55 protein-coding genes and 1 tRNA gene (2 of these 56 running past the window's edge) are annotated in these 56,879 nt (G+C 57.0%); 24 read left to right on the top strand and 32 right to left on the bottom strand.

Annotated elements, in window-relative coordinates:
- Positions 1 to 187, top strand: partial view of a DUF6477 family protein gene (locus AC2TAD_RS10425; protein WP_353392933.1) — the 3' portion only. 113 nt of this gene lie to the left of the window's left edge; only the last 187 of its 300 coding nucleotides appear in the window; its start codon lies off the left edge, out of view; its stop codon occupies positions 185 to 187.
- On the opposite strand, the gene AC2TAD_RS10420 is transcribed toward AC2TAD_RS10425, so the two are convergent.
- Positions 188 to 1,732: a trimethylamine methyltransferase family protein gene (locus AC2TAD_RS10420; RefSeq protein WP_480867554.1), complete on the bottom strand. Its 1,545-nt coding sequence runs from the start codon at positions 1,730 to 1,732 to the stop codon at positions 188 to 190.
- Between the two features lie 155 nt (positions 1,733 to 1,887).
- Between AC2TAD_RS10420 and AC2TAD_RS10415 the strand changes: the two genes are divergently transcribed.
- Entirely contained in the window at positions 1,888 to 2,589 is a 702-nt protein-coding gene (locus AC2TAD_RS10415; protein WP_480867552.1) for a DUF2270 domain-containing protein, read from the top strand.
- Here AC2TAD_RS10415 and AC2TAD_RS10410 read toward each other — a convergent pair.
- Complete coding sequence (locus AC2TAD_RS10410) at positions 2,586 to 3,032, bottom strand: GNAT family N-acetyltransferase (protein ID WP_480867551.1); 447 nt, start codon at positions 3,030 to 3,032, stop codon at positions 2,586 to 2,588. The genes AC2TAD_RS10415 and AC2TAD_RS10410 overlap by 4 nt on opposite strands.
- Before the next feature lie 81 nt (positions 3,033 to 3,113).
- Here AC2TAD_RS10410 and guaA point away from each other — a divergent pair, with 81 nt between their 5' ends.
- The 9 genes from guaA to AC2TAD_RS10365 all read left to right on the top strand — a co-directional run bounded on the left by guaA (position 3,114) and on the right by AC2TAD_RS10365 (position 12,376).
- Positions 3,114 to 4,673: a glutamine-hydrolyzing GMP synthase gene (gene guaA, locus AC2TAD_RS10405; protein ID WP_480867549.1), complete on the top strand. Its 1,560-nt coding sequence runs from the start codon at positions 3,114 to 3,116 to the stop codon at positions 4,671 to 4,673.
- A 98-nt stretch (positions 4,674 to 4,771) separates the two neighbouring features.
- The gene (locus tag AC2TAD_RS10400; RefSeq protein ID WP_480867547.1) at positions 4,772 to 5,677 is read left to right on the top strand and encodes a DMT family transporter; all 906 of its coding nucleotides are present in this window, start codon (positions 4,772 to 4,774) and stop codon (positions 5,675 to 5,677) included.
- Between the two features lie 128 nt (positions 5,678 to 5,805).
- On the top strand, positions 5,806 to 6,936 hold the full coding sequence (locus AC2TAD_RS10395; RefSeq protein WP_170750935.1) for an OmpP1/FadL family transporter: 1,131 nt from the start codon (positions 5,806 to 5,808) through the stop codon (positions 6,934 to 6,936).
- A 99-nt stretch (positions 6,937 to 7,035) separates the two neighbouring features.
- Positions 7,036 to 7,932: a DMT family transporter gene (locus AC2TAD_RS10390; protein ID WP_480867546.1), complete on the top strand. Its 897-nt coding sequence runs from the start codon at positions 7,036 to 7,038 to the stop codon at positions 7,930 to 7,932.
- Between the two features lie 49 nt (positions 7,933 to 7,981).
- Positions 7,982 to 8,854, top strand: a complete 873-nt coding sequence (locus AC2TAD_RS10385; RefSeq protein WP_170750931.1) for an ATPase — start codon at positions 7,982 to 7,984, stop codon at positions 8,852 to 8,854.
- A gap of 38 nt (positions 8,855 to 8,892) precedes the next feature.
- Positions 8,893 to 9,810: a homoserine O-acetyltransferase MetA gene (gene metA / locus AC2TAD_RS10380; protein WP_480867544.1), complete on the top strand. Its 918-nt coding sequence runs from the start codon at positions 8,893 to 8,895 to the stop codon at positions 9,808 to 9,810.
- Positions 9,800 to 10,753 (top strand): alpha/beta fold hydrolase, encoded by a 954-nt coding sequence (locus AC2TAD_RS10375; RefSeq protein WP_480867542.1) that lies wholly within the window; start codon positions 9,800 to 9,802, stop codon positions 10,751 to 10,753. Before metA ends, AC2TAD_RS10375 begins: the two co-directional genes overlap by 11 nt.
- A gap of 49 nt (positions 10,754 to 10,802) precedes the next feature.
- The gene (gene ppk2 / locus AC2TAD_RS10370; protein ID WP_170750927.1) at positions 10,803 to 11,672 is read left to right on the top strand and encodes a polyphosphate kinase 2; all 870 of its coding nucleotides are present in this window, start codon (positions 10,803 to 10,805) and stop codon (positions 11,670 to 11,672) included.
- A gap of 89 nt (positions 11,673 to 11,761) precedes the next feature.
- Complete coding sequence (locus AC2TAD_RS10365) at positions 11,762 to 12,376, top strand: TetR/AcrR family transcriptional regulator (protein WP_170750925.1); 615 nt, start codon at positions 11,762 to 11,764, stop codon at positions 12,374 to 12,376.
- A gap of 6 nt (positions 12,377 to 12,382) precedes the next feature.
- Here AC2TAD_RS10365 and AC2TAD_RS10360 read toward each other — a convergent pair whose 3' ends face one another.
- From AC2TAD_RS10360 to AC2TAD_RS10350, 3 genes are all read right to left on the bottom strand, one after another.
- Positions 12,383 to 13,441, bottom strand: coding sequence for an adenylate/guanylate cyclase domain-containing protein (locus AC2TAD_RS10360; RefSeq protein WP_170353077.1), 1,059 nt, complete (start codon positions 13,439 to 13,441; stop codon positions 12,383 to 12,385).
- Positions 13,438 to 13,806 carry a group I truncated hemoglobin gene (locus AC2TAD_RS10355; RefSeq protein WP_170750924.1) on the bottom strand — a complete coding sequence of 123 codons (369 nt, stop codon included), beginning with the start codon at positions 13,804 to 13,806 and terminating at the stop codon, positions 13,438 to 13,440. Before AC2TAD_RS10355 ends, AC2TAD_RS10360 begins: the two co-directional genes overlap by 4 nt.
- A gap of 121 nt (positions 13,807 to 13,927) precedes the next feature.
- Positions 13,928 to 14,770 carry a glycosyltransferase family 25 protein gene (locus tag AC2TAD_RS10350; RefSeq protein ID WP_480867540.1) on the bottom strand — a complete coding sequence of 281 codons (843 nt, stop codon included), beginning with the start codon at positions 14,768 to 14,770 and terminating at the stop codon, positions 13,928 to 13,930.
- 140 nt (positions 14,771 to 14,910) lie between these two features.
- Here AC2TAD_RS10350 and speB point away from each other — a divergent pair, with 140 nt between their 5' ends.
- Positions 14,911 to 15,885, top strand: a complete 975-nt coding sequence (speB, locus tag AC2TAD_RS10345; protein ID WP_480867538.1) for an agmatinase — start codon at positions 14,911 to 14,913, stop codon at positions 15,883 to 15,885.
- A 21-nt stretch (positions 15,886 to 15,906) separates the two neighbouring features.
- On the opposite strand, the gene AC2TAD_RS10340 is transcribed toward speB, so the two are convergent.
- The 8 genes from AC2TAD_RS10340 to AC2TAD_RS10305 all read right to left on the bottom strand — a co-directional run bounded on the left by AC2TAD_RS10340 (position 15,907) and on the right by AC2TAD_RS10305 (position 25,157).
- Positions 15,907 to 17,124 carry an aminopeptidase P family protein gene (locus AC2TAD_RS10340; protein ID WP_480867536.1) on the bottom strand — a complete coding sequence of 406 codons (1,218 nt, stop codon included), beginning with the start codon at positions 17,122 to 17,124 and terminating at the stop codon, positions 15,907 to 15,909.
- Positions 17,125 to 17,286: 162 nt separating this feature from the next.
- Complete coding sequence (locus AC2TAD_RS10335) at positions 17,287 to 18,498, bottom strand: ABC transporter permease (protein ID WP_209196442.1); 1,212 nt, start codon at positions 18,496 to 18,498, stop codon at positions 17,287 to 17,289.
- Between the two features lie 5 nt (positions 18,499 to 18,503).
- Positions 18,504 to 19,775, bottom strand: a complete 1,272-nt coding sequence (locus AC2TAD_RS10330) for an ABC transporter permease (RefSeq protein WP_353392957.1) — start codon at positions 19,773 to 19,775, stop codon at positions 18,504 to 18,506.
- A gap of 65 nt (positions 19,776 to 19,840) precedes the next feature.
- On the bottom strand, positions 19,841 to 20,929 hold the full coding sequence (locus AC2TAD_RS10325; protein WP_170353070.1) for an extracellular solute-binding protein: 1,089 nt from the start codon (positions 20,927 to 20,929) through the stop codon (positions 19,841 to 19,843).
- Positions 20,930 to 21,027: 98 nt separating this feature from the next.
- Complete coding sequence (locus tag AC2TAD_RS10320; protein ID WP_170527354.1) at positions 21,028 to 22,119, bottom strand: ABC transporter ATP-binding protein; 1,092 nt, start codon at positions 22,117 to 22,119, stop codon at positions 21,028 to 21,030.
- 148 nt (positions 22,120 to 22,267) lie between these two features.
- Positions 22,268 to 22,924 carry a maleate cis-trans isomerase family protein gene (locus AC2TAD_RS10315; RefSeq protein WP_480867534.1) on the bottom strand — a complete coding sequence of 219 codons (657 nt, stop codon included), beginning with the start codon at positions 22,922 to 22,924 and terminating at the stop codon, positions 22,268 to 22,270.
- 47 nt (positions 22,925 to 22,971) lie between these two features.
- Positions 22,972 to 24,117: a M24 family metallopeptidase gene (locus tag AC2TAD_RS10310; protein WP_480867533.1), complete on the bottom strand. Its 1,146-nt coding sequence runs from the start codon at positions 24,115 to 24,117 to the stop codon at positions 22,972 to 22,974.
- Positions 24,114 to 25,157 (bottom strand): pyridoxal-phosphate dependent enzyme, encoded by a 1,044-nt coding sequence (locus tag AC2TAD_RS10305; RefSeq protein WP_480867532.1) that lies wholly within the window; start codon positions 25,155 to 25,157, stop codon positions 24,114 to 24,116. Before AC2TAD_RS10305 ends, AC2TAD_RS10310 begins: the two co-directional genes overlap by 4 nt.
- A gap of 84 nt (positions 25,158 to 25,241) precedes the next feature.
- Here AC2TAD_RS10305 and AC2TAD_RS10300 point away from each other — a divergent pair, with 84 nt between their 5' ends.
- Entirely contained in the window at positions 25,242 to 26,426 is a 1,185-nt protein-coding gene (locus tag AC2TAD_RS10300; protein ID WP_480867530.1) for a M24 family metallopeptidase, read from the top strand.
- A complete protein-coding gene (gene argE, locus AC2TAD_RS10295; protein ID WP_480867528.1) occupies positions 26,423 to 27,580 on the top strand; it encodes an acetylornithine deacetylase in 1,158 nt (385 codons plus the stop codon). Before AC2TAD_RS10300 ends, argE begins: the two co-directional genes overlap by 4 nt.
- Here argE and AC2TAD_RS10290 read toward each other — a convergent pair.
- The 6 genes from AC2TAD_RS10290 to AC2TAD_RS10265 are packed head-to-tail and all read right to left on the bottom strand — an operon-like array spanning position 27,577 to position 33,253.
- Positions 27,577 to 28,443, bottom strand: a complete 867-nt coding sequence (locus AC2TAD_RS10290) for an urea carboxylase-associated family protein (protein ID WP_480867526.1) — start codon at positions 28,441 to 28,443, stop codon at positions 27,577 to 27,579. The two genes, argE and AC2TAD_RS10290, sit on opposite strands and share 4 nt — an antisense overlap.
- 27 nt (positions 28,444 to 28,470) lie before the next feature.
- Entirely contained in the window at positions 28,471 to 29,949 is a 1,479-nt protein-coding gene (locus AC2TAD_RS10285) for an aldehyde dehydrogenase (RefSeq protein WP_480867524.1), read from the bottom strand.
- A gap of 8 nt (positions 29,950 to 29,957) precedes the next feature.
- Positions 29,958 to 30,992, bottom strand: a complete 1,035-nt coding sequence (locus AC2TAD_RS10280) for an LLM class flavin-dependent oxidoreductase (protein ID WP_480867522.1) — start codon at positions 30,990 to 30,992, stop codon at positions 29,958 to 29,960.
- Positions 30,992 to 31,909: a flavin reductase family protein gene (locus tag AC2TAD_RS10275; RefSeq protein WP_480867520.1), complete on the bottom strand. Its 918-nt coding sequence runs from the start codon at positions 31,907 to 31,909 to the stop codon at positions 30,992 to 30,994. The genes AC2TAD_RS10280 and AC2TAD_RS10275 overlap by 1 nt, the downstream gene beginning before the upstream one ends.
- Positions 31,906 to 32,682, bottom strand: a complete 777-nt coding sequence (locus AC2TAD_RS10270) for an alpha/beta fold hydrolase (protein WP_480867518.1) — start codon at positions 32,680 to 32,682, stop codon at positions 31,906 to 31,908. Before AC2TAD_RS10270 ends, AC2TAD_RS10275 begins: the two co-directional genes overlap by 4 nt.
- Positions 32,654 to 33,253, bottom strand: a complete 600-nt coding sequence (locus AC2TAD_RS10265) for an amino acid synthesis family protein (RefSeq protein ID WP_480867517.1) — start codon at positions 33,251 to 33,253, stop codon at positions 32,654 to 32,656. Before AC2TAD_RS10265 ends, AC2TAD_RS10270 begins: the two co-directional genes overlap by 29 nt.
- A gap of 105 nt (positions 33,254 to 33,358) precedes the next feature.
- On the opposite strand from AC2TAD_RS10265, the gene AC2TAD_RS10260 reads away from it, so the two are divergent.
- From AC2TAD_RS10260 to AC2TAD_RS10240, 5 genes are all read left to right on the top strand, one after another.
- Positions 33,359 to 34,198: a LysR family transcriptional regulator gene (locus tag AC2TAD_RS10260; protein ID WP_480867515.1), complete on the top strand. Its 840-nt coding sequence runs from the start codon at positions 33,359 to 33,361 to the stop codon at positions 34,196 to 34,198.
- 77 nt (positions 34,199 to 34,275) lie between these two features.
- Entirely contained in the window at positions 34,276 to 35,526 is a 1,251-nt protein-coding gene (locus tag AC2TAD_RS10255; RefSeq protein WP_480867514.1) for a sarcosine oxidase subunit beta family protein, read from the top strand.
- 14 nt (positions 35,527 to 35,540) lie between these two features.
- Complete coding sequence (locus tag AC2TAD_RS10250) at positions 35,541 to 35,828, top strand: sarcosine oxidase subunit delta (protein ID WP_480867512.1); 288 nt, start codon at positions 35,541 to 35,543, stop codon at positions 35,826 to 35,828.
- On the top strand, positions 35,825 to 38,767 hold the full coding sequence (locus AC2TAD_RS10245; protein ID WP_480867510.1) for a sarcosine oxidase subunit alpha family protein: 2,943 nt from the start codon (positions 35,825 to 35,827) through the stop codon (positions 38,765 to 38,767). Before AC2TAD_RS10250 ends, AC2TAD_RS10245 begins: the two co-directional genes overlap by 4 nt.
- Positions 38,760 to 39,320 carry a sarcosine oxidase subunit gamma gene (locus AC2TAD_RS10240; protein WP_480867509.1) on the top strand — a complete coding sequence of 187 codons (561 nt, stop codon included), beginning with the start codon at positions 38,760 to 38,762 and terminating at the stop codon, positions 39,318 to 39,320. Before AC2TAD_RS10245 ends, AC2TAD_RS10240 begins: the two co-directional genes overlap by 8 nt.
- Here AC2TAD_RS10240 and AC2TAD_RS10235 read toward each other — a convergent pair.
- The 6 genes from AC2TAD_RS10235 to AC2TAD_RS10210 all read right to left on the bottom strand — a co-directional run bounded on the left by AC2TAD_RS10235 (position 39,317) and on the right by AC2TAD_RS10210 (position 44,670).
- Positions 39,317 to 40,321: a GlxA family transcriptional regulator gene (locus tag AC2TAD_RS10235; protein WP_480867507.1), complete on the bottom strand. Its 1,005-nt coding sequence runs from the start codon at positions 40,319 to 40,321 to the stop codon at positions 39,317 to 39,319. The genes AC2TAD_RS10240 and AC2TAD_RS10235 overlap by 4 nt on opposite strands.
- Before the next feature lie 68 nt (positions 40,322 to 40,389).
- Positions 40,390 to 40,992, bottom strand: a complete 603-nt coding sequence (locus AC2TAD_RS10230) for a YrbL family protein (protein ID WP_170353040.1) — start codon at positions 40,990 to 40,992, stop codon at positions 40,390 to 40,392.
- Between the two features lie 170 nt (positions 40,993 to 41,162).
- A complete protein-coding gene (locus tag AC2TAD_RS10225) occupies positions 41,163 to 42,572 on the bottom strand; it encodes a hypothetical protein (protein WP_480867505.1) in 1,410 nt (469 codons plus the stop codon).
- Positions 42,572 to 43,318: a methyltransferase domain-containing protein gene (locus AC2TAD_RS10220; RefSeq protein WP_480867503.1), complete on the bottom strand. Its 747-nt coding sequence runs from the start codon at positions 43,316 to 43,318 to the stop codon at positions 42,572 to 42,574. Before AC2TAD_RS10220 ends, AC2TAD_RS10225 begins: the two co-directional genes overlap by 1 nt.
- Positions 43,319 to 43,327: 9 nt before the next feature.
- Positions 43,328 to 43,714: a GtrA family protein gene (locus AC2TAD_RS10215; protein ID WP_170750884.1), complete on the bottom strand. Its 387-nt coding sequence runs from the start codon at positions 43,712 to 43,714 to the stop codon at positions 43,328 to 43,330.
- Positions 43,711 to 44,670, bottom strand: a complete 960-nt coding sequence (locus AC2TAD_RS10210; protein WP_170353032.1) for a glycosyltransferase family 2 protein — start codon at positions 44,668 to 44,670, stop codon at positions 43,711 to 43,713. Before AC2TAD_RS10210 ends, AC2TAD_RS10215 begins: the two co-directional genes overlap by 4 nt.
- A 400-nt stretch (positions 44,671 to 45,070) precedes the next feature.
- Here AC2TAD_RS10210 and AC2TAD_RS10205 point away from each other — a divergent pair, with 400 nt between their 5' ends.
- From AC2TAD_RS10205 to AC2TAD_RS10185, 5 genes are read left to right on the top strand one after another with little or no spacing between them, the layout of a single operon-like run.
- Entirely contained in the window at positions 45,071 to 46,201 is a 1,131-nt protein-coding gene (locus AC2TAD_RS10205) for an ABC transporter substrate-binding protein (RefSeq protein WP_480867501.1), read from the top strand.
- Positions 46,202 to 46,255: 54 nt separating this feature from the next.
- Complete coding sequence (locus AC2TAD_RS10200) at positions 46,256 to 47,176, top strand: branched-chain amino acid ABC transporter permease (RefSeq protein WP_480867499.1); 921 nt, start codon at positions 46,256 to 46,258, stop codon at positions 47,174 to 47,176.
- A complete protein-coding gene (locus tag AC2TAD_RS10195) occupies positions 47,173 to 48,159 on the top strand; it encodes a branched-chain amino acid ABC transporter permease (protein ID WP_480867497.1) in 987 nt (328 codons plus the stop codon). Before AC2TAD_RS10200 ends, AC2TAD_RS10195 begins: the two co-directional genes overlap by 4 nt.
- Entirely contained in the window at positions 48,152 to 48,901 is a 750-nt protein-coding gene (locus tag AC2TAD_RS10190; protein WP_480867495.1) for an ABC transporter ATP-binding protein, read from the top strand. The genes AC2TAD_RS10195 and AC2TAD_RS10190 overlap by 8 nt, the downstream gene beginning before the upstream one ends.
- Positions 48,898 to 49,584 carry an ABC transporter ATP-binding protein gene (locus tag AC2TAD_RS10185; RefSeq protein WP_170750872.1) on the top strand — a complete coding sequence of 229 codons (687 nt, stop codon included), beginning with the start codon at positions 48,898 to 48,900 and terminating at the stop codon, positions 49,582 to 49,584. Before AC2TAD_RS10190 ends, AC2TAD_RS10185 begins: the two co-directional genes overlap by 4 nt.
- Before the next feature lie 41 nt (positions 49,585 to 49,625).
- On the opposite strand, the gene AC2TAD_RS10180 is transcribed toward AC2TAD_RS10185, so the two are convergent.
- The 7 genes from AC2TAD_RS10180 to AC2TAD_RS10150 all read right to left on the bottom strand — a co-directional run.
- Positions 49,626 to 49,715 (bottom strand) — tRNA-Ser (locus tag AC2TAD_RS10180).
- Positions 49,716 to 49,805: 90 nt separating this feature from the next.
- Positions 49,806 to 52,232 carry a DUF3772 domain-containing protein gene (locus AC2TAD_RS10175; protein WP_480867493.1) on the bottom strand — a complete coding sequence of 809 codons (2,427 nt, stop codon included), beginning with the start codon at positions 52,230 to 52,232 and terminating at the stop codon, positions 49,806 to 49,808.
- A complete protein-coding gene (locus tag AC2TAD_RS10170; protein ID WP_170353019.1) occupies positions 52,232 to 53,266 on the bottom strand; it encodes a cysteine synthase A in 1,035 nt (344 codons plus the stop codon). The genes AC2TAD_RS10175 and AC2TAD_RS10170 overlap by 1 nt, the downstream gene beginning before the upstream one ends.
- Before the next feature lie 69 nt (positions 53,267 to 53,335).
- Entirely contained in the window at positions 53,336 to 54,451 is a 1,116-nt protein-coding gene (locus AC2TAD_RS10165; RefSeq protein WP_480867491.1) for an NUDIX domain-containing protein, read from the bottom strand.
- A 28-nt stretch (positions 54,452 to 54,479) separates the two neighbouring features.
- Positions 54,480 to 54,920, bottom strand: coding sequence for a TrgA family protein (locus AC2TAD_RS10160; RefSeq protein WP_170353015.1), 441 nt, complete (start codon positions 54,918 to 54,920; stop codon positions 54,480 to 54,482).
- Positions 54,921 to 54,933: 13 nt separating this feature from the next.
- Entirely contained in the window at positions 54,934 to 56,145 is a 1,212-nt protein-coding gene (locus AC2TAD_RS10155) for a class I SAM-dependent methyltransferase (protein ID WP_480867489.1), read from the bottom strand.
- 69 nt (positions 56,146 to 56,214) lie between these two features.
- Positions 56,215 to 56,879, bottom strand: partial view of a cryptochrome/photolyase family protein gene (locus AC2TAD_RS10150; protein ID WP_480867488.1) — the final stretch only. Its footprint extends 760 nt past the window's final position; only the last 665 of its 1,425 coding nucleotides appear in the window; the start codon falls outside the window, past its right edge; it ends in the stop codon at positions 56,215 to 56,217.

Here is a 56,879-nt window from a genome sequence, read left to right as displayed (position 1 = left end):
GGGCTATGGTGCACTGCCCGGATCTGGCGCGGCACTCATGCAGTTGATGGAAATGGAGAAAGATGTAAACGCGCAAAGGCTGGCCGAAGACGCCGCCTATTCTCTGGTCCGCCATCTGGACCTGTTGATCGCGTTACTAGGCGAGGCGCAGCTGTACAAGGCCAGCCGCGCCGCGCAATATCAGTGATCAGGCAAAGGCATCCGGCATAGAGGCCTTTTTCTTCTCGATATACTCATTCAGAGCGGCATGGATCGCCGGGTCGAGCTGCGGCTGCTGGTAGTTTGCCAGCAGATGTTCGACCCGCGAAGTGGCCAGTTGCCGTGTATCCCGACCGCCTTCATCTTCCCAGGTTTCGAATGGCTTGTAGTCAAGCAGTTCCGATTTCCAGAACGCGTCCTTGAAGTTGGCCTGCGTGTGGGCGCAGCCAAGGTAGTGACCACCGGGGCCCACTTCGCGGATCGCATCCATCGCCTGTGCGTTGTCGTCAAAGGCGACGCCTTTGGCCACGCCGTGCAGAACACCCAACTGGTCAGCATCCATGACGAACTTTTCAAAGTCCGCCACCAGACCACCTTCCAGCCAGCCGCAGGAATGCAGCATAAAGTTAACACCGGCCATCAGCCCCATGTTCAGCGAGTTAGCGGTTTCATATGCGGCCTGCGCGTCAGGCAGTTTCGAGCCGCAGAACGACCCTGCTGACCGGTATGGCAACCCAAGGCGTCGCGCCAACTGACCCGCACCATAGGTAACCAAAGACGCCTCAGGCGTCCCGAAGGTTGGCGCGCCCGAATTCATGTCTATCGACGACACAAACGCGCCAAAGATCGCTGGTGCGCCGGGACGGATGATCTGGCTATAGGCGACACCGGCCAGAACCTCGGCCAGAACTTGCGTCAGCGTCCCCGCTACCGAAACCGGAGCCATCGCACCTCCCACGATGAAGGGCGAGATGATGCAGGCTTGATTGTTCGCGGCGTACACCTCCAGCGAGCCCATCATCACATCGTCGAAGGTCATCGGCGAGTTGATGTTGGTCAACGAGGTCATGACGGTGTTTTCCTGCACGAACTCTTTGCCGAACAGAATCTCGCACATCTCGACCGAGTCCTGCGCGCGGCTTGGATCAGTAACCGAACCCATGAAGGGTTTGTCCGACAAAGTCATATGCGCCATCAACATATCCAGGTGGCGCTTGTTCACCGGCACATCTGTCGGTTCGCAGACCGTACCACCCGAGTGGTGCAACCACTTGGACATGTAGGCCAGTTTCACGAACTTGTTGAAATCATCCATGGTCGCGTAACGACGACCACCCTGAGCATCACGCACAAATGGAGGGCCATAAACCGGTGCAAGAACCAGGTTGCGGCCGCCGACAACCACCGATTTTTCGGGGTTTCGCGCGTGCTGCGTGAATTCGCTGGGCGCGGTTTTAATCAGTTCACGCGCCAACCCTCGGGGGATACGCACACGCTCGCCATCAATGTCGGCACCGGCGTTCTTCCAGCGCACTAGTGCAGCGGGGTTGTCGACAAAGTTGACGCCAACCTCGGCCAGAATGGTTTCAGCGTTGCTTTCGATAATTTCCAGCGCTTCCTCGTTCAGAACTTCAAAATTCGGAATGTTGCGCTCGATATACTTCGCCGTTTCGATACGAACCGCGGTACGCTCGGCCCGGCGGGCGGCTCCGCCACCGCTTCTGGCTCTGCGTCGGGTGTTTGCCTCTGTCATGAGATGATCCCGTTAAACATGTTCACGTTGGACATTGTGTTACCGGAACAGCCGGAGTCACCAGACGTGGATTACGTCGCAATAGGGGTAAAAGCGACATGATCAGCCATTCGCTTTTGTTTTGACCCAATTTCACGAATGCTCAAAATGTAAGCATGGATTCGGAAACGCCTCACGCCGCGGGCCCATCTGCGGAACGAAAAAATCTGGACGCGGCCGAGATTGGTGCAGTTGCGCACCTTTACCGCGGCGAAGTTTACCGGAGCACGATCTGGCGCACACGACTGGACACCACGACCAACTGGGCAGTTGTCACATTGGGCGTTGCGCTGTCTATTTCTTTTTCATCGCCCGAGGCTTCGCCGCTTCCACTGGTACTTGTTGGCGTTCTGATTATCCTTTTCCTGATGCTCGAAGCGCGGCGCTACCGGTATTTCAATGTGTGGCGCGCCCGGGCCAGATGGCTGGAAACCCATTTCTATGCACCACTTCTGTATGACGGCGATCTTCACATGGAAGAGAACTGGCAAAAGGTTTTGGCTCAGGACTATTTACACCCACGCTACCACGTCAGCCTGATGATCGCGATCGGGCGGCGAATCCGAAGGAATTATCTGTGGATTTTATTGATCCAGAGCCTTGCCTTTTGCGTCAAGATTTCGGTCCATCCGACGCCAGTTGAAAGTTTTCATCAGGCCCTCGATCGAGCGGATGTCGGCCCCATTCCCGGTGAGTTTCTTATTATCACAGGCATTTTCTACATACTTTGTTGGTCCCTCATCGCGATCTGGAGTTACCGGGCAGATGTCAGCCGTGCCTCTCATCGAGGTCGCGAAAAATCGGAATCGATGGGCTAATCTGCTTCGAGTGTTTTTTGCATGGCCACAGAATTTCCGCTGACTTCTGATTCAATCCAACCCAGATGCGCATAGATCGCGCGGGTATCTCGCATCAGCCGGTGCGTGCGCAATACCATCAGGGTGCATCCGGCTTCGCGCGCTTCGGCTTCGGCCCGGGCAAGCAGCTTTCCGGCAATTCCCTGCCCTTGTGCCTTTGGTGAGACGGCCAGATTAAAAACCTTCATCTCGGCCCCTTGCCGTGCAAAAATGATCACCCCCGCCAAACGGTCATCTGAAACGGCAATAACCACCCTATTGTCAGCGATATCCTGATCAATACCCGCAGTCACATCCGGTAAATCGGTAAGGTATTCACGCGCGCTTAAATAAGCCGCATTTATGCAATCAGTGATCGCCGTGGCGTCTTTCTGAGTCGCGTTCGCGAAACGAATGGCAGTCATTGATCCAATCTCCCTCTCGTATCTGGTCAGAAACACCTCATAACGCTTGCACATACCCGCCGTGCAACCTAATAGCCAACCATGAGCCAGACATCCCATGACCGCCTATTGATCATCGACTTCGGCAGCCAGGTAACGCAGCTTATCGCCCGTCGCCTGCGCGAGCTTAACGTCTACTGCGAAATCCACCCCTACCAGAATGTTACTATGGACTTTGTGCGCCAGATGGCACCCAAGGCTGTAATCTTCTCAGGCGGACCGGACAGCGTCACACGCGAGGGCTCACCCCGCGCCCCGCAAGAAATTTTCGACTATGGCGTGCCGATCCTTGGTATCTGCTACGGCCAGCAAGTGATGATGCACCAACTGGGTGGCAAGGTCGAAAGCGGCCACGGTACTGCCGAATTCGGTCGTGCCTTCGTCACTCCCAAGGGTCAGCTGGACATTCTGGACGGTTGGTTCGCCGAGGGTGACGAGCAGGTCTGGATGAGCCATGGCGATCACGTCAGTGAAATCGCTCCGGGGTTTGAGGTGTTCGGGACGTCTCCAAATGCGCCCTTTGCCATCACCGCCGACAGCTCGCGCCATTTCTATGCAGTACAGTTCCACCCCGAGGTGCACCACACCCCCAAAGGTGCGAAACTGTATGAGAATTTCGTCAGGCTGGCTGGGTTCAGCGGCGACTGGACCATGGGCGCCTATCGCGAGCAGATGATCGAACAAATCCGCGAACAGGTGGGCGACAAGAAAGTCATTTGCGGTCTGTCCGGCGGCGTCGACAGCTCGGTCGCCGCGATCCTGATCCACGAGGCGATCGGCGACCAGTTGACCTGTGTGTTCGTCGACCATGGGTTGCTGCGCAAGAACGAGGCCGAGGAAGTCGTCGGCATGTTCCGCGACAACTATAACATCCAGCTAATCCACGCCGATGAAAGCGAGCTGTTCCTTGGTGAGCTGGAAGGCCAGTCCGACCCCGAGACCAAACGCAAGATCATCGGCAAGCTGTTCATCGACGTGTTCCAGAAACACGCCGACACCATCGACGGTGCCGAGTTCCTGGCACAAGGTACGCTCTACCCGGACGTTATTGAATCGGTGTCCTTTTCCGGCGGTCCGTCGGTCACGATCAAGTCGCACCACAATGTCGGCGGCCTGCCCGAGAAAATGGGCCTGAAACTTGTCGAGCCGCTGCGCGAACTGTTCAAGGACGAGGTCCGCGCTTTGGGCCGCGAACTGGGCCTGCCTCAGAGTTTCATCGGTCGTCACCCCTTCCCCGGCCCCGGCCTGGCGATCCGCTGCCCTGGCGAAATCACCCGCGAAAAGCTGGAAATTCTACGCGAGGCAGATGCCGTCTATATCGACCAAATTCGTAAACACGGCCTTTACGACGAGATTTGGCAGGCCTTCGTGGCGATCCTGCCCGTGCGCACCGTGGGTGTAATGGGTGACGGGCGCACTTATGACTATGCCTGCGCCCTTCGGGCCGTGACCTCGGTCGATGGTATGACCGCGGATTACTACCCCTTCACCCATGAATTCCTGGGCGAAACCGCCACGCGGATCATCAACGAGGTCAAGGGCATCAACCGATGCACTTATGACATCACCTCGAAGCCTCCGGGCACAATCGAGTGGGAATGACGCAAAAAGCCGGGCCATCGCCCGGCTTTTTTGTTTCTGCGCGACAGATTTCCGGTTACGTATCAGAACAATACACATCAGAGTTAACAGGGCCTTGCATGGAAACTTCCAGACCGCAAATCGGCAAGGCCGCGTTATGGATGCTCGGTGCGATCGCTTCGTTTTCCTCAATGGCGGTAGCCGGACGCGAGCTGAGCGTGACGCATGACACGTTCGAAATCATGTTCTACCGCAGCATTGTCGGCATCTTGGTGGTCGGCCTTGTTCTTACGGCAACCGGTAATTGGCATCAGGTCTCAATGCACAGGCTGGGGCTGCACGGCGTTCGGAACGTGTTGCATTTCACCGGGCAAAATCTGTGGTTCTACGCCGTTTCGGTAGTTCCGCTGGCGCAAGTGTTTGCACTGGAATTTACGCAGCCCATCTGGGTGATCCTGTTGTCCCCGCTCCTGCTGGGTGAGCGTTTGACCACAATTCGCGTCCTGTCGGCCCTGATCGGATTCCTCGGTATCCTCATCGTGGCGCGTCCGGGGGCCGTTCCCCTCAGCGCGGGCGTAGTGGCCGCCGCCATGTCTGCGATCTTCTTTGCCCTGACGACGATCTCGACAAAAAAACTGACCCAATTCGCAAGCATCGGGTGCATTATGTTCTGGCTGACTGTTATTCAGGCCGGCCTCGGGTTTGCCGCTTCTGCATTCGATGGCCAGATCACCCTGCCGACATTATCAACCGCCCCTTTCCTGCTGCTCGTCGGGCTGGCTGGGTTGCTTGCGCATTTCTGTATTACGAACGCTCTGGCGATTGCTCCGGCCACAGTTGTGGTGCCTTTCGACTTCGCCAGACTGCCGACAATCGCGATTGTCGGGGTGATTCTCTACCAAGAACCACTGGATCACTGGACGCTTTTAGGGGCCGTTGTGATCTTTGCAGGTATCTTTCTGAACGTTCACGCCGAAAATCGTAACAGTTTAGCAACAGTTCCTCGCGACACTCAGCGCAAGTAACGCACCGTCACCAGTTGACGCTAAAATGAACCCCGAGTGAATATTGAGCATCATAAGTAAACACCACACTGCGCGCACTCACATCACAGCACTGCGCAGCATACAGGAAAGTATAAGGGAGGAATTTCATGAAAAAGGCGCTTCTACAGGCGTGCGCTTTGTGCGTTGGCGCGACTGGCGTGCATGCCGCAGGACTTGATCGCAGCGGTCAGGGCATCAACCTGATTTTCGAAGACGGTTCGGTGGTCCAGGCGCGCCTGGGTTACGCAAACCCAGATATCAGCGGTGAGCAGAATGGTGTGGATTCCGGAAACGTCGGTGAAAGCTTTTTCTCTCCGGGTCTGGGCTACAAACGGGCCCTGACGGATAAATTGGATTTTGCTCTTATCTACGACCAACCTTTTGGCGCAGACGTTGAATATCCATCGAACTACCCGCTCTCTCAGAACCCATTGGCGCAGTTTGGTGGTCGAACTGATGTTCTGCGTGCAGAAGCCGATGTCGATGCCATCACCGCCGTCCTGCGTTACAAAGTTGGAAACGGTTTCAGCGCGCTTGGTGGTATCCGAGGTCAGCGAATTGATGCAAACGTAGCTGTTCCCGCCGTCTTGGGTTACGAGGTGGATTTCGACAACACTACGGACTTTGGATATCTGGTAGGTGTTGCTTGGGAGCGTCCTGAAATTGCCGCGCGTGTTTCTTTGGTCTACAATTCTAAGATCACCCACGACATAGGCACTACTGAATCTTTCAATGCCTTGGGACCGACAGGTGTTGTTCTCCTGACCGAGGACTCAACAACCAGAGTCGAGACGCCTCAGTCCATCAACTTGGATTTCCAAACCGGCGTTGCACCTAAAACTCTGGTCTTCGGCTCCGTGCGTTGGGTTGATTGGCCGCAGGCTGACGTTTCGCCTCAGGCGTTCACAGCGCTGCCGCCCAACAGTGATCCACTTGTGAGCTTTGCTGACGAAACGTTCACATACACGCTGGGTGTGGGCTATCAGTTCTCGGATGAATTCTCCGGAGCATTCTCCTTGGGCTATGAAAGAGACACAGGCTCCGAGGTGTCCAACCTGGGCCCGACCAACGGTTTCTGGAGCGTCGGCGTCGGTGGCACCTACTCGATTGAGAAAGCTCAGATCTCGGGCGGTATTCGCTACACTGATATCGGCGACGCGACCACAACCACTGGCGGCGAGTTCAGCGGAAACTCGGCCTGGAGCGTCGGTCTGCAGCTGACCTACGCGCTGGACTAATCAGATTAATCCAAACCATTCAAAGGCCCCGCCCAATCGGTGGGGCTTTTTCGCATGTTTCGGGTCGCCTCCAGCCTTGGCGATATGAGAAACAAACATATGGCTGATCAAAAACATCTCTCTGGCCGCGCATGGGCCGAGCTTTTACTTCTGGGGCTGATCTGGGGTGCATCCTTTTTGGCGATCCGCATCGCTTTGGACACAATCCCTGTGATGACTTCTGTTCTGCATCGTGTGTTCTGGGCGATGCTAGCTTTGTGGCTAATAGTCTGGGCAAAACAACAAAGCGTCCCGACCGACCTGCGTACATGGGGTGCGTTTCTTGTCATGGGGCTGCTGAATAACGCTATCCCATTCTCCCTTATGGCATGGGGTCAGTTGTATATCGACACCGGGCTGACCTCGATCCTCAACGCGGCCACGGCGGTTTTCGGTGTATTGGTTGCCGCTATGCTGTTCCGGGACGAAAGGCTGACTAAAGCCCGCGCCCTTGGTGTCGGGTTAGGTTTTCTGGGTGTCACTATCGCCATTGGCTGGCGGAACTTTGCGAGCTTTAACATACAAAACGTCGCCCAACTGGCGATCATTGCCGGCGCCCTGTCATACGCTTTCGCCAGCGCATGGGCGAGAGTTGCGCTTTCGCATCTTCCCCCAACCGTTGCAGCAGCGGGGATGTTAACTGGAGCTACGGTGGTGATCCTTCCCATAACCTTGATGACCGACGGGATACCCGTGCTCAATCTGCCTGCGATAACGTGGGTCGCGATCACATATTACGCCCTGGTCGCGACCGCAGGTGCGTACCTTTTGTATTACCGCGTTCTGGCTATGGCGGGTGCAGGAAACCTGATGTTAGTAACACTTGTCATTCCGCCCATCGCCATTCTGCTGGGCAGTGTCCTGAGGGACGAAGCCCTTCCGGTACAAGCATATCTAGGTTTTGCGGTTCTCGGACTTGGGCTGCTAATACTTAACCGATCCGCTGCGCGCGATTGACGCCGCCGCTGCCCCGAATTAGCAAGGTCGAAAAAAGGGATAGCGGTCGATGATCTACAATTCGGCGAAAGAGTGGCGGGACGCAGAGCGGAAGAAAGTGCTTTTCTTCGGCATGTCAGGGCTTGGCAAAACCTATGTCTCGAATGTCCTGAGGGATTCTGGAGACTGGTTTCACTACTCGATCGATTATCGCATCGGCACACGCTACATGGGCGAATACATTATCGATAACGCCAAAGCCCAAGCCATGAAGGTCCCTTTTCTGCGCGATCTTCTGTTGTCGGATTCGATTTACATTGGCTCGAATATCTCGTTCGAAAACCTGACCCCTGTTGCCGCTTACCTGGGCAAGCCGGGCAATCCTGCGCTCGGCGGGTTGGAGCTGTCGGAATATCGCCGCCGACAAGAGCAGTTTCGCCTGGCCGAAATTCACGCTCTTCTGGACACCGAGTATTTCATTGATCGTGCCAAGCGCCTGTACCAATATCCGCATTTCATTTGCGACACGGGCGGTTCTATTTGCGAGTGGGTTGATCCCGATGATGCGCGCGATCCGGTCTTGTCGGAATTGTCGCGCCAGACATTGATGATCTGGTTAAAAGGCGATGAGGATCACACCGCCGAGTTGGTCCGCAGGTTTGACAAAGCCCCTAAACCGATGTCCTACCAGCCAGAGTTCCTGACACGAGTTTGGGAGGAATATCTTGCAGAACAAGGCTGCAGCGCGACCGAGGTCGATCCAGATGCTTTTGTTCGGTGGACCTATGCGCGCGCGTTAGCGCATCGGCAACCGCGCTATCAGGCGATGGCCGACAATTGGGGCGTGACGGTCACTGCAAATGATATGCACAGCGTTCGTGACGCGGGTGATTTCGATGAGTTGATCGAACGTACCCTTGAGACCCGCGCTAACCACGCTTAATTACCGCCTCTACACTGTAACTCCAAAGGCTTGCACTGATGCCAATCAAGATTCCCTCCGATCTGCCCGCATTTAACGTCCTCTCGAAAGAGGGTGTCATGGTCATGGCCGAGGATCAGGCAATGCGTCAGGATATTCGCCCTTTGCGGATCGGGTTGCTGAACCTGATGCCGAAAAAGATTCAGACCGAAAACCAATTCGCCCGCCTGATTGGCGCGACGCCTTTGCAGATCGACCTGTCGTTGATCCGCATGACCGAGCATCGCACGAAAAATACTGCGGCCGAACACATGGCTGAGTTCTACCGCCCGTTTCAGGAGGTCAAAGATCAGAAATTTGATGGCCTGATCATCACCGGTGCACCTATCGAACATCTTGAGTTCAATGATGTTACCTACTGGGACGAAATCAGCGAAGTCTTTGAGTGGACTCAGACCAATGTCCATTCGACTTTTGGCGTTTGTTGGGGTGGAATGGCGATGATCAATCATTTCCACGGCGTCAAAAAGCACATCCTGGACGCCAAGGCGTTTGGTTGTTTCCGTCACAGTAATCTTGCACCAGCGTCGCCCTTCTTACGGGGTTTTTCGGACGATTGCGTTATCCCTGTCAGCCGTTGGACAGAAATGAAGCAATCCGAAATCGACACCGCCTCGGGGTTAAAGACGCTTTTGGGCAGTGACGAAGTCGGACCGTGCCTTGTCGAGGATCAAGCTCACCGCGCGATCTATATCTTCAATCACTTCGAATATGACAGTGATACGCTGAAACAGGAATATGACCGCGACGTGGCCAACGGTACCCCAATCAACGTTCCAATGAACTACTACCCTGACGACGATCCAAGTCGCCCGCCGCAGAACCGATGGCGCAGCCATGCGCATTTGCTCTACGGTAACTGGGTCAACGAAATTTATCAGTCCACCCCGTTCGAGATGGAAAACATTGGCCGTTAAAGCGCTTATAGCAGTTCTTTTGCTCGTCATTGGGCTTGCCGTCATCACCACTTGGCGCGAGTCGCACAACAAGGCGCGCGCGGAAACTGCTTTCCCACCAGAGGGCCAGATCATCGACGTTGATGGCGTCGGCATTCACGCTGTCATAATGGGTAATGGCCCCGATGTTGTTTTGATCCATGGATCGAGTGGCAACACACGGGACATGACCTTTGCGCTGGCGCCGATCCTTGCCAAAAATTACCGGGTTATCGTATTCGACCGTCCCGGCCTGGGATATAGCGATAGCTTTAATCCCGACGGAGAAACTATTGTAGAACAAGCAGAAATCTTGCAAAAAGCGGCTGAAAAACTTGGCGCCAAGAAACCTGTAGTAGCAGGGCAAAGCTATGGGGGGGCTGTGTCTCTGGCATGGGCAGTGAAGCGTCCTGATAACCTTTCAGCGCTGGTCCTGATCGCGCCGGCTGCCATCCCGTGGGAGACACCTCTAGATGAGTTCAACAAGATGGCCTCAACACCAACAGGAAATGTGCTGGCGCTGCCGCTGATCAGTGCGTTTGTTCCGGAATGGTATGTCGAACAAGCTTTGGATCGCGTCTTCGCGCCTCAAACGGCCCCTGAAGGATATGCAGACCATTTTGGCACCGGCTTAACGATCCGTCGTGCTTCGATGCACGCCAACGCCAAACAACGTGCCAACCTTCTGGAAGAAGTGCGCGCCCTGCAACCCAGCTATAAGAACATCGACGTACCGACCGAGATCGTACACGGCACTGCGGATGACACCGTGGGTCTTGGTTGGCACTCACATCGCTTGATCGAACAGATTCCCGGCGCAGAGCTGATCGAGCTTGAGGGCATTGGCCACATGCCGCAGGTCGTCGCAGCCCCCGAAGTCGCCGCAGCCATTGATCGCGCAGCCCAAAGGGCAGGTTTGCGTTAATTCGCCGGCTAATCCATAGTAAGTTATGGGTTTTATTGTGAGGTGAGGTATGGCCCGGTCTGAAAAAGGCTCTATTGAAAAATACTTTCGTAAAGAAGCGCCAAAGGATGTCCGCTCGGCCATCGAGAAATCCGACAAAGACGACATCCTCAATCCATCATACCCTTACAACGAGCGCATGAAGCGTAAGGACTATGACAAGCAGATGGAGGCTCTGCAGGTCGAGCTGGTCAAAATGCAATCTTGGGTAAAAGAATCCGGCAGCCGCATTGCGCTTATTTTCGAAGGCCGCGATGCCGCAGGTAAAGGCGGTACAATCAAACGGTTCCGAGAAAATCTTAACCCGCGCGGGGCACGCAATGTTGCGCTCAGTAAACCCTCGGATCAGGAACGCAGCCAGTGGTATTTCCAGCGCTATATCCAACATCTACCTGCGGCGGGAGAAATCGTGTTTTTTGACCGCAGCTGGTACAACCGCGGCGTTGTCGAAAACGTTTTCGGTTTTTGCGAAGCTGTTGAGCGCGAAAGATTTTTCCGACAGGTCCTGCCGCTTGAGACCGGGCTGGTCAATGACGGTATCCAGTTGTTTAAGTTCTGGTTGAATGTCGGTCGCGCCGAACAGTTAAACCGGTTTCTTGCGCGCGAAACTGACCCCCTCAAACAATGGAAACTTAGTCCAATTGATGTCGCTGGGCTTAGTAAGTGGGACGAGTACACGCAATCGATCAGCGAAACACTGACCCGCAGCCATTCTGACCACTGTCCCTGGACGATCGTTCGTTCCGACGACAAGAAACGCGCGCGTTTGGCTGCAATCCGGACGGTTCTGCACGCGGTCGACTATGATGAAAAAGACGCAGATGCCATCGGTGAAAATGACCCGAAAATCTGTGGCGGTCCGGACATCTGGGATGCATGAGTGTTCCACTGTTGCTATTGGACGAAGCCCGGTCACGGATTATGTCGAAATAACAACAAACAACGACAACAAAGGCAGCTGATCAGGAGATGACGAAACGCGGGTATCACCACGGCAATCTAAAACAAGCGCTGATCGAGGCTGCTTTGTCGCTGATTGAAAAGAAGGGCCCGACCGGCTTCACCTTATCCGAGGCCGCAAAGACTGCCGGGGTTACACCCGCTGCAGTGTATAGGCACTATCAGGGTCGCGAGGATCTGATTGCCGAGGCAGCTCGTCAGGGTTTCGAGATGTTCGCGGATCTGATGCAATATGCCTACGACAAGGGGCAGCCGTCAGCTTTGGCCGCGTTCGAGGCGACCGGTCGGGCCTATCTGGCTTTTGCCCGCAAGCATCCCGGTCACTATATCGCGATGTTCGAAAGTGGCATTTCACTCAATCGCACGCCGGAACTGTCAATGGCAGCGAACCGCGCCAAAAGCGTACTTGAAAAGGCTGCCTCTGACCTGTCCCAACATATCCCACCAGAAAAGCGCCCTCCGGCCTCGATGTTCAGCGCTCATATCTGGGCCATGAGCCACGGGGTGGTAGAGCTATTTGCGCGCAATACTGGTGCAAGCTCTCCGTTCCCACCCGAGGACTTGTTGGAATCAGGGATAGGCATCTATTTGCGCGGACTGGGACTGGTGCCACCCGACGAATGACGATGACTAAAACAAATGCCGGGGCTGTGGCATGCTCAACCCCGACGTCACATTGATCAGATCCATCTCGCCCATACCCTTGATGTCAACGCGTCCTAAGTCGGAGACCTGAAACTCGTCGATCAACGCATATTTCATCTCTTCCGGAGCGACAATATTCATTGGGTTGGCAAAGACTTGCAGCCGAGACGCAATGTTAACCGCAGGTCCGAACACATCGTAGACGTATTTCTGAATCCCAACCACAGATCCCACGGCGGGGCCCATTCCCAGACCAATTCTTGCCTGCCACTTGTGCGGGTGGCTTTCGTTGCGACGTTCCAAGTACCGCAAGAACCGGACTGCACAATGTGCAACTGCGGTCGCATGGTCCGGCGTAGCATCCGGCATCCCGGATACAGCAAGATACGCGTCGCCGATGGTCTTGATCCTCTCGCAGCCAAATTGTTCGACGATGCGGTCAAAAGCTGTGAAAATGTCGTTCAATTCACTCAGTGTAACCGTCGGATCCGTCTTGGCGGCAAAGTCGGTGAAGCCCACGAAATCAAGCATAACAACTGAAACCTGATCGTAAAGCTGAGGCGTGACAACGCCAAACGTCTTAAATTCTTCATACACAGCGCGCGGCATCAGATTTAGCAAAAGCCGCTCAACCCGCTCTTTTTCCCGCTCCAATTCGCGCGTATTGCGTTCCACCATGGTCGAGTAGCTGTCGATCATGCTTTCCAATTCACGAATGCGGGTGATGTTCTGGCACTCAATGACCAAAAGCTGCTCTTCCGCGCCGTTGGCCAATGAAATGGCCGTCGCAAAAACCAAAGTCCTGCGCTTTGGCTTCAGTTGCATTTCGAAGGAATAGCGCAACCCCGATTGCTTGACGTCTTCCAACTCACGCTGATCAAGGGTCGGGAAAACGTCCAACAGAGTTTGGCCCTCAGCCGGTGTGCCGAACCATTCTGAAAACGGACCATTGTAAAAGACAAAGCCAAGGTCCGAGGCGCGAACAACCGCAACACCGACTCCGATAGCGCGTAACAGTTGCTCATTTATCGCTAAAATGCTCATGCCGCGCTGCGTGTAACGATTATTCTGCGTTTCGATTCAATGGCTCCCAGCGCGATTTTAACATGAGAGTCATCCATCCCGTGCATTTCAAGCGCCTGCGCAAACAGCGCAGCCATCTCATCAAAATCCTCGTGTGAAATATTGAGGTGCCGATGCACGGCCTCGATACGCTCATCGCTGAACGAAGCGGGTCCACCGACCAAAGAAGATACAAATTTGGTCTGGTGGTCGATCAGACGTGGCATATCGATATCTTCAAAATGCCCTCCGATCTGATCGGAATCCAAGGCCATTTCATAGAACGTCATAACGATTCGACTGATCGTTTTGAACCCACCGTAGCGTTCGTAAATCGTCTGACTCATGCTGCGAACCCGTGCGCCACCCGTAAACAACACCACAACGTTATATCAAACTGACAGTTTTGTTAACGCTAATACGTGCAGAAAGCACCGAATAGGCTCGCGGCGCCACAAAACGACGCGTCTAAACGTTGAGATCGCCCGCACAAGGAATAAAGCCAACAAAGCCACCCTTCCGGATCAGCCGCCTTTGGCCACCCATCCGCCAATACAGTTTCCGCTGTGCGGCCAAAAGCTCTCGTCGCAAGCGGAACCAAGTGGGCCCTTTGTCCAGGCCGCTGTTGGTTTTACGATCCCTAGAGCGTTCGCTGACCTTAACATCCTCTTGCGTCTGTTCCTGATGCTGAGACCAGATAACCTGCACACCGACGGCCGGAAAGCTCTGAAACATGCGCCAATCCGCACGCGGGATCGAGACGAAGTCATCCAGGTGGTCGGAATAGGCGGTGGACCAGGCCAATAGCTTACGGCAGGCGGCATTCGACAAGACATACGCAGCAGCGCTTGGTGCCATCTCCAACATCGGTCGCACGTCAACTGCGCCAACGGTCTGAAGGGTCCCAAATCGCAACTCTCGGGGGGAATAATCAAGCTTCACAAAATCAAACTTGGAACTTTCATTCAGAATATTGGTGACAACGCGCCCTGCACTGCTGGACATTTCCACGTCATCCTCAAAAACGGCCACAGCCCTCAAGTCCTGATCGACGGCGGCTTGCCAAACGGCACGATGGCTTTCGAAACAGGCGATCTCGCTCTGCTTCAGCCCCCAACGGCTACCAGTGCCGGGAACATAGCTGTTCTGGTCCAACGCGCCAGTTCGCTGCCCGTCAACGGCACTGAAACGGACGGCAGCGGACAGGCCAGCGTGCGCGAACTGCCGTTCCATAAAATCCCGACGGGCGGGAACACGATCCAGATTGATGTAGAACACACCTGTCTTGGGTGGCAGTTCGTGCTGTCCCACGGCAATTCCTTTCAGACCTTTCGCTCAGATAGACACCCTTGGCGGGCGACATTCAACCCATCCACCCCTCAAAGAAACCTATCCTGCTTAAGGCAACGCTTCTAAGCTGCAACGGACAAACAAGAAACGGGAATCGCGCTATGTCGTCTCATGGGTATGCAAGTGGCCGCCTGAACCTGCCATTCGTCGGTATTTCGACCTTTGGCAAGTCACCTTATGTCGAGGATTGGGACCAGATCGACGCTGATGTGGCGATCATAGGCGCACCCTTCGATTTCGGCACACAATGGAGATCCGGCGCTCGGTTCGGGCCACGTGCGGTGCGTGAGGCGTCGACACTGTTCAGCTTTGGCCATGCCGGGGCGTATGATCACGAGGATGACGCGACCTATCTGGATAGCTCGGTCCGGATGGTCGATATCGGCGACGCGGACATCATCCACACCAAGACCGAGGAAAGCCACGCCAATATCCAATTCGGGGTCCAGAAAATTCTGGACGCAGGCGCCCTGCCCGTCACCATTGGCGGCGATCACTCAGTCAACATCCCCTGCATCAATGCTTTTTCTGACGATTGCGCGGAAAATGGTCCGATCCATGTGGTTCAGATCGACGCCCATCTGGATTTCGTGGATGAACGCCACGGGGTCACTGCCGGTCACGGCAATCCGATGCGGCGCGCGATTGAGAAAGACTATGTCTCGGGCATGACGCAGTTGGGCATCCGCAATGTGTCCTCAACCGCAAAGGAAGGCTATGAGGATGCCCGCGCCCGAGGGTCCGATATCCTGTCTGTGCGACAGGTCCGCAAACTGGGAACCGAGGGTGTCTTGGCCCGCATCCCCGAAGGCGCGCGGTATTATGTGACGATTGATATCGACGCTTTTTGCCCATCGATTGCGTCAGGCACCGGCACGCCCAGCCACGGGGGGTTTCTGTATTATGACGTGCTGGAAATCCTGCAAGGTCTGGCGCAACGCGGCGATGTGGTCGGCATTGATCTGGTCGAGGTCGCGCCGAATTACGACCCTACTGAGAGCACGCAGATTCTGGCGGCGCAGGTACTGCTGAATTTCATCGGCTTCATTTTCCACGAACGTAGCAAGAGGGGCTAAGCGCCCCTCCTGCCCTTCGGGTCAGTTGATCGTGTTATGTTCCGGCCCATAGGGGAACCCGGTGATGTTCTCGGCCCCATCATCGCCGACAACCAGAATGTCATGCTCACGATAGCCACCCGCACCGGGCTGACCTTCGGGAATCCACAACATCGGCTCGATTGACACGACCATGCCGGGTTCCAACACCGTGTCGATATCTTCACGCAGCTCCAGCCCTGCCTCGCGCCCGTAGTAGTGGCTGAGTACGCCAAACGAGTGGCCATAGCCGAAGGAGCGATATTGCAGCAGCCCCTCATCGGCAAAGAAGCGGTTGATCTCGGCGGTGATGCCCGAGCAAGTCGCGCCGGGTTTGATCAGGCTTAGGCCAAGCTCATGCGCGGCCACATTGGCCTTCCAGATGCGCAAGCTGTCGGCGTCGGGTTCGCCCAGAAACAGGGTACGTTCCAGCGCGGTGTAATAGCCCGAGATCATCGGGAAGGTGTTCAGCGACAGGATATCGCCCTTTTGCAGCGCCCGCTTGGTTACGGGATTATGCGCGCCGTCCGTATTCAGGCCTGACTGGAACCAGACCCAGGTGTCCCGGTATTCGGCATCCGGGTAGGCGCGGGCGATCTCGGCCTCCATCGCGTCGCGCCCGGCCATGGCGATCTCGATCTCGGTCGCGCCTTCGCGGATCGCGGCGTGGATGGCCACCCCACCCACATCTGCAGTGCGGGCCCCGCCCTTGATCAGCTCGATCTCTTCCGCCGATTTCACCATGCGGGCGGCCATCGTATCACCGGCCACATCCACCAGTTCCGGCTGCCCCAGCATCGTCAGCGCCGTGTCGCGCGCGGCCAGCGTCATGTGATCGCCTTCGATCCCGATCCGCTTGGCACCCCCGATCAGGCTGGCCACCGCGCGCCAGTAATTGTCGCGCTTCCAGTCGGTATAGATCACGTTTTCCTCGACCGAGCGCCGCCACGGCTGGCCCGCGTCGATATTCGCCGACACCGTCGTACATGCGTCCTGCGTCACCACGCAGCCATAAGGACGGCCAAAGGCGCAATACAGAAAGCCCGAGTAATAGGCGATATTGTGCATCGAAGTCAGCAACACCGCCGGAATATCCCGTGCCGCCATAATGGCGCGTAGGCCCGACAGGCGGCGGGCGTATTCGGCTTTGCTGAACGGCAGCGGGGCCTTGTCGCCATTATGGCTGGTGAAAAACTCGGGGCGGTTTGTCAGGTCTGTCATCATGCTCTCTCCTGCAATGCCGGACGAAAGGTGCCCGGCCACAAGCCCCGGCGTTCAGGACAAGCGGCCTCGGGAACCGAGAGCCATGCGCCCGTTTGGATGTCACGACGCCATCGTGACCGGGCTGCATATCGCAATGGCTAAATCACGCCGCGCCGTGCGTCAAGCGGGGGAAAGCCCCCGCAGACGCTCGGACCGGCGGCGCAGCAATTCAACCGTGGTCAGCAGCGCGATTGAGATCACCACCAGGATCGTCGCCACCGCCAGAATGGTCGGGCTGATCTGTTCTCGCAGACCGGTAAACATCTGCCATGGCAGCGTTTTCTGGCTGGCCGAGCCGACGAACAGCACCACGACCACTTCGTCAAACGAGGTGATGAAGGCAAACAAACCACCCGAGATTACGCCCGGCAGGATCAGCGGCATCTGGATCTTGAAGAAGGTCCGCACCGGCCCTGCCCCCATATTCGCCGCTGCACGGGTCAGCGATTGGTCAAAGCCCACCAAGGTCGCCGTCACGGTGATGATCACAAACGGAATACCCAGAACAGCGTGGGCAAGGATGACCTTCACATAGCCTACAAAGTTCTTGTCCATGCCCAGCGTGCCTTCAAGGAACCGGCCGATATCGCTGTAGAAAAAGAACATGCCGGTGGCCGAGATGATCAGCGGCACGATCATGGGCGAGATCAGGATGCCCATGATCGCCCGTTTACCCGGCACGTGGCTCTGGCTGAGGCCAATGGCCGCCAGCGTCCCCAGCGACACCGAGATGATAGTCGCAATCGGCGCGATGATCAGCGAGTTCTTGAAGCTGCGCTGCCATTCATTGTTTGTAAAGAAGTCGCGGTAATGCTTCAGCGAATACCCCTCGGGGTCCAGTCGCAGCATTTCGGGCGTGAAGGTAAAGAAATCCTGCGCGTTGAACGACAGTGGTAGAACCACAAGGATCGGTGTGATCAGGAACACGAAGATCGCGCCACAGATCACCCGGAACGTATAGTGCCAGAACACCTGTCGCCCGGTCATATAGGGCAGCAGTTTTTGGCGGTATCGACCCTCGTAAAGCCAGAAGATGAAGAAGGCAAAAAACCACCCAACCAGAAGGCCGATGATCAGACCAGTCGCCCCAGCGAACACAAAGCCCAACACGCCCATCCCAAGGATCGTGATCCAGCGGGCGACACGTTCATTGTCCAGGACATTCATGTAAAGCCAGGCCAGACCCGCCATTAGAGCGGCTCCGATCACGATCCCGAGCAGGACGCTGCCCTGCCCGGCGCCGACGAACATACCGACGAAACCTCCGGCGATGGCCACAGCGGGCAGAACCACCGACATGGGTTTGCGGGATATTGGTGTTAGTGCTGCCATCGTCTTTATCCCAGCTTCACGTTGTCGATGCCTACGATCTTGTCATAGCACCAGTAGAGTAACAGAACGACCGCCAGCAGGATCGTCCCGAGCGCAGCCGCCAATCCCCAGTTCAGCGAGGATGAGATGTGGTACGCAATCCGGTTCGAGATGAAGACACCCTTGGTCCCGCCAACGATCTCCGGCGTGATATAGTAGCCGATGGCAAGGATAAACACGAGGATCGAGCCCGCACCAATGCCCGGTATAGATTGCGGGAAGTAGATGCGCCAGAAGGTCGTCCAGTTCGTTGCGCCCATGGATTTCGCGGCGCGGGTGTAGGATTCAGGAATGGTCTGCATCACCGAATACATCGGTAATATCATGAACGGCAGCAGGATATGCGTCATCGCGATGATCGTGCCGAACTGGTTGTTGATGATCACCAATCGCGCGTCATCCGCGACCAACCCCAGCCAGACCAGCGTTTCGTTGATCACCCCCTGCTGCTGCAACATCACCTTCCACGCAGACGTTCGCACCAGAAGTGATGTCCAGAACGGCAGCAACACAAGGATCATCAGCAGGTTCGACACCCGCATCGGCAGGGTCGCCAGGATATATGACACCGGATAGGCAAGTAGGATGCACGAAGCAGTGATGATCAGCGACATCATCAGCGTACGGCCAAACAGCTTGATCAGGATCTGTTTGTCTTCAGGCTGCGCCTGCGCACCTTCGGGCGTGCGGCGCATGTCAATTGCGTTCAGGAAATATCCGTTGGTGATCGGAACAGCGTGGGTCTTGATGGTTCGCCAGGTTTCGACATCTCCCCAACCGTCGTGAATGTCGATCAGCTTGTCCTTGAACGGGCCATCGGTTTCAGGGTCCAGTTTTTTAATCTGGCGGCCCGAGCGACGGAACATCGAGGACATACCCGTCTGCTCATAGTTCAGGCGCGAGCCAAGCCGGGTGTGTGTCTTTTCGTCAATGGCAACGACCATATCTTTGGTGAACGCGGCGTATAATGCCTCATCCGGTAGTTCGCCGCTTTCCGCATCCCAGTTCTTCAACTCGACCACGGTCAGGGGCAGAGTATCAGCCACAATCCCGTTCTCGACCGAACGGAACAACATGGACACGATCGGGATCACAAAGGACAACAGCACAAACAGCAGCAACGGCGCAATAAGGGCCAGCGCCCTAAGTTTGCGACGTCTTAACGACCGCGCCAGCGATTTCTTCAGAGGCGTGCCGTCAGCGGCCAGCATCGGACCGGATTGAGTTGCGTCAGTCATCTGCGTCCCTTGGTCTTTTGGTGGGTTGGGGCCAAAACCGGCCCCAACCATTTGTCACAAAAGGCTTATTGTGCCAGCCACGCCTGGAACTTGGCGTCGATGTCGTCGCGGTAGTCCGCCCAGAACTCGTAGTTATACAGGAACGTATTCTTGGCGTTTTCCGGGTCGGTCGGCATGTGCGGTGCCATGTCGATGCCCAGATCGGCGTGCTGACCAACCAGCGGCGCCGACGAGGCACGGGCCGGACCGTACGAGATGTACTTGGCCTGATCCGCAAGACGCTGGGTGTCAGTTGCGAACATGATGTAGTCCAGCGCGCGCTGCTGACGCTCTTCGCTCAGACCGGCGGGGATGATCCAGCCATCCAGATCGAATACCTGCGCGTCCCACAGCATGGCGACGGGCTGTTTCTGCTCTTCGATCACGCTGAACAGACGACCGTTATAGGTCGAGCCCATGATGACTTCGCCGTCGGCCAGCAACTGCGGTGTGTCGGCACCGGCAGACCACCAGACAACGCTGTCCTTAATAGTATCCAGCTTGGCCAGAGCCTGATCCTGACCTTCCGGTGTCGCCAGAACGTCATAGACGTCGTCCTTGGCTACGCCATCACACAGAAGCGCCCATTCCATATTGTTGATCGGACGCTTTTCCAGCGAACGTTTGCCGGGATAGTTTTCCAGATCGAATACGGCGCAGATCTCGGTCGGAGGCGTGTCACCCACCAGATCGGTACGATAGCCGAAAGTGGTCGAGTACACGATCTGCGGGATAAAGCAGTCACTGACCAACAGATCACCGAAATCTTCGGATGCGGGTGTCCCGTCAGGTGCGGCGGCCAGTTGGCTGTCGAAATCGATCTCCATCGCCAGACCTTCGTCGCACAAACGAATCGCATCCGCTGCAACAACATCCACCACATCCCAAGTGATGTTGCCCGCTTCGTTCATCGCTCGCAGTTTGGCCACCGCCTCAGCCGAACTGTCATCGTTCAGGATGGTGACGCCTGTCTTTTCCGAATAGGGCTCGTGATATGCTTTCAGCTGCGACTTGGAATAAGCACCGCCCCAGGACACGATGGTCATTTCTTCGGCCATCGCACCACCGGCTACGGCAGCAACCGCACTTGCCATAAGAGTGGTTTTAACTTTCATGTTTAACTCCCTGTTATACCCGTTACTTTTACTTTCTTAGGCCGGATCACGGGGCAAACCGGCCAACTCTTGCCCCGCAGACGCGGGGGGTTCTGTGTTCAGGCGTCCAGCGCCCGGCAATCATGCGCCAGCCAGCCGATTTCGACCTCTTGACCCGGCGAAAGACGCACCGCATCCGGCGCGTTGCGGGTTTTGATGATGAAGTCATCGTTACCGGCAACCGACAAACGAAAACGGAATACGTCGCCCATGTAGATGAACTCTTTCACCGTTGCTTTGAGCGTATGTGCATCAGCGTGCAAGCGATCCTTGTTGAACTCGACCCGTTCAGGCCGGATAGAGACCTTGGTCCGTTCGCCCGCCTTCGTCACATTCACCGGTTTGGCGTCAATCTCGGATCCATCGTCCAGCGCAACAACACACGAGTCGCCGTCAATCGACTTAACGACACCTTCCAATGTGTTGTTTTCACCAATAAATTGAGCCACAAAGCTGTTTTCCGGCTCTTCATACAGCAAATCGGGCGGCGCAAGTTGTTGAATTCGTCCGTCGTCGAAAACAGCCACACGGTCCGACATGGTCAACGCTTCGGTCTGGTCGTGGGTTACGTAAACAGTGGTAATACCCAACTCATGCGCCAGACGCGTGATTTCGAACTGCATGTGCTCGCGCAACTGTTTATCCAACGCACCCAACGGCTCGTCCATCAAAACAAGCTCGGGTTCAAAAACTAGTGCGCGGGCCAATGCGATCCGCTGCTGTTGACCACCGGACAACTGAGCGGGGCGCCGGCTGCCAAATGCCCCCATCTGAACCATATCCAGGGCGCGTTTCACTTTTTCTTCGCGCTCGTCCTTCCCGATTTTTCGAACTTCCAGCGGGAAAGCGAGATTTTCGGCAACCGTCATGTGCGGGAAAAGCGCATAGTTCTGAAAAACCATGCCGATCCCCCGCTTGTGGGGCGGAATATTGTTGATCGGACGACCATCCAACATGATCTCGCCATGGGTTGCTGTTTCGAACCCGGCCAACATCATAAGGCAAGTGGTTTTGCCTGACCCGGACGGGCCGAGCATTGTCAGGAACTCACCTTTAGGCATTGAAAGATTTAGATCTTTTACGACAAGGATCTCGCCGTCGTAAGATTTCTGGACACGCTGAAACTCGACGAACGCTGCGTCATTAGACATTACCAACTTGGCTCCCCTGTCTGTCCTTGTGTGCCCGGTTTATCCGGATCTCAAGGACCTGTCAGAGCCCATTTAAGGACAAGCAGGACGGGCGACGCAACCAAAATATGTCAGGAGAATGACAAAGAAAGCGCCACACGCCTGATATTCAGGCGCCATTCAAGCGTCGCATGTGCCACGCAAGGCTTTGATTGCTTGAAAGAACCGGCTTTCCCAACCGACTTTCAATTTCTGGCAAAGCATCAAAAGTCCTTAGATTCGTACAGCTTATAAAAACACCCTCAACTGCCGAATCAGAGCCCAGGTTAAGCGCCGCGTCGACTAGCGATTGGCGGGATATTCGAACAACCTTGGATTCCTCGGACTCACCGAATGAGCCAAAAACGTCCATTGTCACTCCGTTTTTTGCGAAGGCACGACGTAATGGATCGTTCACTTCTTCGATATAGGGCGACAGCAAAGCGAATTTGGAAACACCTTTTTCCGCAGCGCAGGCGGAAGCTGCACGCAGCGGATTCGTGACGGTCGCAACGTTGCAGGTCTTTTGAACCATGCGCTCGATCATAGCTGAACCGATCACGGAGCTGGCCGAGGTGCAGCCATACCCCACAACCTTATAAGGCCGGACTTTGGGCAATAGATCTGAGGCCGCAGGAAGGGCGTTCTCCATCTGGGCCAGCGTGTCCGTTGTCACCTCTGCGCCGCTGGGAATTCTGGAAACGTAAATCGGCGCGCGGCAATTTGCGAAGTAAGCGCTGAATTCCGGTTCAATAGTTTCGTCCGTCTGCAAGACGATCAAGCCCATCGGGTTGAGCTGCGGGTCGTCCTCTTCCAGTTCATAGGGTAAATAGCTCATATCACAGGCAACTCCGGCCCAAGCCGAGGGCTGATGAACCGCGGCGCATCTTCGGTAATCACGATGTTCTCTTCATGAACCAGAATTTTATCGCCAACGGCTATTCCGGGTTCGAGCGTCAAAACCATGCCGGGTTGCAACACAGTATGATCGTCGGGAATCAACGAAGGCCATTCTGTGAGGGACATCCCTAGGCCATGCCCCAGACGCCCAGCCCCCGTATCCGCATTTTGACGTGACAGAACACTATTCATTGCATGATGAAGGTCAGAAGCGGTCGCGCCCGGCTTTGCAATCTCGAATGCTGCATCTGACGCCTCAATCAAGGTTGCATACGCAGAACGCACTGACGTCGAGGCCGGACCAATCGACCAGTTTCGGTCGTAGTCACAAAAATACCCGTCCCACACCAAACCAGTGTCCAACATCAGGACATCTCCGGCCTCCATCGCCGTATCTCGGGCCGGAGAGATTACATCCGTATATCCCCCCTGCTCGGCACCGCCCGCAAGATAGGGCACCCAATCGGCGCCTTCCTCCAGACACAGCATTTGGAACTTTCTAAACACCTCATCAACGGCAATGCCAGATCCTGCGATTTCAGGAACACGCTGAAAAGCCCGCGCGGCAATCGCGCAGGCGGTTTCGATTTTCGCGATCTCTGCCGTTGATTTGATCATCCGAAGGCCGCGCATAAGTTCCGCATCGCCAGCAACCCTCCGCGAGCCCAATAGCGATTGAAGGCGCAACAAATCGGCCATCGGCATACGGACATGGGTTTCGTGCCCATCAGGCAAACCAATAGTGGCATCGGTCGGAGTGACCTCGATCAGGGTTTCCGCCAACAGACTAACGCCGTCATCCAACAAGTCCGGAGAGCTCCAGGTTCGGATATCGTCGATCCAGGTTTGCCCCATCAGTGCAGCACCAATAGAGGGGATAGCGGCAATCGGTTTTCCACTGACCGGAACCACCAGAAACCAAGGTCGGGTCGGGCTTTCCCAAAACCGGGTCAAGTAGCCGGTAAAGTACCGAATCTCGGGTTCAGTTGTCAGCAGCAAGGCAGACAAGTCCGCTTGGGCCATCATCTTTTGCGCACGCTGCAACCGGGCGGTGAACTCAGCAGTGTCGAACCCTCTCATTCCGCAATCTCGGACAGAAAGCACAGAACCTTGGCGTCCGCACCAATTCCTAAACGCTGCAGCACTTGGGCATTCATGGCAGCGGCAATCCCTGCCCCACCGGATGCCGTCGTTGCCACCCCAGCCGCCGCCATCGCAGGCAAATGCTGAACAACCTCGTCATCGGTCAAAGTCAAAAACGCGTCGGCATCTCTGGCCAAGCCGTTCAGAGCGATCAACGAAGGTTCTTTGCAATCCAGACGTCCCATTATGCTGTCAGGGCCATCCGCGAAAACGCAGGCTCCGGCTTCGATACTGGCCTGTAGCGCGGGGGCGGACTCGGGCTCGACCACGATGATTTTGGGCGCGTCACCCCAGACATGGCGCGCATAGGCCGCCACCGCGCCCGCCAGCCCGCCAACCCCGGCCTGCAGCATGATATGGCTGGGCATTTCCGGACATTGACGCACGGCCTCGGCAGCCATCTGCAGATACCCCTCCATAAGCATATGCGGAATTTCGATATATCCGTCCCAAGAACTGTCGGACAGCAGCGTCCACCCGTTATCCTGCGCGGCTTGGCTAGCGGCCTCCATACTGGCGGCATAATCGACGCCTTGGCGCACAACCTGCGCCTTTTGCGCGCGGAGGCGGTCCGCGAAACTCTCCGGTACAGTTTCGGCGATATAGACGACCGCCTGCGCGCCAAATACTCGCGCGCCTGCGGCGACGCTCATGCCATGGTTTCCTGCACTGGCCGTCACATAGGTTCGACTGTTCAATGTATTGCAGTCCGGCGCATCCGTTGCCTCGGCCGCATGTCGCGCGATTACGTAGGCCGCCCCAAGCGCCTTGAAAGACCCAAGATTCATGCGGCCGCGCTCGTCCTTGATCCAAAGATTGGCCACGTCGGCAAGCTCTTTTGCATCGACCAATGGAGTTTCACCCGCAGCGGGGCATTGCGACAGAAGATCGGCTACGCGGGCTGCATCAATGGACGGGTACGGAGCAGAAGCGGCAAGTTTCCGGCCTCCGCGATGTGGATTGAGTGTGATCTTCAATGGGGCGTCTTTCCTGAGTTGCCCATTGACGTGACTGCATTCGTCCAGTTCTGTCAACATAACTCGAACACGACTGGAGCTGCTATGCCTCATGCCAATCCGGCCTTTTCACGCGCCGAATATGATCGCCGGCTTGCCAAGACGCGTTCCGCAATGGCAGCCGCTGGTTTAAATGCCCTGTTTGTGCAGGACCCATCGAATATGGCGTGGCTGACCGGTTATGAGGGCTGGTCCTTCTACGTGCATCAGGGCGTCGTCGTTCTACACGATACCGATCCAATCTGGTGGGGCCGCAATCAGGACGCCAACGGCGCGCGGCGCACGGTCTGGATGAGCGATGACCGCATTCACAGCTATGCGGATGGCTATGTTCAATCAACAGAGCGGCACCCGATGCAAGACCTCGCTCAGTTGCTGGTTGAGAGTGGCCTTGGGCAGGCGCGTATCGGGGTTGAGTTGGACAATTACTATTACTCGGCCAAGGCGCATCTGACATTGGCCGCCGAATTGCCTCAGGCCACGTTGGTCGATGGCAACGCTTTGGTGAACTGGCAGCGTGCCGTGAAATCCGGTGAAGAGATCGCCTTGATGCGCAAAGCTGCGCGGATTTCGGAACATGTGATTGATGGCGTGATTGAACGGATCGAACCCGGCTTGCGCAAGAACGAACTGGTGGCGCAGATTTATCACGATGCGATCTCGGGCGTGGGTGAGGATTGGGGAGACTATGCCGCCATCGTGCCCCTGCTGCCTTCGGGGCCTGATGCCGCCGCCCCGCATCTGACATGGGACGGCGCGCCATTCAAAACCGGGGAATGCACCTTCTTCGAACTCTCGGGCTGCTATCGCCGCTATCACGCACCTTTCTGCCGGTCGGTCTTTCTGGGTCAGCCGCCCGACCACCTGCTAAGGGCCGAAGCCGCACTGGTCGAAGGGCTTGAGGCCGGGCTGGACGCCGCCCGTGCGGGCAATCAGGCGCGCGACATCGCGCTGGCGCTGGCCGCTCCGCTGGAACGCGCCGGAATCGAGCGCGGTGCGCGCTGCGGCTATCCGGTGGGCCTCAGCTATCCGCCGGACTGGGGTGAGCGGACAATCTCGCTGCGCCCCGAGGATGAGACGGTGCTGGAACCCGGCATGACGTTCCACTTTATGCCGGGCCTGTGGATAGACGACTGGGGCCTTGAAATCACCGAGACCATCCTGATCACCGATTCCGGCCCTGCAGAATGCCTATGCAACCGGCCCCGCAAACTGTTCGTGAAACCATGACCCTGACCAGAACCACCAAAATCCTCGCCGATCTAATCGCCTTTGAAACGGTATCCGCTGACAGCAACCTTGAGATCATCCGATACCTGACCAACCAACTTCAGGCCTTGGGTGCGCGCTGTATCGAGACACGCGATGAGACAGGCAAGAAGGCCAATGTCTTTGCCACACTCGGCCCGGACATGCCCGGCGGCATCCTGCTGTCCGGCCATACAGATGTCGTGCCCGTGGCCGATCAGGACTGGACCACGGACCCGTTCGAAATGGTTGAGCGTGATGGCCGCCTGTATGGGCGCGGCACCTGCGATATGAAGGGGTTTATTGCGGCGTCTCTGGCCTTTGCCGAAGCGTTAGACGTCGAAAAACTGACCCAACCGCTGCATTTCGCCTTTACCTATGATGAGGAAACCGGCTGTCTGGGCGCGCAGAATTTGGTCAATGACCTGTCCGAACGTGGCATCGTGCCCGACATCGCAATCATCGGCGAACCGACCGAGATGCGGGTGATCGAAGGCCATAAGGGTTGCTTTGAATACACCACGCGGTTTACCGGGCTGGAGGGTCACAGCTCGGCCCCCGATGACGGCGTGAACGCTGCCGAATACGCCGCACGCTATGTCGGAAAGCTGTTGGAATTACGCCATGTTCTGAAATCCCGCGCCCCTGCGGGCAGCTTGTTTGAACCCCCATGGACCACGATCAATGTCGGGTTCTTCAACGGCGGCGTGGCCCATAACGTGATCGCCAGCAAAGCCGAGATCGGTTGGGAAATGCGCCCGGTGCAGGCCAGTGACGCCGACCTCGTCAACCAGACGCTCAGCGATTACGTGACCCACACCCTGCTCCCCGAGATGAAGGCCGTCCACCCCGAGGCCAGCATCACCCAAGACGTGGTGGCCGAGGTGCAAGGGCTCGAGCCGATGGAGGACAACGCCGCCCGCAAACTGGTGGCCGAGCTGACCGGCGCCAATGGCACCGGCACGGTCGCCTTCGCCACCGAGGCCGGTCTGTTCCAGCAGCTTGGCGTCCACGCTATCGTCTGCGGCCCGGGCTCGATCACACAGGCGCACAAGGCCGACGAATATGTCGAGATCGAGCAGCTGGACCTGTGTTGCCGGATGCTCGACCGATTGGGCCGCCGCCTGATCGCCTAGCCCGTGCCGTGGGTCCGGTCATAGGCGGATCGCGGCGGCTGAACATGGGCCGCGCGGGCATCCACGCCGGGGTCATAGACCTCCATCAACAAAGGGTAACAGGCGGCGACGTCCGAGGAATGCTCGGAGGAACAATCGCCGCCGGGACAGGCCGAAAGGCCCACGATCAGGTCAATCTCGGCGTAGAATTCAAGGTTGTCGCCCGGGCGCACCGGGCTGGCCTTCATAAAGTACTGACCGGTATCGCGGGTAAAGCCCGTGCACATAAAGACGTTCAGTACGTCATGCACATGCATCTCGGCCTCGTGCAGCGGCAGATCGCAATGATCGGCCAAAGCGCGGGTCAGGTTGGAATGGCAGCAATAGTGATAGTCGTCCCCCGACAGCAGCCGCCCCGTATAGGGATCACAGCGCGTCCCGATCACATCATGGACCGAGCCGCCATAGGCATCGAACCCGTACCAATCCAGCGTGTCCCCCACGATGGTTGCCATCTGGCGCATGTTGGGAAAGCTGGACCACATGCGGTCGCCGGTCGAAAGGTGCGTACCGTGCAACGCGCGGGTTTTGCCGGAATAGAACCGCTCGGTCAGGTCATGCTTGTTCCACATGTTCAGATCGCCGACCTGCGGGCCATCCACCGACACCACGCGCACAAAGGCCCCGGCGGGCACCTCGATACAGGCCGCATCGCGCGGGGCCGCCGTGGCCTCAGCCGTTTTAACCGCGCTTTGCCGCAGGGTGTTCAGCCCGGCGATATCGGGTTGGGGCAGCGTATCCGGCGGATAGCAGACGAGCGGAGGAATGTCCTTACGCGCCCCCGCATCTGCGGGGGCTGGGAAGTGAGGTGTCTTCAGTTTCATGCGCGCTCTCCCTGTGTTTCCACAGGTTTAGCGCATCACAAACGGGTTCGCCATCGGCTCTTGCGCAGTGCTGATCCACGTGGTTTTCGTGCGGGTGTAATCCAGAATGGCCTCAACCCCGGCCTCGCGTCCATAGCCGGATTGGTTGAACCCGCCAAACGGCGCAATCGGGGAAATCGCACGATAGGTATTCACCCAGCAAATCCCCGCGCGGATGCGTTTCGACACCCGATGCGCCCGCGCAAGATTCTGCGTGAAGACGCCGGACCCCAGACCATAAGGCGTGGAATTGGCAAGCGCGATGGCCTCTTCTTCGGTCTCGAACGGCAGCAGAGACATGACCGGCCCGAACATCTCCACCTTCAGCGTCTCGGTCTCAGGCACTGCGCATTCGACCAGCGTGGGCGTCATGTAATTGCCCGGACGATCTGCGGGCGCGCCGCCAAAGCGAATCCTCGCCCCCTGCCCTTGGGCTGTGGCCAGTGTCGCCTCAATCTTTCTGACCTGCGCGGCGGTGCATAGCGGGCCGACATGGGTGTCGGGCTGCAGCGGATCGCCCAGCCGAATGGCGCTGGCCTTTTGTGAAATCTTTTCGATCAGCGGCTCAAGGATCGAACGATGCACCAACCCCCGTGTTCCCGCCACGCAACTTTGACCCGAGGCCCCGAAATTCCCGGCGATCAGCCCGTTTGCGGCCCCGTCCAGATCGGAGTCGTCAAACACAAGGATTGGAGATTTGCCGCCCAGTTCCAGCGAGGTCACCGCGAAATTTTCGGCCGAGTTGCGCACCACGTGGCGTGCAGTCTCGGGCCCTCCGGTAAAGGCAATGCGGTCCACATCCGCGTGGCGAGTCAGCGGGATGGCGCAGTTCTGGGCATCACCGGTGATGACCGAAACAACGCCGGGCGGGAACCCGGCCAATTCGATCAGCCGCGCGAAATCCAACATCGGCGCGGGAGCGATTTCCGAAGCTTTCAGCACAACCGAGCACCCCGCCGCAAGCGCCGGGCCCAGCTTGGTGGCTGTCAGAAACATCTGCGCATTCCACGGTACGATGGCGGCGACAACACCGATTGGTTCGCGCGTGGTGAACACATGCATGTCGGGCTTATCGATGGGCAAGACAGTGCCTTCGACCTTGTCCGCAAGCCCCGCGAAATAGCGATAATAGTCAGCCACATAGCCCGTCTGCATCGCCGTTTCCGCCAGCAGCTTGCCGCTGTCGGTGGTCTCCAGCTCTCCCAACTTCTGTGCGTGCTCCGCCACTAGATCAGCCAGCCGGTAGAGTAACTTACCGCGCGCTGTCGCCGTCATGTCGCGCCATGCGGGGTCGTCCAGCACGCGCTTGGCTGCGGCCACAGCGCGGTTCACGTCATCGGGCGCGGCGCAGGCGAACGTGGCCCAGCCCTGCCCGGTGGCCGGGTTTTCCGAGGTCATGACCTGCGCATCCGCACCCTCGGACCATGCGCCGTCAATGAAAAGCTGAAAATGTGGAAGGTTTCCCATGGTGTTCCTCACTGAAAGGCTGGCATGACTTCGTCGATGAACCGCGCCAACGAGGCGCGCTTGCGGTCATGGGTCATGCCGCTGTCAACCCAGAACGAGAACTCATCATATCCCAAATCCTCGTACCGTTTGATCCGGTCAATCACCTGCTGCGTTGTGCCAACGGTCAGATCCTGGCCCAGTTTCTCGGTCGTATACATCAGGTTGGCGTCCATCTCCTGATCCGAGATCGGTTGGATCAACCCTTGCTGGACGGGCCGCTTGTTCAGGAACCATGCGCCGAAGTAATTGTAATAACGGCGCAATTCCTGCACACCCTGCGCCACGTCATCTTCATCCGCACCTACATAGGTGTGATGCAACAGCATGATCTTGGGGCGTGGGCCGGAATAGCTTTCGCAGGCGGCATTGAAACGGCCCATCAGCGTTTCGATCTCTTCCATGCCCTGCCACAGCGGTGTGACCTGAATGTTGAACCCGTTGTGAACACCGAATTCGTGGCTGTTGGGATCGCGCGCGGCGATCCAGATAGGGGGGCCATTTTCCTGATACGGTTTCGGGGCCGAGGTGGCCGCCGGGAACGAATAGAACTCGCCCTCATGCGCGCAATCCCCGCGCCAGATTTGCGGCACCAGAGGGGTGCATTCGCGCATGCGCTGCCCGGCCTCCCACGCGTCCATGCCGGGCATCAGTCGCTCGTATTCATAGGAATAGGCCCCGCGCGCGATCCCCAGCTCGATCCGGCCCTTGGTCATCTGATCCGCAGCCGCGGCCTCACCGGCCAGCTTGATCGGATGCCAGAAGGGCGCGATCACCGTACCAGTGCCCAAGCGCACATTCTTGGTGTGATGCGCCAGATCGACCAGAGACAGGAACGGATTCGGCGCGATGGTAAATTCCATCCCGTGATGTTCACCAGTCCAGACCGCGCGCATGCCGCCATCATCGGCCATTTTCACGAGGCTCACGAACTCATCATGCAACACGTTATGGGGCTGATCGGGTGTCAGACGTTCCATATGGGCAAAGAGAGAAAACTCCATTAACCGGCTCCTTTGTCGAAACTGTGCAGCTCACCCCGGTCGGCATCGCCAAGGTAGAGCGAAAAATCCCCTTCGCGCGCTTCCAGCGCAAAGCGTCTTATCATTTTGCCCACCGATGGGGTGGCGTATGTCAGGTTGGGCAGGTGTTCGATGGCGATCCACTCGGTCCCTTCGGGGATCGCTGCCCCGGCGAATGACGCCAGAAAGAACGTGTAATGCAGCTTGGTCGTCGCATCGTTGAACGAGGAATAGACTTGCTCTAGCCGCGCCTTGATCCCCCGGTCCGCCAGACCCTGCGCCAACCGCAGACGCTGCCCGCCGGGCTCGGCACCGGCGATGTGGAAGGGGCTGTGCGTGGTCCCCCGCCGCTCCATCAGAACCGCGTCGTCGGCCCGGATGATCGCGCCGCAGATGGTGGGCTGATCGCTGTCCATCTCCTGTTCCAGCCCAAGGCTGAAATACGAGCCGCCCACATAACCGAGCCCCCGCCCCCCGGCATGCGAGAAATCCGTGACCTGCCCGATCAGCACCGTATGGTCACCCGCCGGGATCGTCTGATGAGTCGAGCAACAGAACTGCGCCAACGCACCGTCGATCAGCGGCAGATCATGGGCCCCTGTGCTGTGGGCCACTTTGGCGAAACGGTCGCCCTTATAGCTTGCGAACGTGTTCGAGGCGTCCTGCTGCCCCTCGGCCAGAATGTTGACGGCAAAGTGGCTACAGCCCGCAAACACCTCATAACTCGACAGGAATTTTCCCGGACAGACCAGCAACAAAGGCGGATCCAGCGAGACGGACGAGAACGAATTGGCCGTGAACCCGACTGGGTTGCCTGATGCATCGCGTGTCGTCACCACGGTCACACCGGTCATGAAACTGCCGAAAGCGTCGCGCAGCGCGCGGGGATCAAGCGTCATGAATGGCACTCCTTAACAAACGACAACAGAGTAGCGTTGACCTGTTGGGAATGTGTCATCGGCATCATGTGAGCCGCGTTCGGGATAATCTCGGCCCGCCCGTTCGGGGCAAGCGCGGCCATGTCTCGCGACATGCGCGGGGTCGAGTTTGGCTCATCCTCGCCCGTCAGAAACAGGGCCGGACAGGTGATCGCGGCAAGTTGCTCAGCAGTCGGTCCGTCGCTTTCGGCGAAGACGGTATAGGCGGCCTTGTAGGCGCGTGGCCCGACCTGTTGCAGCCAGCTATCGCAGGCGTCCCGCTCGGGGGATGCCCTGTCATCGAACCAGCGCTGCAACGTGGTCGAGGGGTCATTGGCCCGCTCGGCATCCAGCGCCTGCGCCCGCGCCAGAACCGCCGTGCGGGCTTCATCCGAGCGCTGGAAAATCGCGTTCAGCGCGGCCACGCCTTTGACGTTTCCGCCCTCTGCCGCAACCCGGGTTGCGATCAGTGCGCCCATCGAATGCCCGATCAAAACGGCCGGTTGGTCAATCAGCGCCGCCACGGGTGCGGCATAGCTCTCTAGTCCCTCGACCGGGTTAAACGCTGAGTCCCCGTGCCCCGGCATGTCCGGGCACAGCACCCGGAACCCAGCCGCGACCAGAGCATCAATCTGCGCGCCCCACGCCTCGGCCCGCAGGCCAACACCGTGCAGCAAGACGACCAGCGGCCCCTCACCCGCGTCAATCGCGGCGAGGCCGCCGATCTCAGACCGAGGCCGGGTTGTCCACGTCATGTCCCAGATCCTTCAGGTCTTGGTAGCGGTCTCCGATGCGATGATGTGGCCGCCCCGTCGTCGCCCCGCCCAGCACCACCACGACCTCATCTGCGCGAGGCGCATCAGGGATGGAGAATTGCAGCGTCAAGTAATGCGACCGGCGGCCCGCATCGTTCTTGTCCATCATCGGCACCATGATTGGCGTATTCGCAGGGCCGCGCGTGTTGGTGAAGGACAGGTAGGATTTGGCCCCCACCGCCTGCCGGTAGAAATTGCCGAAATGCAGCGTGTGGATCAGGCCCGAGGCATGTTCAACCTCACCATCCAAACCCACCACGGCCGCCTTGCCATAGGCTTCGATCGCCTCACCGCTACCGGCCAGCGCCACCATCCGCTCGGTCATCATCTCGCCTAGCACCGGACCATAGGCCAGAATTTCGGGGCGCAGGTCTTCGACATACCGTCCGGCCCAAGGGTTCTTGATCACAGCGGCTACGGCGAACATCCGCCACGGGCGGTCCGCCGGGCGGAAACCTTCGATCAGAACCTCTTCGTCATACGTCACAATTTTGCGGATTTCTGGCTGCACGGTGTCCTCCTGCGTGTTGCGCGGAATATCCACGGCAGAGTCATGTTTTGACAAATGAAAGAAGTTCAGCCTTAGGTATTAACATCACTACTAGGTAGGTTACCGATGGCCAAAACTCTGCCCCCGCTGACATGGTTCAGATCCTTCGAGGCCGCCGCCCGACGGCTAAGCTCCACCGCCGCTGCCGATGAGATCGGGTTGACCCAATCCGCCGTCAGCCAGCAGATCCGAGCGCTGGAAACGCGGCTGGGCGTTGTATTGTTCCACCGCCACGCGCGCGGTTTGTCTCTGACGGACGAAGGGCGCAAATTGCTGCCGCAGGTCGAGGCCGCGCTTGAGATGCTGGAAACCGCTGCCTCTCCCTATCTGACCGAGGAGAAGGCACGCCACATCACAGTTGCTGCCTCGATCAGTATCATCGAATGGGTGATCGCCCCCGCCCTGCCCGCGTTTCAGGCGCAACACCCCGAGACATCGGTTCGCTTTGTCAGCACGATCTGGCCCGACGAATACGCCGCTGCGCGTGCTGATGTGGAAATCCGCTTTGGGTCGGCGAAACAGGTGGGCAAGGACGCGGTGGCCCTACAACCTAATCGGCTTGTGCCGGTGAAATCCCCGGCGCTTGCGGGCGAGGCCCTGCCGCTGATCGAATCCGTGGGCACCTCGGACAGCTGGGTCACTTGGGCCGAGACAACAGGCCAAACCATGGGCACCCCGACTTATTTCGTGGATTCCTATGGTCTGGCGCTGCAGATGGCGGCGTCCGGCAACGGGGTCGCTTTGGTCAACCAACTGATCGCCGCCCACGCGCTGGGTTCTGGTCAAGTGGTGCGGGCCTCGGACCATACTGCCCCCGCGACCGAGGGGTATTTTCTGGCCGTCCAACGCCGGTCAGCCGAGATAGACGCCTTCACCGCGTGGTTTTACGACTTGCTAAGGGTCTGATTCAGACATGTCTATGTCGCATCCGAGGATATCAAACCGCGCCAAAATAGTGAATTCTGGCGAAAAAGGTCCGATTCATGCGATATTCCGGCTTTCGAGTCATCAAAGAGGCACTGACCGGCCACAAAGGCTGGAAACCGGTCTGGCGCGAGCCTGAGCCCAAATCCCATTACGACGTCATCATTATTGGCGGCGGCGGTCACGGGCTAGCCACGGCTCACTATCTGTCCAAAGTCTACGGTCAGCGCAATGTAGCCGTGGTCGAGAAAGGCTGGATTGGGGGCGGCAATGTGGGGCGGAACACGACCATTGTGCGCTCGAACTATATGCTGGACGGGAATGAGCCGTTCTACGAGTTTTCGCTGAAATTGTGGGAGGGGCTGGAGCAGGACGTCAACTATAACGCCATGATGAGCCAGCGCGGGATCATCAACCTGTTCCATACCGACGGCCAGCGCGATTCGTATATCAGACGCGGCAATGCGATGATCCTGAACGGTGCGGATGCGGAACTGCTGGACGCCGATCAGGTCCGGGCCGAGCATCCCTATCTGAATTTTGACGACGCCCGGTTTCCGATCAAAGGCGGTCTGGTCCAGCGTCGCGCGGGCACGGCACGCCACGACGCGGTGGCCTGGGGCTATGCGCGGTCGGCGGATTTGCATGGTGTCGACATTATCCAGAATTGCGAGGTAACGGGCCTGCGGATTGAAAACGGCACCTGCTTGGGCGTCGAAACCTCAAAAGGCTTTATCGGAGCCAGCAAAGTGGGCTGTGCGGTCGCTGGAAACTCGGGCCGCGTGATGGGCATGGCCGGGATGCGGCTGCCCATTGAAAGCCATGTGTTGCAGGCGTTTGTGTCGGAGGGGCTGAAGCCCGTTCTGCCCAGCGTCATCACCTTTGGTGCGGGCCATTTCTATGTCAGCCAATCCGACAAGGGCGGGCTTGTCTTTGGCGGCGATATCGACGGCTATAACACCTATGCCCAACGCGGCAACCTGCCCGTGGTCGAGGATGTGTGCGAGGGCGGCATGGCCCTGATGCCCATGATCGGCCGCGCGCGGCTGCTGCGGATGTGGGGCGGTGTAATGGACATGTCGATGGACGGCTCACCCATCATAGACCGCACACCGGTTCAAGGACTCTATTTCAACGGCGGCTGGTGCTACGGCGGGTTCAAGGCCACGCCTGCCTCGGGCTATTGCTTTGCGCATTTGCTGGCAAAAGATGAACCACACCCCGTTGCCACCGCCTATCGTCTGGACCGGTTCCGTACTGGCCGGATGATCGACGAAAAAGGCGCGGGCAACCAGCCCAACCTGCACTAGAGGGGACCACGGATATGATCATCAACCACCCTCTGCTTGGGCCTCGCGATGCCTCAGAGTTCACCTATCTGGGCGATGCATCCCTGATCGACCGGCCCGACGGGATGGCCGAGAATGCCGCCGATGCGCTCTATGACTATGCCTATCTGCGCGACAATCCCGCCGGTGAACACCGCGAGCTGTGGTATCACGAAGCCGGGGACCGGTCTTGGCTAGTTGTCACCCGCAACACTCTGACCCACGAGATTTCCAAGGTTGAACTGGCCCGCGATGTGGCCCGCGCGCGGGGGCGTTCGAAATGACACAAGTGAACCGGCTGACCGGCGGGCAGATCGACCGCGATACGACCCTGAACTTCTACTTCGACGGGCGCAGCTATACGGCGCATCCCGGCGATACTCTGGCTTCTGCGCTGCTGGCCAATAATGTGCGACTGATCGGGCGGTCGTTCAAATACCACCGCCCACGCGGGCTGCTGACGGCGGGATCCGAGGAACCCAACGGCATGGTGGAACTGCGCGCAGGTGCCCGCAAGGAACCCAACACCCGCGCCACGACGATCGAGATGTTTGACGGGTTGATCGCAAACTCGCAAAACCGCTGGCCAAGTCTTCGGTTCGACGCGTTGGCCGTGAATGACATGTTTTCTAACTTCCTGTCGGCGGGGTTCTACTACAAAACCTTTATGTGGCCCGCCACGTTTTGGGAGAAGCTGTACGAACCGATCATCCGCCGCGCTGCTGGCCTTGGCTCACTGTCGATGCAGGCCGACCCGGATGAATACGACAAAGGGTTTCGTCACTGCGATCTGCTGATCATCGGTGCCGGGCCTGCGGGTCTGATGGCAGCGCTGACCGCCGGGCGTGCGGGCGCAGATGTCATACTGGCAGACGAGGATTTCACGCTGGGCGGACGTCTGAACAGCGAGACCTTCTCGGTCGGCGACCACAGCGCGCCCGATTGGGCAGCACAGGCTGTGGCCGAACTGTCGGCAATGCCGAACGTCCGGCTGATGCCGCGCACCACGGTGATCGGAGCTTTCGACCACGGCATATACGGGGCCGTCGAACGCACCGGAGATCACCTGCCTTCGCTGCCCACCGGCAAACCGCGCCAGATCCTGTGGCGGATCTATAGCCAAAAGGCGCTGCTCTGTGCCGGGGCGACCGAGCGGCCGATTGCGTTTGAAAACAATGACCGACCAGGCATCATGACAGCCAGCGCGCTGCGGACTTATGTCAATCGCTTTGCGGTGACAGCTTCGCCTCGGGTTGCGATCTTTACCAACAATGATGACGGCCACCGCACGGCCTCGGACCTTCACGCCAAAGGCGTCAAGATCGCCGCCGTGGTCGATGTGCGCGAAGATGCCCCCCTCAGCTATGACTATGAGGTGCTGAAAGGCGCGCAGGTCGTGAACACCAAAGGCCGTCTGGGCTTGAGCTTTGTCGAGGTCGCCTTGCCCGATGGTTCGACCCGGACACTGGATTGTGGCGCGCTGGGCGTGTCGGGCGGCTGGAACGCGAATGTTCATCTGACTTGCCACCAACGCGGACGCCCTGTTTGGAACGAAGCCCTTGCTGCTTTCGTTCCGGGAGAAAACCTACCGGTTGGCATGTCCGTCGCGGGTTCTGCCAATGGCGTCATGTCAACCCATGGCGCACTGCGCTCGGGAGCCGAAGCGGCCGCTGCCGTGCTGGACCTGACCACCCTGCCCGACCTGCCAGAAGCCGAGGACGCGCCCATTGCGCTAAAGCCGTTCTGGTATGTGCAGGGCTGCAAACGCGCCTGGGTCGATCAACAGAACGACGTGACTGTCAAGGATGTGAAGCTCAGCTATCAGGAAGGCTTCCGCTCGGTCGAGCATCTGAAACGCTATACCACGCTGGGCATGGCAACTGATCAGGGTAAGACTTCCAACATCACGGGTCTTGCGATCATGGCCGAGGTTGCGGGCAAGTCGATCCCCGAAACCGGCACCACCATTTTCCGCCCGCCCTACACACCCGTTCCCATCGGCGCGTTTGCCGGTCGGATGACGGGCAAAGAGTTTCACCCGACCCGCCTGACCCCGTCACACCATTGGGCCAAGGAACGTGGCGCAGTGTTTGTCGAGGCCGGGAACTGGCTGCGCGCGCAGTGGTTCCCCCTGCCCGGTGAGACGCATTGGCGCGAGTCCGTCGACCGCGAGGTACGCCAGACCCGAGCCTCGGTCGGAGTGTGCGATTGCACCACGCTGGGCAAGATCGACGTGCAGGGCACGGATGCCGCCGCGTTCCTCAACCGCGTCTACGCCAACGGCTTTGCCAAGCTTGCGGTGGGCAAAACCCGCTATGGGCTGATGCTGCGCGAGGATGGCATGGTCATGGATGACGGCACCGCCGCGCGGCTGGCCGAGGATCATTTCGTCGTCACCACCACAACCGCAAATGCTGTAAGTGTCTATCGTCACATGGAATTTGTGCGCCATTGCCTGTTCCCAGATATGGATGTGCAGCTTATCTCGACCACCGATGGCTGGGCGCAATACGCGGTGGCAGGGCCAAATTCCCGCAAGCTTCTGCAAAAGATCGTGGACCCCGAATTTGATATTTCGAACCAGGCGTTTCCCTTCATGGCCTGCGGCAAGATCTCCGTCTGTGGTGGATTACGGGCGCGGCTGTTCCGTATCTCGTTCTCGGGCGAATTGGCGTTCGAGATTGCCGTCCCGTCGCGCTATGGAGACGCGCTGATGCGGCGGTTGATGACCGAGGGCGCAGAGTTTGACGTCACCCCTTATGGCACCGAAGCGCTGAGCGTGATGCGCATCGAAAAGGGCCACCCGGTCGGCAATGAGTTGAACGGCACCACCACGGCGCTGAATCTTGGTCTGGGCAAGATGGTATCAAAGAAGAAAGACAGCATTGGTTCAGTTCTATGCGAACGCGAGGCCCTGACCGCGCACGATGTGCTGAAACTGGTCGGGCTGAAACCGGTCAACCCCGAGGAAAATATCACCGCTGGCGGCCACTTGATGAACACGGATGGCCCGGTCGATGCGGCGCATGATCAGGGTTATGTGACCTCGGCGGCCTATTCGCCCAATCTGAACAGCAATATCGGGCTGGGCCTGCTGAAACGCGGTGATGCGCGGATGGGTGAGAAGATGCGCCTTGTTTCGCCACTGACCGCCCTGACGGTCGAGGTCGAAATTGTCTCGGCCCATTTCATTGACCCCGAAGGAGAACGTCTGCGTGCATGATCTTGTAGCAATAACCGCCCTCGGCGGGGCCGCGCCGCGCGTCGACACGGTCGGGCCGGTAACATTCACCGAGGTGCCCGACGTGGCGCTGACCTCGGTCGCGGCCCGGTTGGGACAGGAAGCCAAGGCACGTGAGGCACTGGCCAACGTGATCGGCGCGCCTGCACCCGACATCCAGCGCATAGCAGGTGGCGAAAAAACCGCCTTTTGGTCCGGCCTCGATCAATGGATGATTGAGGCCCCCTATGAAGGACACCAAGACCTTGCGGATCGGATCAAGGCAGCGGTAGGGAATACGGCGTCCGTCACCGAACAGACCGACGCCTGGGTACGCTTCGACCTGCGCGGTGATGGCATTCCGTCAGTGTTGGAATTGCTAAGCCAACTGGACCTGCGCCGCCTACCCCCCGGCACCGCAGCACGCTGTTCGATCCACCATGTCGGGTGTTACCTTTTGTGCCGCGATGCAGATCATTACAGCATATACGGTCCACGATCCTCGGCCGGGTCGCTACATCACGCTGTGCTGACCTCGATGCGATCAGTCTACTAAACTGATGGAAGTGGTGCGTTGCCCTGGACCCGGAACCGGTTGATCCGGCGGCGATCCTCGGCCGGGCTGAGTCCGAATGCAGCCCGGTAATGTGTCACCAAAGGCGCGGCGGAACTATAGCCGACCGATGCAGCGATCTCGGGGATCGGATCCGCTGTATACATCACCATCTGCCGCGCGGCCTTCATACGCATGGCCCTGTAGTAGTGACTGGGGCTTTTGCCGGTTGCCCGTTTGAAGGCACGTTCAATTTGGCGCGGAGTGACGCCTATTTCCCGTGCGACGTCGGCGATCGAGACTGGTTCGCTCATATCCTGCCCAAACAGCGCCACGCAACGCGCGACAAGCGGCGGAAGACTGTCGCCCGTTTCGGGTTGTGTGGCACTGGGCACCTGTTGGCGCACCCCAGCTCCACGCATCATGGGGTGCTGAAACCAACACGCAACCTCATGCGCTATTTCCGCTCCAAGACGATCCTGAATCAGATGCAATGCCAGATCAAACCCTGCTGCGGCCCCGGCGGCAGTGTAGCGCGTTGCGGTTCTGACGATGACTTCACTCCGGGCATCAAAATCGGGAAATTCGGCCTCGAACGCCGCTTCATAGCACCAATGAACCGAGACCGGTTGCCCTTGCATTGTGCCCGAGCGAACAAGCGGGAACACACCACCGCTGATCCCACCCAGAATTGTACCGTGTCGCCCAAGGCTGCGCAGAGCGGCATTTCCCGCGCTGGCGTTTTCAAACCTCGAGGTCGGGCTACTAAGAAGGAACAGAATGTCGACTTCACCGTGATCCAGCAAGCCACGCATTGCGTCAAATCCCACCTCGGCGCTAGAACGTACCTTTTGTCCGCGCTCGGACAGTAACGTCCAACAAAAGGTCTCCTGCCCTGCGATCTCGTTGGCGGCACGCAAAGGTTCGATAACCGAAGTCAGGCAAGCCATCGGAAAGCCATCAAACAGCAGAAAACCAATCTCGATTCTGTCATCTCTGCACATTGGATTATCCTGGCCGAAAGTCCGCATCCGTGAACATATTCTTCACGAACGGAAATAACCCTGACGAATTACGGGCGCAGCATGCCAAGCATCCTCTCACGTCGACGTTGTATCGACTTGCGAAAAGCTAAATCACTGACCAGAGCCAGCGGAAGCAGAACCCTCTCACCGACGCCGTCGATGACAGTCAACTTTCCGCCACGCTCTTGAGCGCGCACTACGTTTTCATGGCTCATGTCTCCGACGATGATCCGTCCACGTTCCAGATCGTCCATTAGCTCGGCGAAATCATCGTGCAAACGCTTCAGACCAACGGGATCGTCTTTGACCAACAGCCACTCACTGTAAACCGTCGGCGCCAACCCGCCATCGGGACCTGTCAGTTTTTCTACGGCCATGGCTGGCCCTAATGAGGTTGGTGCATAACCCATAAACAGCGCAAGGCGCTCAATTTCTGGACACCCCCTGTGCAGCGCGGCGAGGTATTCGTTAGCCTCGCGGTTCCATTGGCGTAAATTGCCGTATCGTCTTTCGGCATAGCGCTGGACAGCGTGATTTCTGACAGGAATGTCCGCTCTGACCTTTAGCAGCGCGTCTTCGTGATCCGGGTGCTCGAAAATCAGGTAGTTGCGACTTTCTCGCAAAGGCTTACGCCCACTGAGATCAATCATTTAGTGTTGCCCTATGATAGAAGACGACGGTCGCGTCATTCGGAATAAAGTGTCAAACCGGAATTGGCTTAATAAAACCTTCTTAGAATTGTTACAAATGACTTTTGCCCAAACCAAATGAAAAACGCCCCGTCGGGAAATACGGGGCGTAGTTAGTTCATACCGTCCTGTTACGGCCCGACCGGAGGCGAAGGCAACAGAAGAAAGCTTACCTCGCCCCGGCTTTCAACTACCGGAACATGTGTCCAATCCCTAGGGTCGAAAAGAGGCGTTTCCTTTTCGCAATCTTCAGGTTGCTTATGACAGATGAAAACCTCGGCCCCGGTTAGATAAGCCAAGCGCAGTTGCAGCCCACGCGAAAACTGGATTCCAGCCGAACGCGCGCCGTTCAACCCAAGAAATTCACCATAAATGTGGATCGCGCTTGTGCCTTCAGGAATGGACGCCGCCAAATCGCGGGTGGTTTTTTGCCATTCCGGAATTTGAAGGTAAGTCGCGCGTCCAAATAGGATCAACTTGATCAACAGCACATACATTATTGTAATCCGCGCGACACTCGCCCACCTGCCTGGTGTTTTGGCCATGTGCAAGGTTGCTGTGGTAAAGGTAAATCCGATGAGGATCCAAATCCAGCCATAGGCGCGCACAGGCACTAACACGCCGGACATCAGTGACTTGGCGAACAAAGGTGCAAGACCGGCCAGCGCTGCTGCCAAAACGGCTATGGCAGTGAACCGTTGCCAACGAAACAAGCAAACCCATGCCCCAACAAAAAACAGCAACAGCACAGTTCCGGTTCCTGCAGTCCCACCCCCGAATTGGCGGACGGTCATCATTAGAAACCTTTTTAGCTTGCCCAGATTTACTATCAGGTCATCCAGCGTTTTGGCTTCTGTCGGGGCCCGCCACTCAGCTATGGGGATACCGAAAACCCCGTGGTAGAGATAATTGAGCGAGTAAACCGACACGACCGCCAGGACGAGACTGACAAAGAAGACAAGCAGTGTAGTGACCATGCTTTTGTAAGTCTGTGGTGCTTTGTGCGACAATAACAGCAGCGTCAGCAACAGAAACGGATAGGTCGTATAGGCCATGAAGGACAGCGGCACTGCGATCAACATCAAGGCCAGCGCGATCCGATGAGGCAAAAACACGACCGCAAGCGCAAAAAGCGCAATAACCCATGCCCCAGGCAACAACGTGTTGAACCAAAGGCTGATCAAAAATGTCGGGATCGATAGCACCACGAACAAGGTAAAGTAGCCGCGGTACCAACCCGGAGCATCCCGACCAAAAACGATCAAGGCTGTCGATGCCGCAAAAACGGCACTGGCGATCAGGTAGAGTGCAAAACTGACGGGTGCAGGCCAAAAATACGGGCGAAACTGCCACCAGTAATTCAACCAGCGCCCTTCATCCAGCGCTTTTATATACGCCATTTCTTTGGTTCCCAGCAAAGCCGGGAAGTCATCATGCCGCACCAGCGGATCGAACAGTAAAGGCGCGTAAACCAGAACAAGCGCTGCCAGTCCCAGCAACGAAAACCGGATGACATCGCGCCCCAAAGACTGTGTACTCATTATTTACTCCGGTGAGCGCGGGCGATGACCGAGGCGCGAGCCTGCGCGATCGAGGTAACGGTTTTTTGCGGCAATTGGCGAACGATCATCTTGCGCAGGTTCCATCCGAAGCTGCCAACCTCTTTCAGAGCACCTGCCGCGACTTTAGTGTTCAAAACCTCTGTCGGCAGAGTTTCGGCTCCTGCCTCACTGGCATAAAGAACGCTGTTGTAGCGATACCAAGGCTCAATCGAGCTGTCATTGAACAGAACGGGGCGCAAGCAGTCATAGGCAGTGTAACCACGCTCGGCAAACAGGCCCTGCCAGAATGCCAAAGGCTGCTCGTTGACGTGGAACTCTCCTCCCTGCCCGGGAACTGCCGCCGAAAAAAGTACGAGATCGCTGTGGGTTGTCAGGCTTTGCACAAGGCTGGCGGACGCCGCATTAGGAAGGTGCTCTCCGACTTCAAGCGATTGCGCCAAACCAAACTTTCGCCCCAGATCAACGGGCTTGCTCAGATCTTCAGCATAAAAAGACTCGGGCGCGATAGCCAACCGATCCCGGTCAACGTAGTCACCATCGACCCCGGCAACATCCGGGCAACCGGCAGCTGCCCATTCGGACAACCATACACCTCGTCCACATCCGAAATCCACGACGCTTTCTGGTTTAACCCAAGCGTGCAGGCACTTAATCAACCGAACAGCCGACTGCCTTGCGCCGCGGTCGATATAGTCGAAGAACTCGTTGGAATAGATATGTGACATCTCAACTCTCTAAATTGAATTCTCTTCGCGATAGACCCACAGCCGCAGGATCACGAAATTGATGACAGGTAGAACGACGACCACCACCCCAGCCGTTGCAAGCTCGGACATGTTCAGTCTGGGGCCGAGAACCGAAGTCAGAACCGAAGACACGATCAATCCGATGCCGATCATGCACATAAATCGGCCAAACTGAGCCGGAACGGCCAGCTTCTTTTCAAAGGTCCAACTGGTTTGGCCGACATACTGGATAAGGATGGCCGACCCAAACGCCAGAAAGTTGGCAACCCAAGACGATCCGAACAACCTGAGCAACCCCAGATACGCCAGGATATAGTAGACGGCCACACCTACTCCCACGACCGCAAAGCGGACTATCCGGCGGCGTTCGCTCATGCTTGTTTGCTCATTGTTTCCGGCGTGTTCTCAACCACGCCGCCGACTTGTTCATCGATGAAAAACAAGGGGCGCCCTTTGGCTTCGATGTAGAGCCGCCCGAGGTATTCGCCCATAATTCCCAATGTCAGCAACTGGATACCCGAGAAAAAGCTGATCACCAAAACCGTTGAGGCCCAACCAGCAACCGTGTTGTATAGGATCAGCGACCAGAATACATAAACAAGCATCAGCGCCGCAACGATCAGGGTTAAGAACGCAAGGCGCGTGGCAATCTGCAACGGTTTGATCGAAAAACTGGACAACGCATCAAAGGCCAAGCGGATCATCTTGGACATTGGGTACTTGGTTTCACCAGCAACGCGCGGATCCCGCACGTATTCGATACCAATCTGCCGGAACCCAGCCCAGGCGAACATCCCGCGGATGAAACGTGCACGTTCAGGCATATCCAGCACCGCGTTCAACACCCGGCGGCTGACCAATCGGAAGTCACCTGTGTCATTCGGGATCGGGACATCCGACAACCGGTTGAGAATGCGATAGAACCCATGAGCGGTCAGCTTTTTGAACCAGCTTTCTCCTTTGCGCTCGCTGCGGCGGCCGTACACCACATCGTATCCGCGATCCATCATCGCCATCATGTCAGACAACAACTCGGGCGGGTCTTGCAGGTCAGCATCCAACATAAAGATGCGCTCACCCGTTGCGGCCATCAACCCGGCTGTCAAAGCCACCTGATGCCCCCTGTTGGTGGACAGTTTAAGACCACGCACTCGCGGATGCTTCTGGCTTTGCAAACAAATCCCATCCCAGGTGTCGTCGGTCGAACCATCGTCGACCAACAGGATCTCGGTGTCGTCAGACCATGCGTCTGTTGCTGCGATCAAGCGCTCTACCAGAGCTGGTAATGAGTCCTCTTCGTTCATACATGGAACGACTACAGACAGTAACATTTAACCTCCGAACGCGATCTGTCCTGCTCGATTTTGTGGCGAATATTTCGCTTCTGTTGGAACACGTCGCTTTGGTTTAGCTTCTTCGTATTGGGTCGGAACCCTTGATATCTTAACACCCGGTCGCCGCTAATCGGTAAGTTCCAGTTTTCAGACCGTAGTTACCAATGCGACACATTCAATCACCCGTTCAGACGGGCTGCACGCAAAATATTCGCGCCGTTCTTGCCTGTACGATGTGGCAGCAATGAGCCCATCTTAAGACAAAGCGTTGTCTGATGATCCAAAACCGCAACTTGATTGCAGGTCTGAACAGTTTTTCCAACGAAATTCAAACCTTCGGCTGGTCATGACCCGCGTTTTTAGTATCAACTGTGGCTAACCAACGAGGGAGAGAAAAATGAAAAAGCTATTGCTGGCTGCATCAACTGCATCGCTGCTAGCCACATCAGCATTCGCTGAGGTCAAGGTCGGGATGATCACTACCCTTTCGGGCGGCGGCGCCGGCCTGGGTCTTGACGTGCGCGACGGGTTCCTTTTGGCGATTGAACAGTCAGGACGTGACGACATCGAAGTCGTGATCGAGGACGACCAGCGCAAGCCCGACATTGCGGTGCAACTGTCAGACAAGATGATTCAATCGGAACGCGTCGACGTCATGACAGGCATTATTTGGTCGAACCTTGCCATGGCCGTCGTTCCAGCAGCGGTGAACCAGAATGTGTTCTATTTATCCCCCAACGCAGGCCCTTCGGCCTTGGCGGGAAAAGGATGCCATCAGAATTATTTCAACGTGGCATGGCAGAATGACAACCTGCACGAAGCGGCTGGAGCATACGCAAATGATGCTGGCTACAAGAAATCTTTCATTCTGGCTCCGAATTACCCGGCGGGTACGGATGCACTGACCGGGTACAAACGTTTCTTCGATGGCGACCTGGCCGGAGAGATTTACACCCAGCTTGGTCAAACGGACTATGCCGCCGAGCTCGCCCAAATCCGCGCGAGTGACGCCGACAGTGTCTTTTTCTTTCTGCCCGGCGGGATGGGGATTTCCTTTCTCAAGCAATATACCGACAGCGGAATCGATCTGCCTGTCGTCGGCCCGGCCTTTAGCTTTGATCAGGGTATCTTGCAGGCAGTGGGTGACGCAGCCTTGGGTGTTGTGAACACCTCGCAATGGAACAAGGATATCGACAATCCGACCAACAAGGCTTTTGTCGATAGCTTCAAGGCCGAATACGGCCGCCTGCCGTCGCTTTATGCCAGCCAGGGCTTCGACACCGCTAACCTGCTTTTATCCGCATTGGAAAAAGCCGATCCGTCGGACGCAAATGCTTTCCGCGAAGCCCTGCGAGCCGCTGAGTTCGACAGTACGCGCGGGGAGTTTGCATTCGGCCCGAACCACCACCCGGTACAAACGATCTATGCGCGTGAAGTGATCAAGGAAGGTGATGTTTTTACCAACAAGATCATCGGCACCGCGCTTGAAGCTCATTCGGATGCCTACGCCGCTGAGTGCAAAATGTAAGAAACGACTGCTGCCCGCCGTCAACCAGACGGCAGGCAGACCACCGGAGTTCCCATGTCCTCGATCCTGATTGTCGAGCAGATCCTCAATGGTCTGCAATTTGGCGTCATGTTATTTCTGATGGCTGCGGGCCTGACACTTATCTTTGGCGTCATGGGGTTGATAAATCTTGCCCACGGTTCGCTTTACATGGTCGGGGCTTTCGCAGCAGCCGCTGTGGCCGGTGCCACGGGATCGTTCTTTCTGGGTCTAGTTGCGGCGCTCGCCTCAGCTGCGCTTGCCGGCGCGATGATTGAAATTGTTGTCATACGAAGGCTATACGATGCACCTCATCTGGATCAGGTTCTAGCTACCTTTGCCCTGATACTTATATTTTCGGAGGGAACCCGCTGGTTTTTCGGGTCTTTCCCCTTGTTTTTAATTATCCCGCAAGCTCTTTCGGGGCCTGTCACCCTGCCCGGCGGCATCGAATACCCCCTTTACCGTCTAAGCCTGATCGTCATCGGTGTGGCAATCGCGGGCGGATTATGGCTGTTCATCGAACGTACACGCATAGGCATTCAGATCAGGGCCGGTGAAAACGACCGAGAGATGATCGCGGTACTTGGCGTTGATATCTCAAAACTCTACACCCTCGTTTTTGCCCTAGGAGCTGCTCTGGCCGGGCTGGCCGGCGCTTTGGTTGGAGCAATTCAATCGGTGCAGGTAGGCATGGGTGAACCCGTTCTGATCCTTGCCTTTGTGGTTATCGTAATCGGCGGTATCGGGTCGATCCGAGGGGCGTTCATTGGTGCATTGCTGGTCGGTTTGACCGACACGTTGGGCGGCGTTTTCCTTCCTGAATTCCTTGGCTTGTTCATGGAGCACGGTGCAGCGCAAAAAAGCGGGTCAGCCATTGCCTCGATGGGGATTTACATACTGATGGGGCTTGTTCTGATCTGGCGCCCTACTGGTTTGTTCGGAGCCCGCGCATGAGAGTTAAGGAAAGATACATCAATGGCGTCGTTCTGACTGGCCTGCTTCTATTACCCATTTGGGCATTGGCGATGGACGAGCCTTTCACGATCACGTTAGCCACCCGAGCGGTTGTCCTTGCACTGGCAGCCGTCGGGTTGAACCTTGCATTGGGCCTGGGCGGAATGGTCAGCTTGGGCCACGCTGCGTTCTTTGGCCTTGGCGGCTATACCATGGGTATTCTTGCCTATCACGCGCAGACGTATTCAACCCTAAACCTTGGTCTGTTCAGCACTGATGGGACAACATCGATGCCGTTGATCTGGCTGTCGGCTATGGTCATCTCGGCGCTGGCCGCGTTTTTCATCGGCATGCTGTCACTGCGCACAACCGGGGTTTATTTCATCATGATCACCCTCGCATTTGGCCAGATGTTTTTCTACTTTGCCATCTCATGGGCGCAATATGGCGGCGAGGACGGACTGTCCATTTATGTGCGCAACGGTTTTCCCGGCTTAAACACGCTGGTGCCAATTCAGTTCTTCGGCATCTGTTTCACTCTTCTTTGCATCGTGTTGTTCCTGTTTGCCCGCCTTCAGGCTTCACCCTTCGGTTTGGCACTGAACGCCACGCGCCAAACCAGATCACGTGTTCAGGCAGTCGGTCTGAACCCTACGCGAATTCGTTTGCTGGCCTTTGTTCTTTCAGGCGCAATAACTGGATTGGCGGGCGCGCTCTTCGCTGACCTCAACCGGTTTGTGTCGCCCACAATGTTTAGCTGGCAATTGTCCGGAGAGCTTATCGTATTGATCGTGATCGGCGGCGTTGGACGGCTGATGGGACCGGTAATCGGGGCTTGTGTCTTTGTAGCACTCGAGCATTTTTTAGGAGCATTGACCGATTATTGGCATGTTTACCTTGGAGTCGTCCTGTTGTGCATTGTCCTGTTCGGGCGTGGTGGACTGATCGGCCTACTCACTGGGAAAGAGGGTGCGCATGTCTAAGCCCATCCTTGCCACTGATGCACTTAGCAAACGGTTCGGCGCGTTGACAGCGACAGACGATGTGTCAATCGACCTCAACCCAGGGGAAATCCACGCGATCATTGGCCCGAACGGAGCGGGCAAGTCCACGCTGATCAAACAGATATGCGGTGAAATCCACCCCGATTCCGGTCGTGTGTTGTTGGATGATCGGGATGTTTCGGCCCTGCCCCCCCACATTCGCGCACGCGCTGGCTTGGGTCGGACGTTCCAGATTTCCGACTTATGCATGGAAGACACTGTTTTAGAAAACGCGATTTTAGGCTGTCTGGCAATCGAAGGGGCCTCATGGCGGTTCTGGGGGGCCGCTCAAAAATCAAAAACTTTACGGTCCCGTGCAGAAGGTGCACTGGATCGTGTCGGCCTTGCGAATTTTCGCGACACACAGTGCTCCAGCCTCAGTCACGGGCAGCGACGACAGTTGGAAGTCGCCGTTGCGCTTACGCTTTCACCCCGCGCGTTTGTCATGGATGAACCCATGGCCGGTCTCGGAGCAGAGGGGTCCCGGAACCTGACTGCTCTACTCGACGGACTTCGCGTCGAAGCCCCAATACTGCTGGTCGAACACGATATGGATGCCGTTTTTGCTTTGGCAGACCGCATCAGCGTGATGGTTTATGGCGCGGTGATCGCCACAGGATCAGCAGATGACATCCGCCAAAGCGCGGATGTCCGAGAGGCCTACCTGGGAGAAGAAGTATGAGTTTTCTCACGGTCGAGAACCTTCAGGCAGCCTATGGTCCAAGCCAAGCGCTTTTCGGTGTCGATCTGCGCGTGGCTGAGGGCGAAGTTACCGCATTGCTGGGGCGGAATGGCATGGGCAAGACAACCACCGTCAAGGCGATCTGTCAGATGATCCGTTCCTCAGGCACGATCACCTTAGATGGCAAGAACTTGCAGGGTCTACCCAGTCACAAAGTTGCGCGGAGCGGTGTAGGTCTGGTTCCCGAAGGGCGCAGGTGTTTCATGGACTTAACCGTGCACGAAAACCTAATCGCTGCAGCCCGCCCCGGAGAATGGGATCTGCGCAGGGTCGCAAGTCTGTTCCCAAGGCTGGATGAACGTGGAAACCAGCGAGCCGCCTCATTGTCTGGCGGTGAACAGCAAATGCTGGCTATCGGTCGTGCATTGATGACGAACCCACGTCTTCTTGTTCTGGATGAAGCAACCGAGGGTCTCGCACCCATCATACGACAGGAAATCTGGGCTGCAATGCGGCAGTTAAAGCAGAACACCAGCGTCGCAATCCTTTTGATCGACAAGTCCTTGAAAGAATTAGCCACTGTATCAGACACCGCAACCATCCTAGCACGCGGGCGCACAGTCTGGAGTGGCGCCATGTCCGACTTGACGTCCGAGGTGAGCGAAAAGCACATAGGTGTCTAAACTCGTTAGACCAAGCATCGCCAATCAACTTTTAAGGTATGTGGCGGAGAGACAGGGATTCGAACCCTGGAGACGGTTTCCCGCCTACACACTTTCCAGGCGTGCGCCTTCGACCACTCGGCCACCTCTCCGTGCGGGCGATATTTGGACTATCGCTTGCAGATTTGCAAGGCCCCAATAGGGTGAAAATTCAACCTTCCTGAGCGGGACCGGAAAACCGATCAAATCTCGTCCCCGTCGCTATCCGACATGTCGGCTTCCGTCATTTTAATCGGTGCAGGTTTGGCTGCGGAGCCCTCTTCGGAATTGGGGGTAGCCTTCACCTCTGGACCGGTGTTGCGCAGAGTTTCAGGGTTGCGCAACCACACGTCACGCTGCGCGAACGGGATCTCGATGCCCTCTTCAACAAAGCGACGGTTAATCTCATGGTTCATGTCTGACTTTACAGACAGCATCCAATTAACATCCCTCAGAATAGCACGGATTTCAAAATCCAGAGAATCCGCGCCGAAGCCTTGGAACACAACACTGGGAGCAGGGTTGGCAAGAACCATCGGGTTCGCATTTGCAATTTCGCCCAGGATTTTCTCGACCTTGCGAGTATCGGTTCCGTAGGCAACGCCGACAGGAACAATCACCCGCCCGATTGTGTTGCCGCGGGTGTAGTTGGTCACCACACCGCTAATCAGATCCGAATTGGGGACGATCACATCGGATCGGTCGAAGGTCTCAATCCGTGTCGACCTAACCGAAATATCGCGCACATAGCCCATCATCCCGTTGACGTCGATCCAATCGCCTTTCGAGATCGGACGCTCGACAAGCAGGATGATACCCGAGACAAAGTTAGACACGATGGTCTGCAGGCCGAAACCAATACCGACCGACAGCGCACCGGCAACAATCGCCAGCGAGGACAAGTCGAACCCGGCGACCATGATGGCGCAAAGGGCAGCAAGGAATATGCCGACATAGCCTGTCCCCGCGACAATCGCGTTTTGGCCGCCGGGATCGATCTTGGTTTTTGGCAGCAAAGAGCTGCGCAGCCCCCCTTGAAGCATCCGTGTCAGGCCATACCCCATCAAGAAGACGATCAGGAAGGTAAAGAAATTCTTCGGTGAAACTGTCACGCCACCGACATCGAATCCCAGCAGGACACGCGACCAAACTTCAAGTAAATCCGTCTGGCGCGCGCCCCAGTAGATTGCCAGAACCGGGATGGCGAAAATGGCCATCGCAAAGCCGATCAAGACGGAAAACAGGGAATCCTTGGCCGCGTCGCCCTGTCGCGTGACCCACCCGTAAACAGCAGTCAGGAACCGCTGAACGATGACCAGAGCCGCAATGAGAACAAGGGATTTGACAGCAGGATAAACGATCGCCTCGGCGGCGTTGGTATAACCGACCACTGCCAGCACCGGGCTGGCAATACCCAGCAGAAACAGGGCTCGACGCAGGAATTCTATCAACTGCGCCAAACCCGCGCCTCGGGTCGCGCCGCCCTCATCCGAGTCCACGACGACCTCGGTGCTGCGCACCTGACGCACCCGCAAAAGAACCAGTGCCGTAATGATTGTCACAGGGAAACCGACGACCGCGCGCGTCGCGTCCGAGATGTTCTCGATCTGCTCGAACAGATTCACCAATTCGTGCAGGATCAACAGGACTGCAAGCAGATCGAGATAGACCCGCAGTTCGGCCACCCGCTTCGCGGTCAGACGCTTAAAACCCTGCGCCTCTTGCAAGACATAAACCTGACGGCCAATCCAGTCATAGTAGAGGATGATCGCAGCCCAATATGGGATGTTTTCCAACAGCAAAGTGCCACGCAAGCCCGGCACGCCGGTCATGACAATCGCCTTGACGATCAACCAGACCCCAAGCCAGGGTAAAATAATACGCAGTAGTGAAGTCAGGAACGTCCAAACACCACTGCCTCGGCCGCCCAGCTTACGCAAGTAGCTCCCTGCAAGCTCGGACCAATGCTTGCCGTAGAACAACAGTACCCCGGCGAGAACCACCAGTACAAAAATACCCAAGCCCTGATTGCGCAACTTCTCGTGGGCTACATCAGTTTGCAGATTCCTTCGGGCTTCGTTGAACAGGCCGCGGGCTGCTTCGGTAACATCTGTCCATGCTGGCCCCCAATAGATTGGGTTAATCGGAGACGGACCGCGCTCTAACAGCTCTTTGGTCTGGCGGTTACGCAGAAGCTGATCGATTTCTGCGATCAAACCGTTGGCGCGGCTGAACGCTTCTTCCGAGATAATCCTAGGAACCTGAAGCGCATTCAGTTGCTCTTCAAGATGCGCGCGCAGGGCGGCAATGTCTTTGGGTTCACTTGCATCCCCCTCGGGCTTCGGCCCAAGCGCCTCGATCTGAGCGTCAAGCGTCTGTATGCGTTCGGTATTTGCACCACGCGCACGATTGAAATCATCGCGATAGGCATGAATTTCCGAACGAAGGTTTTCAAGCGATGCATTCGAGGCCCGGTCGGCCTCGATCACTACTTCTGCTCGGTCCGCCGTTTTGACCCAACCCTGATAGTACTCGCTCTGTCGGTCGGAAAGCTGAGCAGCCGCAGGGCCGCAGAGAACCGCCAGACAAACTGAGACAAGCGCTAGGAGCAGGCGGACCTGTCGCAGCATCACACGTCCTCGAACACGCCGGGTATGCTGCGCGGGGCTTCGGTCATCCAATCAGGCACCGGCAGCTCTTTTTCACGCAGGAATTCCGGGTTGAACAGCTTGGACTGATAGCGCGTTCCATAGTCGCACAGGATTGTCACGATAGTATGGCCCGGCCCTAGGTCTTTGGCCAAACGCACAGCACCCGCCATGTTGATCGCGGTCGAACCGCCCATGACCAGCCCCTCTTCGCGCAGCAGGTCGAAGATGAGCGGCAGCGCCTCATTGTCGGTCATCTGATAGGCGTAATCGGGCTTGAAGCCTTCGAGGTTCTTCGTGATGCGCACCTGCCCGATGCCTTCGGCGATCGAGCTGCCCTCCATCGCGATTTCGCCAGTGGTGTAATAGGAATAAAGCCCCGCCCCCATCGGATCGACCAGACCGATCTTAACACCCTTGGGCTGCAAAGCATCGGCGACGCCGGCCAGCGTTCCGCCGGAACCCACGGCGCAGACAAAGCCATCCACTTTGCCCCCGGTTTGCTCCCAAATCTCGGGGCCCGTAGTTTCCACATGCGCCTGACGGTTGGCCACGTTATCAAACTGGTTTGCCCAGATCGCGCCATTGGGTTCAGTCTGCGCCAGCTCCTCGGCCAGACGGCGGGAGTAGTGGACAAAGTTGTTAGGGTTGCGATAAGGCGCGGCTGGCACCTGCACCAATTGCGCACCGGCAAGGCGCAGCATGTCCTTTTTCTCTTCGGACTGAGTTTCCGGGATCACGATCACGGTTTTGAAGCCCATAGAAGCTCCGACCAAAGCCAGACCGATACCTGTGTTGCCCGCAGTTCCTTCAACGATCGTACCACCGGGTTTCAACTCGCCCCGCGCGATGGCGTCTTTGATGATATAGAGCGCCGCGCGGTCCTTGACCGATTGGCCGGGGTTCATAAACTCGGCCTTTCCAAGGATTTCGCATCCGGTTTCCTCGCTAATGCGCTTCAATCGGATCAGCGGGGTTTTTCCGACTGCGTCGGCAAGGTCTTTCGCAATGCGCATGGCGCCCTCATTTCATTACGGATCAAGGCAGATTTACAGTTGCTGCGCGCCAACCACAAGCAGCGATCATCACGAGCGCAGACGGTTCCGATGTCGCGCGAGCCAATGAGCCAGCGCCAGCAACGGCAAATCTTTAAACCCATGGGCATCAACTCTGTCCATGAAGTCCACAAACGGCAGGATTTGTGTGCGAATGTCCTCGCCCTCGGAAGCAAGGCCACCATTGTTGACTGTCTGATTAAGGTCAGCCAGCCCGACATAGAGATGAAGGTATTCGGTGGATGACCCGCTTGACGAATAGGCTGATCCCGCGCTTTCCAGAACCAACAGATTTACATGAGCCTCTTCAAGTGTCTCGCGCCGAGCCGCCTGTTTCGGCGTTTCGCCGGGGTCAATCATTCCAGCGACGGGTTCCCACATCCAAGGCTCCGGATCTTCGGCCATGAAGACCGGTGCCCGGAATTGTTCGACCAATAGGACTGCATCGCGGATCGGATCGTAGGGCAGAACGACAACCGCACTGCCCTGCATCAGCCCGCTACGATGTACGACCGGCCCCATCGAGCCATCATACAGCCGATGCTGCAGCTCGATTCTTTCCATCCCGAAATAGTCGACATACTCTCGCGCGTGTTGTTGCAGGACCACGTCTTTGCGCACATCGCGCGGATCGCCAGTGTGCCGCTTGCGCGCGGCGAGCCTTGCCCAAGCCCGCGTACGAATGGCAGGAAAGCTGCGGGAAATCTGGTCAGCGTCGACCTTGCCATAGTAGCCCATCACCTCTTGCGCCGCTGACACCGACATTTCCGCCCAGTCGTCCAACCAATCCTGTAGCGACCAGGGACCGTCAGAGGTCCACAAGTTCGGCTGCGGGTAGAACACGCTTGCCAAAATGCGAGAACCATCAGTGAGGTTCAAAGTGTGAGGCTCCATATCAAAGTCGAAACCGGCCTCATAAAACTTTAACCGCTTCAGGTCTTCTGGCCCGAGCCCTTCAACCACCAGCCCCGGGGCATTTTGGCCTGTTTCAGAGCAAATCATCGGAAAATGCTCGTCCCGAACATCATAGACCGCGTGGTCTGGCAGAACTGCGTCTCTTATCTGCAAGTCGGAGAGCGGTCGATCCAAAACGGTCTCCAACAAAGGCAGATGGCGAAGTGTTCCATAGAAAAACAATGCGGACACAAAATTACCCTCGTAGTGCCAGCAGCCCTCACCGCCAGCGGCGACTGGCCTCTTCCGTGGCGAGACCCGCGATCACAGCACCGATCCCGAGCGTCCACAGGATTTCTGGTGCTAACAACTGCTGACCAAATTCAATGCCAATCTGGAAAATGGCCAACAGTGCCTCAAATGGTCCGTCATACCGATGGCGCATAGCCAATCGGAACATTTCGTTGCACCCTTGAACAAACAGGCCCCAGAAAACCAATGAGACAACCCCGGTCAAACCGTTGTTCAGTCCGGACGTCCACCCTTTGCCAGCTCGCTTTCCCATGATTTTCCAGCCGCACGCAACCGCAATGATCATGTTCACGTAGGTAAAGATACCGTAGTCCTTACCATCTTCCCCATTAGCGATGATCATGCTCGAAACTAAAAAGGCCACCACCAAAAGACAAATGGAGGCTACAAGTCGCGCAGCAGTGGGCATCAGGTGGGTCCGTTCATAACGTTGGTTTTGCTACAGTAATCTGTGTCACATCGCAATTGCCGGTGTCAAAGGCTGCGCCGCAGGCAGTCAAATAATAATTCCACATGCGGCGAAAACGCTCATCAAAGCCCATCTCAGAAATGACGTCCCATTTATCATTGAACGTGTCATACCAGCGGCGCAGAGTCAGATCGTAGCTTTTGCCGAATTCCTTGGACGTCACCACGTTCAAACCTGCCTGAGCGACCTGCTCTTTCAGCACCGAAGGTGCAGGCAGCATACCGCCGGGAAAGATATATTTCTGAATGAAATCAACACCATTGCGGTAAATCTCCCAACGATGATCTGCCACGGTGATAATTTGTAAAGTCGCCTGAGCACCCGGCTTCAAACGTTCGCGCACAACTTCGAAATAGACTGGCCAGTATTTTTGACCAACCGCCTCGAACATCTCAATTGATGCGATGCCGTCATACTGGCCACGCTCATCACGGTAGTCCTGCAACTTGAACTCGACCATATCGGACAATCCCGCTTTATCAATGCGTTGCCGGGCATACTTCAACTGCTCCTCGCTGATCGTCAGGCCTGTGACCCGTAGGCCACGCTCTTTTGCTGCATATTCAGCAAATCCCCCCCAGCCACAGCCGATTTCAAGGATGTGATCACCGGGCATTGCCCCCATCTCATCAACCATACTGGCGTATTTGGCGGTTTGCGCCTTCTCAAGACTTTCCTGCCCAGTCTCAAACAGCGCGCTGGAATAGGTCATCGTATCATCCAGCCACATGGCATAGAATTCATTGCCCAAATCGTAGTGATAAGAGATATTCTTTTTGGCTTGCTTACGGCTATTTCCGTTCAACCAAAAGCGAAGCCTCTCATAGGCTTGAACCAGAAACTTACCGGTGAAATCGTCGTAAACGGTCTCGGTTCCCAAATGGACCAAATCCATGAAAGACCGCAAATCCGGTGTGCTCCAGTCGCCTTCCAAATAGGCGTCCGAGAACCCCAATTCGCCCTCTCGGATCAGCCGGGCAAAGACGTCCGGGTTGTGAATATCGACCCGCGCAATTGGCCCGGGCTTTGTACCTTCGGCTCGGAAAACACGGCCATCCGGCAGCGCGATATCCAGGCGGCCGTATTCCATCTTGTTCAGCATTTTTACAACCTGCCCGAAATAGCGTGGCAGGCCTTTCTGTCCGTCTGTGGTGGTCAGGATCATCCGCTCTCCCCTGTGCGGTTGTTGTTTCAGGCTAGGCCGAGTTTGTGTTTCTGGCAAGTTTTCAGTTCCTTACTGGGTTTTCCGGTGCTCATAGGCGGCCAGTGCCTGTGCTCGTCCTTCGGACAATGAAACGATAGGAGCCGGATAGTTATCCGTTGGCTCCAGGCCCCAGGCCCGAGGGATCGCTTCGAAATACGCCAAGGCGGTATCGGGCGGAGCAGTCTGGCCCTCGGCCACCCATTTGCGCACATAGGCGGATGATGGGTCAAATTTCTCTTGTTGTGTCACGGGGTTAAAAATCCGAAAGAACGGCGACGCGTCAGGCCCCGAGCCCGCCACCCACTGCCATCCCATCGCATTCGATGCGGGATCCCAGTCCACCAAACACTCCTCGAACCACCTCAGGCCGACTTTCCAGTGAGTCATCAGATGCTTGGTCAGATAGCTTGCGACGATCATCCGTGCCCGGTTGTGCATCCGCCCGGTTACGTACATCTCGCGCAAGCCGGCATCTACGACGGGAATACCCGTTCTTGCTGTTTTCCAAGCAATTACCCGTGGGTTATCTTCATCGAAACGCCACGGAAATGCGTCCCACTCTGGCTTCCAGTTGTCGCCAAGCAAGTGTGGAGTGTGAAACATCAGGTGATACGCGAATTCGCGCCACACAAGTTGGCGCAGATACGCATCCGCACCCGACACGCCATTCATCTCAGAGATCCTAACACGATGCC

Source organism: Ruegeria sp. HKCCD7628 (assembly GCF_057221005.1).
Note: the sequence above shows the minus strand (reverse complement) of the source record. Positions and strands in the feature narration are given on the sequence as shown.

What these genes read in the sequence shown, in the direction of transcription:
- AC2TAD_RS10420 (WP_480867554.1), bottom strand. Translation starts at nt 1,732, where the DNA reads ATGACAGAGGCAAACACCCGACGCAGAGCCAGAAGCGGTGGCGGAGCC.
- AC2TAD_RS10415 (WP_480867552.1), top strand. Translation starts at nt 1,888, where the DNA reads ATGGATTCGGAAACGCCTCACGCCGCGGGCCCATCTGCGGAACGAAAA.
- AC2TAD_RS10410 (WP_480867551.1), bottom strand. Translation starts at nt 3,032, where the DNA reads ATGACTGCCATTCGTTTCGCGAACGCGACTCAGAAAGACGCCACGGCG.
- guaA (WP_480867549.1), top strand. Translation starts at nt 3,114, where the DNA reads ATGAGCCAGACATCCCATGACCGCCTATTGATCATCGACTTCGGCAGC.
- AC2TAD_RS10400 (WP_480867547.1), top strand. Translation starts at nt 4,772, where the DNA reads ATGGAAACTTCCAGACCGCAAATCGGCAAGGCCGCGTTATGGATGCTC.
- AC2TAD_RS10395 (WP_170750935.1), top strand. Translation starts at nt 5,806, where the DNA reads ATGAAAAAGGCGCTTCTACAGGCGTGCGCTTTGTGCGTTGGCGCGACT.
- AC2TAD_RS10390 (WP_480867546.1), top strand. Translation starts at nt 7,036, where the DNA reads ATGGCTGATCAAAAACATCTCTCTGGCCGCGCATGGGCCGAGCTTTTA.
- AC2TAD_RS10385 (WP_170750931.1), top strand. Translation starts at nt 7,982, where the DNA reads ATGATCTACAATTCGGCGAAAGAGTGGCGGGACGCAGAGCGGAAGAAA.
- metA (WP_480867544.1), top strand. Translation starts at nt 8,893, where the DNA reads ATGCCAATCAAGATTCCCTCCGATCTGCCCGCATTTAACGTCCTCTCG.
- ppk2 (WP_170750927.1), top strand. Translation starts at nt 10,803, where the DNA reads ATGGCCCGGTCTGAAAAAGGCTCTATTGAAAAATACTTTCGTAAAGAA.
- AC2TAD_RS10365 (WP_170750925.1), top strand. Translation starts at nt 11,762, where the DNA reads ATGACGAAACGCGGGTATCACCACGGCAATCTAAAACAAGCGCTGATC.
- AC2TAD_RS10360 (WP_170353077.1), bottom strand. Translation starts at nt 13,441, where the DNA reads ATGAGCATTTTAGCGATAAATGAGCAACTGTTACGCGCTATCGGAGTC.
- AC2TAD_RS10355 (WP_170750924.1), bottom strand. Translation starts at nt 13,806, where the DNA reads ATGAGTCAGACGATTTACGAACGCTACGGTGGGTTCAAAACGATCAGT.
- speB (WP_480867538.1), top strand. Translation starts at nt 14,911, where the DNA reads ATGTCGTCTCATGGGTATGCAAGTGGCCGCCTGAACCTGCCATTCGTC.
- AC2TAD_RS10340 (WP_480867536.1), bottom strand. Translation starts at nt 17,124, where the DNA reads ATGACAGACCTGACAAACCGCCCCGAGTTTTTCACCAGCCATAATGGC.
- AC2TAD_RS10335 (WP_209196442.1), bottom strand. Translation starts at nt 18,498, where the DNA reads ATGGCAGCACTAACACCAATATCCCGCAAACCCATGTCGGTGGTTCTG.
- AC2TAD_RS10330 (WP_353392957.1), bottom strand. Translation starts at nt 19,775, where the DNA reads ATGACTGACGCAACTCAATCCGGTCCGATGCTGGCCGCTGACGGCACG.
- AC2TAD_RS10325 (WP_170353070.1), bottom strand. Translation starts at nt 20,929, where the DNA reads ATGAAAGTTAAAACCACTCTTATGGCAAGTGCGGTTGCTGCCGTAGCC.
- AC2TAD_RS10320 (WP_170527354.1), bottom strand. Translation starts at nt 22,119, where the DNA reads ATGTCTAATGACGCAGCGTTCGTCGAGTTTCAGCGTGTCCAGAAATCT.
- AC2TAD_RS10315 (WP_480867534.1), bottom strand. Translation starts at nt 22,924, where the DNA reads ATGGGCTTGATCGTCTTGCAGACGGACGAAACTATTGAACCGGAATTC.
- AC2TAD_RS10310 (WP_480867533.1), bottom strand. Translation starts at nt 24,117, where the DNA reads ATGAGAGGGTTCGACACTGCTGAGTTCACCGCCCGGTTGCAGCGTGCG.
- AC2TAD_RS10300 (WP_480867530.1), top strand. Translation starts at nt 25,242, where the DNA reads ATGCCTCATGCCAATCCGGCCTTTTCACGCGCCGAATATGATCGCCGG.
- argE (WP_480867528.1), top strand. Translation starts at nt 26,423, where the DNA reads ATGACCCTGACCAGAACCACCAAAATCCTCGCCGATCTAATCGCCTTT.
- AC2TAD_RS10290 (WP_480867526.1), bottom strand. Translation starts at nt 28,443, where the DNA reads ATGAAACTGAAGACACCTCACTTCCCAGCCCCCGCAGATGCGGGGGCG.
- AC2TAD_RS10285 (WP_480867524.1), bottom strand. Translation starts at nt 29,949, where the DNA reads ATGGGAAACCTTCCACATTTTCAGCTTTTCATTGACGGCGCATGGTCC.
- AC2TAD_RS10280 (WP_480867522.1), bottom strand. Translation starts at nt 30,992, where the DNA reads ATGGAGTTTTCTCTCTTTGCCCATATGGAACGTCTGACACCCGATCAG.
- AC2TAD_RS10275 (WP_480867520.1), bottom strand. Translation starts at nt 31,909, where the DNA reads ATGACGCTTGATCCCCGCGCGCTGCGCGACGCTTTCGGCAGTTTCATG.
- AC2TAD_RS10270 (WP_480867518.1), bottom strand. Translation starts at nt 32,682, where the DNA reads ATGACGTGGACAACCCGGCCTCGGTCTGAGATCGGCGGCCTCGCCGCG.
- AC2TAD_RS10260 (WP_480867515.1), top strand. Translation starts at nt 33,359, where the DNA reads ATGGCCAAAACTCTGCCCCCGCTGACATGGTTCAGATCCTTCGAGGCC.
- AC2TAD_RS10255 (WP_480867514.1), top strand. Translation starts at nt 34,276, where the DNA reads ATGCGATATTCCGGCTTTCGAGTCATCAAAGAGGCACTGACCGGCCAC.
- AC2TAD_RS10250 (WP_480867512.1), top strand. Translation starts at nt 35,541, where the DNA reads ATGATCATCAACCACCCTCTGCTTGGGCCTCGCGATGCCTCAGAGTTC.
- AC2TAD_RS10245 (WP_480867510.1), top strand. Translation starts at nt 35,825, where the DNA reads ATGACACAAGTGAACCGGCTGACCGGCGGGCAGATCGACCGCGATACG.
- AC2TAD_RS10235 (WP_480867507.1), bottom strand. Translation starts at nt 40,321, where the DNA reads ATGTGCAGAGATGACAGAATCGAGATTGGTTTTCTGCTGTTTGATGGC.
- AC2TAD_RS10230 (WP_170353040.1), bottom strand. Translation starts at nt 40,992, where the DNA reads ATGATTGATCTCAGTGGGCGTAAGCCTTTGCGAGAAAGTCGCAACTAC.
- AC2TAD_RS10225 (WP_480867505.1), bottom strand. Translation starts at nt 42,572, where the DNA reads ATGAGTACACAGTCTTTGGGGCGCGATGTCATCCGGTTTTCGTTGCTG.
- AC2TAD_RS10220 (WP_480867503.1), bottom strand. Translation starts at nt 43,318, where the DNA reads ATGTCACATATCTATTCCAACGAGTTCTTCGACTATATCGACCGCGGC.
- AC2TAD_RS10215 (WP_170750884.1), bottom strand. Translation starts at nt 43,714, where the DNA reads ATGAGCGAACGCCGCCGGATAGTCCGCTTTGCGGTCGTGGGAGTAGGT.
- AC2TAD_RS10210 (WP_170353032.1), bottom strand. Translation starts at nt 44,670, where the DNA reads ATGTTACTGTCTGTAGTCGTTCCATGTATGAACGAAGAGGACTCATTA.
- AC2TAD_RS10205 (WP_480867501.1), top strand. Translation starts at nt 45,071, where the DNA reads ATGAAAAAGCTATTGCTGGCTGCATCAACTGCATCGCTGCTAGCCACA.
- AC2TAD_RS10200 (WP_480867499.1), top strand. Translation starts at nt 46,256, where the DNA reads ATGTCCTCGATCCTGATTGTCGAGCAGATCCTCAATGGTCTGCAATTT.
- AC2TAD_RS10195 (WP_480867497.1), top strand. Translation starts at nt 47,173, where the DNA reads ATGAGAGTTAAGGAAAGATACATCAATGGCGTCGTTCTGACTGGCCTG.
- AC2TAD_RS10190 (WP_480867495.1), top strand. Translation starts at nt 48,152, where the DNA reads ATGTCTAAGCCCATCCTTGCCACTGATGCACTTAGCAAACGGTTCGGC.
- AC2TAD_RS10185 (WP_170750872.1), top strand. Translation starts at nt 48,898, where the DNA reads ATGAGTTTTCTCACGGTCGAGAACCTTCAGGCAGCCTATGGTCCAAGC.
- AC2TAD_RS10175 (WP_480867493.1), bottom strand. Translation starts at nt 52,232, where the DNA reads ATGCTGCGACAGGTCCGCCTGCTCCTAGCGCTTGTCTCAGTTTGTCTG.
- AC2TAD_RS10170 (WP_170353019.1), bottom strand. Translation starts at nt 53,266, where the DNA reads ATGCGCATTGCGAAAGACCTTGCCGACGCAGTCGGAAAAACCCCGCTG.
- AC2TAD_RS10160 (WP_170353015.1), bottom strand. Translation starts at nt 54,920, where the DNA reads ATGCCCACTGCTGCGCGACTTGTAGCCTCCATTTGTCTTTTGGTGGTG.
- AC2TAD_RS10155 (WP_480867489.1), bottom strand. Translation starts at nt 56,145, where the DNA reads ATGATCCTGACCACCACAGACGGACAGAAAGGCCTGCCACGCTATTTC.